The sequence below is a fragment of the Caballeronia sp. AZ7_KS35 genome (assembly GCF_023631045.1).
Lineage (GTDB): Bacteria > Pseudomonadota > Gammaproteobacteria > Burkholderiales > Burkholderiaceae > Caballeronia > Caballeronia zhejiangensis.
Map to the genome: position 1 here is coordinate 1 of NZ_JALQDV010000036.1, position 56666 is coordinate 56666.

Below are 56666 nucleotides of genomic sequence, written 5' to 3' on the forward strand. Positions count from 1 at the left end.
CTTTCTTTGCTTACTTTCTTTGCAGCAGCAAAGAAAGTGAGTGCCGCCCCGCACAGGGGCAGTGCTAATAGACCGACACGAATACGGGATCCGGCGAAATCAAAAAGCGATAAGCAAAAGCGAAAAGCAAAAGCAAAAGCAAAAGCAACAAAACCGGCACAGACCTTGCTCGAAAGGTCGACCATGCCCGATACCTCCACCACGCCGAGCGCCCCGTCCGCGGCCTCAAAACCTTGGACCTGTCCGTTCTGCCCTTTACTATGCGACGACATCACGCTCGCACCCACCGCCGATCATCGCCTCGCAGCGCCGCACACCGCCTGCCCGCGTCTGGACGCCTCCCTTGCCCGCTTCGGTCCGAACGATGCAAGCCAGAAGCCCCAAATCGACGGGCAAGTCACCGACGAAAAGTCGGCGCTCTCGCGAGCCGCCGCGATCCTGTCGAACGCACATCGGCCGCTATTCGGCGGTCTCGCGACCGACGTGTCCGGCGCACGCGCGCTCTATGAACTCGCCGCGCAGTGCGGCGCGATCCTCGATCACCTTCACGGCGATACGCTCGCCGACAGCAATCGCGCACTGCAAGATCGCGGCTCGTTCTTCACGACGCTCTCCGAAGTCCGCTCGCGCGCCGATCTCATCGTCGTGTTCGCGTGCGAGCCGTCGCGACGCTATCCGCGCTTCTTCGAGCGCATCGCAAGCGAGGGCCGCGAGACAAAGGTTGTATTCATCGGATGTGACATCGATAAAGCCGCCAACGCCCAAGCCGAATCGATCCTCGCGAACGCCGATCCCTTCGACACACTCGCGCTGTGGTCCGCGCTCGTCGAAGGCGGCCGTCCGATTCCAACGCCCGAACTCGTCGCGCTGACCGAACGCATCAACGCCGCGAAGTACACGGCGGTGATCTACGAGCCATCGGCGCTGCCGACGCAACACGCCGCGCTCGCGATCGAAGCGCTGCAACGCATCGTCAAGGCGATCAATCGCACCGCGCGCGCCGGCACGCTCGCCCTCACCGGCGACGACGGCGCCGCGTCCGTCAATCAGGCGATCACATGGCTGTCGGGCTTTCCGCTGCGCACGCGCGTCGCATACGGCTTGCCGCTCGATCACGACGCGCATCGCTATCGCTCGGAAACGCTGCTGCGGCGCGGCGAAATCGACGCGCTCCTGTGGGTGTCCAGCTACGCGCCCGAGCCGCTGCCCGCGTCGCTCGATGCGAACGTGCCCGCGATCATCCTCGCGCATCCATCGACGGCCGTCCCCGCGCGCCACGCGCCGACCGTGTTCATCCCCGTCGCGACGCCGGGCATCGACAGCGGCGGGCATCTGTTTCGCGTCGATACATCGGTGGTCGCGCCGCTCGCCGCCGCGCGCGATTACGCCTTGCCGACGGTCGCATCGATCGCATCGCAACTCGCGCAGGCAAGGAGGCCCGCATGAGCGTCACGCGCCTCAAAGGCGGCACGCTTTACGATCCGGCGAATGGCGTCGATGGCGAGAAGCGCGACATCCATATGCGCGATGGCCGCATCGTCGCCGATGCCGCGAACGAAAGCATCGACCGCGATTACGATGCGAGCGGCATGATCGTGATGGCGGGCGGCATCGATCTGCATTCGCACATCGGCGGCGGAAAGACGAATCTGTCGCGGCTGCTTCTGCCCGAAGATCATCGCGACGATCCGCGTGCCGTGCCCGATCGTCCGAACGAAGGCCGATACATGCGTCTGCCATCGTGCGGCGTGTGCGCGCCCGGCACGCTTGCCACCGGTTATCGCTATGCGGAAATGGGCTACACGGCCGCGTTCGAGCCGGCGATGATCGCGTCGAACGCGCGCCACGCGCATCTGGAAATGGGCGACACGCCGATCATCGATCACGGCGCCTACGTGATGATGGGCAACGACGAGCTCTTCCTGCAGATGCTCGCTGCGAAGGAAGACTTCGAACGTCTGCGCGATTACGTCGGCTGGACCATCGATTCGAGCAAGGCGCTCGGCGTGAAGGTCGTGAATCCGGGCGGCATATCGGCATTCAAGTTCAATCAGCGTTCGCTGGATGTCGATGAAAAGCACGCGCATTACGGCATCACGCCGCGCGATGTGTTGAGCACGCTCACGCGCGCGCTCACCGAGCTGCGCGTGCCGCATCCGCTGCATGTGCACGCGAGCAATCTCGGCGTGCCGGGCAACATCGAATCGACGATCAGAACGATGGACACCGCCGATGGCCTGCCCATTCATCTGACGCATATCCAGTTCCATAGCTACGGCACGGAAGGCCCGCGCAAGTTTTCATCGGGCGCGCGCGCGATCGCCGATGCAGTGAACGCGCGGCCCAACGTGACGATCGATGTCGGCCAGATCATCTTCGGTCAGACCGTCACCGCATCCGGCGACACGATGATGCAGTTCAAGAACGCGCCGATGGCCCGACCGCGCAAATGGGTGCTCGGCGATATCGAATGCGATGCGGGCTGCGGCATCGTGCCGTTCAAGTACCGCGAACAGAGCTTCGTGAATGCGCTCCAATGGATCATCGGGCTCGAGATGTTTTTGCTCGTCGACGATCCGTGGCGGGTGTCGATGACCACCGATCATCCGAACGGCGCGCCGTTCACGAGCTATCCGCATCTGATCCGCTTGCTGATGGACAAGTCCTTTCGCGACGAACAACTCGACAAGCTGCACGCCGATGCGAAAACCGCGAGCGCGTTGAGCGAAATCACGCGCGAATTCTCGCTCTACGACATTGCGATCATCACGCGCGCCGGTCCCGCGAAACTGCTCGGCCTCACGGATCGCGGGCATCTCGGCGCAGGCGCGGCGGCGGACATTGCCGTGTATCGCGACAATGACGATCGCGAGCGCATGTTCACATCGCCTGCTTACGTGTTCAAGGACGGCGAGCTGATCGCGCGCGACGGCACGCTGCTCGCGACGCCCACCGGCGGCATCCATTACGTGCGCCCCGACTACGACCGCGCGATCGAAAAGCGCGTACGCGAATTCACGCAGGCAAACCTCGCGACGCGCTTCGAGAACATCGCGATCGGCGACGATGAAATCTGCGCATGCTGCAACGGCGGGCGGCTGTTGCCCGTCGCATGCTTCGCTTCGAACGGGAGTTGACGCATGCGTATCAACGACACGCAGATCGACAACACCTTCGCCGAAGCCTTCCCGATGAAAGCGACGCGCCTCGTCATCACCGCGCATTCGTCGACGTGGGCCCGTCACGCGGCCAATTCGCTGACAGGCTTCGCGACGTCCGTCATCGATTGCGGCTGCGAGGCCGGCATCGAACGCGATCTGTCCGGCGATGAAACGCCCGATGGCAGGCCCGGAATCGCGGTGCTGATCTTCGCGATATCGTCGAAGGAGCTCGCCAAGCAGATCGCGCGGCGCGTCGGCCAATGCGTGCTGACGTGCCCGACGACCGCCGTCTATGGCGGCATCGATCCCGCCAACACACGCGCGCCGCTCTCCGACAACGCGCCGCTCGGCGCGGGCCTGCGCTTCTTCGGCGACGGCTATCAAATATCGAAAGTGCTCGACGGCACACGCTATTGGCGCGTGCCCGTGATGGACGGCGAGTTCGTCTGCGAGGAATTCACCGCGACGGTGAAAGCGGTCGGCGGCGGCAATCTGCTGTTTCTCGCGCGCGACATCGACAGCGCGCTCAATGCGGCCGAATCCGCCGTCGCCGCGATGCATCGGCTGCCGAACGTCATCACGCCGTTTCCGGGCGGCGTCGTGCGCTCGGGATCGAAGATCGGATCGAAGTATGCGGGCGCGACGGCGTCCACGAACGATGCGTTCTGCCCGACGCTCGTCGGCCTGTCGAAGAAGAGCGAGCTGACGCCGGACATCGCGTGCGTGCTCGAAATCGTCATCGACGGCTTGACCGATGCCGATGTCGGCGCGGCGATGACCGCGGGTATCGCGGCGGCGGCGAAGCTCGGGCGCGCCGGCGGGGTGCTGCGCATTTCGGCGGGCAACTACGGCGGCAAGCTCGGGCCGTACCATTTCAAGCTGCATGAACTGTCGAAGGATATCGACGGGAGCCGCGCATGAACGCCATCACGTTGCGCGTAAAAAATGCGCCGGGCTTTCGCGTCGACGGGTCGAAATTACTGCCCGCGACGCTGGCGGAGATATCGGCGACAGAACTGCCGCGCATCACGCTGCAAGGCGCGGGCGAAACGTGCGCGCTCGGCGATCTTTTCGACATCGCGCAGGAACCAAGCGATGCGCCCGCACTCACGATAGAAGGCGATGCGCCGTGGCTCGACCGCATCGGCGCGAACATGACCGAAGGCACGCTCGCGGTGCACGGCGCTGCAGGCGATTACGCGGGCATGAAGATGTCCGGCGGCGAGTTGAACATACGAGGCGATGCGGGCGCATTCGCCGCGTGCGAGATGCAAGGCGGACGACTGTCGATTCACGGCAACGCCGGCGAGTTCGCCGCAAGTGCGCTGCCCGGCGACATGGAAGGCATGACAGGCGGCACGCTCGCGATTCACGGCAGCGCAGGCGCGCGCCTCGCGGATCGCATGCGGCGCGGCACCGTGCTGGTCGCGGGCGATGCGGGCGATTTCGCCGCGTCGCGGCTCGTCGCGGGCTCGGTCTGCATCGGCGGGAAAGTGGGCGCACACTTGGGCTACGGCATGCGGCGCGGCACGGTGTTGCTGGCAAATGCGCCATCCCGCATTCCGCCGACGTTCACCGAAGGCGGGCGCGGCTTCGACGTCTTCTGGCTGCTGTTCACGCGCATGCTCGCGCGCGAGATCGCACCCTTTTCACAGTTCGCTGGCAAGATATTGCCGCGACGCTACGCGGGCGATCTCGCCGTCGATGGACGGGGGGAATTGCTGATCGCCAATTCGTAGCAAGGAGATGAACAATGGACCGTTGGCACTTCCGGGGAGACACGCCATGAGCACCGCGCGGACATCAGCAACGTCGCGCGACGGCCGTATCGATGCCGCAAGCGAGCGTTACGCAGGCCCGATGATCGCGTTGCACTGGATAATTGCGATCGCAATCATCGCGATGCTGTGCATCGGCTTCTATATGGTCGGCCTGCCGCGCGGATTGCCGTTCAAGTCGGACCTCATCAACTTCCACAAGTCGCTCGGAATCACCGTTTTCCTGCTGGTGCTGCTCCGCATCCTGGCACGTCTGGCTTATCGCCGGCCGCCTTTGCCGCCGATGCGAACGTGGCAACGCGCCGCCGCGAGCATTACGCAGGCTCTTTTATACGTTGGCATGGTGGCGATGCCGCTCACCGGTTATCTCGGCTCGTCGTTCAACAAGTTCGGCACGAAGTTCTGGGGCATCGCGCTGCCGCAATGGGGCTGGGACGACAAATCCATGCGGCAGATCTTCTTCGGCATTCACGAGTATCTGGCGTGGATCATGGCCGCGCTCGTCATCGTGCATTTTCTCGGCGCGATGAAGCATCAGTTGATCGATCGCGACGGTCTCTTGCGGAGGATGCTGCCTTGAAGATTCGCGTGCTCGGTTCATCGGCGGGTGGCGGCTTTCCGCAATGGAACTGCAACTGCCGCAATTGCGATGGCGTGCGGCGCGGCTCCATTCTGGCGCGTGCGCGCACTCAGTCGTCCATTGCTGTTACCGATAACGGCGAGGACTGGCTGGTCGTCAACGCATCGCCGGACATTCTTGCGCAGATCGCCGCAAACCCGGAATTGCAGCCCGCGCGCCGGGTGCGCGACACCGGCATCGCTGCCGTCATCACGATGGATGCGCAGATCGATCATGTCACCGGTCTGCTGATGCTGCGCGAGCGCGGCACGCCCTTGCCGCTCTATACGACGGACGCCGTGTGGCAGGACCTCTCGACGGGCTTTCCCATCACGTCGATTCTTTCGCATTACTGTGGCGTCGAGCACAGGCGCATCGCGCTCGATGGCGCATCGTTGTCCGTGCCTGAGCTGCCGCGCGTGGGCATCGACGCATTGCCTCTGTCGAGCAAGGCGCCGCCGTATTCGCCGCATCGCGATGCGCCGGAAACAGGCGACAACATCGGCCTTATGTTCACGAATCGCGCTTCGGGCAAGCGCGCATTCTATGCGCCGGGGCTCGGCGCGCTGGAGCCGCATGTGCTCGATGCGATGCGCGAAGCAGACTTGCTGCTCGTCGATGGCACCGTCTGGACCGACGATGAAATGATTCGCCTCGGCCTCACGAAGAAGACCGGCAAGGATATGGGCCATCTCGCGCAAACCGGCGCGGGCGGCATGATCGACGTGCTCGATTCGATCGATCGCGCGGGCGTGCGCAAGGTGCTGATCCACATCAACAACACGAACCCGATCCTCATCGAGGATGGACCTGAAAGGCGCATGTTGTCGGAGCACGGCATCGAGGTCGCGCACGACGGCATGACTTTCGAGCTGTGACATTCGCACTGGAGACCGTTAGATGTTCGACCCGATGCTCAACCCGACCACAGGCCCGATCTTCACGAAAGTGACAGACGAAGGCCCCGCGTGGACGCGCGACGAATTCGAAGCGCAGTTGCGCGCGAAGGGCACGGCGTATCACATTCATCATCCGTTCAACGTGAAGATGAACAGCGGCGGCTGCTCGAAGGAACAGATACGCGGCTGGGTCGCGAACCGCTTCTACTATCAGATCAACATTCCGCTGAAGGATGCGGCGGTGATGTCGAATTGCCCCGATCGCGACACGCGCCGCCGCTGGGTGCTGCGCATTCTCGATCACGATGGCTACGACGATCAGCCCGGCGGCATCGAGGCATGGGCGCGTCTTGGCGATGCGGTCGGCCTCTCGCGCGACGATCTATGGTCGCTCAAGCTGGTGACGCCGGGCGTGCGCTTCGCCGTCGATGCCTACGTGAACTTCGCACGGCGTGCGCCGTGGCAGGAGTCGGTGTGTTCATCGCTTACGGAGATGTTCGCGCCGCAGATTCACAAGGACCGGCTCGCGACATGGCCCGAGCATTACAAGTGGATCGAGCCTGAAGGGCTTTCGTATTTCCGCTCGCGCGTGTCGCTTGCGCAGCGCGATGTCGAGCACGGTCTCGAAGTGACGCTCGCGCATTTCACGACGCGTCAGGAACAGCAACGCGCGCTCGATATCCTGCAGTTCAAGCTCGATATTCTCTGGACCATGCTCGATTCCATCGAAAAGGCTTTTCCGCAATGAGCGATACGAACCCGACTCAACGCAAGCAGGAAGCCGTCGAAGCGCCGGACGATTCGTTGCATCCGAAACTAAAACGCCTCTTCCGGCTGCAATGGGAACCTGCGCAGAACGCGCATGTGCTGCTTTATCCGGAAGGCATGGTGAAGCTCAATCAGAGCGCATCGGAGATTCTTCTGCGATGCGACGGCACGCGCGATATCCCCGCGCTCGTCGCCGATCTGGAGCAGGCGTTCAATGCGACCGGCCTCGGCGACGACGTGCGCGCGTTCATCGCCGGCGCGCGTGCGCGAGGCTGGCTGGAGTAGCGTCATGACCGACTTGTCCGAACCGATTGCGAAGCCCGAGCACGAAGACGCAACCGTCGCGCCGCCGCTCTGGCTGCTTGCCGAGCTCACGTATCGCTGTCCGCTGCATTGCGTGTTCTGCTACAACCCGGTGAATTACGCCGATCACACGCGCGAGCTGGACACCGATCAATGGATCGACGTATTGCGTCAGGCACGCGCGCTGGGCGCCGCGCAACTCGGCTTCTCCGGCGGCGAGCCGCTGTTGCGCGACGATCTCGAAACGCTCGTCGGCGAAGCGCGCAAGCTCGGCTTTTATACGAACCTCATCACATCGGGCATCGGTCTGACGGAGAAGCGCATCAGTGCGTTGCAGGACGCCGGGCTCGATCACATACAGCTTTCGTTTCAGGACTCGTCGCAGGAATTGAACGACTTCCTTTCCAGCACGAAGACCTTCGACTACAAGAAGCGCGTCGCGAATCTCATCAAGGCGCATGGCTTTCCGATGGTGCTCAATTGCGTGCTTCACCGCTATAACCTGCCGCATATCGGACGCATCATCGACATGGCGCTCGCGATGGGCGCGGAGTATCTCGAACTCGCGAACACGCAGTATTACGGCTGGGCGCACAAGAATCGCGCGCAACTCATGCCGACCAAAGAGCAGCTCGACGAAGCCGAAGCGGTGGTCGAACGCTATCGCGGCGAGATCGGCGACCGGTGCAAGATCTTCTTCGTCGTGCCGGATTACTACGAGCGCAGACCGAAGCGCTGCATGAACGGCTGGGGCTCGGTGTTTCTCGGCATCGCGCCCGATGGCGCCGCGCTGCCGTGTCATACCGCGCGGTCATTGCCGGGCCTCACGTTTCCGAACGTCACCGATATGCCGATCAAGGACATCTGGTACGAGAGCGATGCGTTCAACCGGTTTCGCGGCTTCGGCTGGATGAAGGAGCCGTGCCGCAGTTGCGACGAGAAGGCCATCGACATGGGCGGCTGCCGCTGTCAGGCGTATCTGCTGACGCAGGACCCCGCGAATGCCGATCCGGTTTGCGACAAGTCCCCGCATCACGAGCGCGTGATCGAAGTCGTGCGCGCTGCATCGGCACGGCAGGAACCGCAAGAGCAACCCATCGTCTTTCGCAACGATGCGAACTCGAAGCGCATCGCGGCCGAGGCCTCCGGTAGTGGTTCAAAAGAAGGAGAAGACAAGCCATGACTGCCGATATCTCCGTGCTGCTGGTGGACGATCACGCCGTCGTGCGTGAAGGCTACAAGCGTCTGCTCGAACTGAGTCCCGATGTGAACGTCGCGGGCGAAGCGGCGGATGCAGCCGAGGCTTATCAGAAGTTTTGCGCGCTGCAGCCGGATGTCGTCGTGATGGATCTCGCGTTGCCGGGCGCAAGCGGCATCGAGGCGATGCGGCGCATGCTGGCGCGCGAGCCGCACGCGCATGTGCTCATTTTCAGCGTGCATGAAGAAGCGATCTTCGTGCGACGCGCGCTGGATGCGGGCGCGCGCGGTTATGTGACGAAGGCGAGCGCGCCCGATGTGCTCGTCGAAGCGGTGCGTTCGGTTGCGCGGCGCGTTTCGTATCTGAGTCCCGATGTGTCGCAAGCGCTTGCATTGCGCGCGAGCATTCAGGAAGGACGGCAGTTATCCGCGCGCGAATTCGAGGTGCTGAGATTGCTCGTGCAGGGTTATACGCTGCCGAGCATCGCGGAGAAGTTAGGCTTGAGCCAGAAGACGGTTGCGAATCATCAATCGGTGATCCGCCAAAAATTCGGCGCGGATAACGGCGTGCAGTTGGCACAGATCGCGAACCGCCTGGGGCTTCACTTCGCCGATTTCGCTTCGTCGGCGGTCGCAGGCAACGGCAGCCCCGCCTGAGCCGGCACGCGCGCGCAAAACAGAAAACCCGCGCCCGGCTCGCTCACGATCTGAAACTCGCCGCCGAGCGCTTCGACGCGCTCGCGCATGCCGATCAAACCGAGTCCCTTGCGCGGCTTCGCGAGATCGACGCCCGGGCCGTCATCGGCCATCGTCACGACAATTTCTTCCGGCGCGCGCGCCAGATAAATCTCCACGCGTGAAGTCCGTGCGAACTTCGATACGTTCGTCAGCCCTTCCTGCACGAGCCGATACAGCGTGATGTTGAGCGCATCGCTCAAATTGTCGAAATCGCCGTCGACAGCGAGCGTGAACGTCACATCGGGCAAGCGCTCGCGCCAGCCATCGACGCAATGTTCGAGCGCCGTCGGCAAGCCGAATTCATCGAGGCCGATGGGACGCAGCCTGCGAATCATCCCGCCGATCTCGCGATACACATGCGTCGCGCTTTGCATCAGCGCAAGCGACAGCCGATGAATCTCCGCCTCGCGCGTAGCCGACAAATCGCGGATACGCCCCGCATCGAGCGATATCGCGTTGAGGTATTGCCCGAGCTCGTCGTGCAACTCGCGCGCGAGATGACGCCGCTCGGTCTCCTGCGCGGCGAGCGCCTGATTCGCAAGGCGACGATTCTCCGCAAGCAGATGCTCGGCCTCTTCTTCGAGCGCGCGCCGTCTGCGCACTTCCGATTGCGCCTCGCGATAACGCCGCCACGCGAACCACGCGAAACCGATCGCGAGCACAACGAGCGTCGGCGGCAATTCATCGACTTGAAACCGTTCGGCGCTGCGCGTCAGCCGATACGCGTACTCGCTGAAATCGAAACGCGCAAAGAGCGCGGCCGCGATCAGCGTCGCCGCGAGCACGCAAGCAAGGTCGCGCCACACCGGCGAGCGCGGCGCGCGGCGGTCGGCGTCTTTCGCGAAAGAGGGCAAGGATTCGGTCGGCATCGTGGAATGCATTCTACGCACGGCGTCATCGCGCCGTGCGGTGGGTGGAACGCAATTGGGAACGCTTCCCTGCGCGATCGGGAAAAGCTCCCGGTCCACGCGCGCTGTCTTATGCGACGCTTTCATCGAAAGAAACACGCTCGGCGCGTGAATCGAAATATAAAGAGGAGACGATGATGAAGAGCATGCCGCGCCTGCGCGCGCCCGCGCATCCGTTCAAACCCCGAGCGGGGCTGCGGCTCGTCTTCGGCGGCGCGTTCGCGAGCATCACTGTGGCCGCATGGGCGCAGACGCCGCCAGCCGATACGACGCCGACAACCGAACTGCCTTCGATCATCGTCGTCGGGACCACGCCGCTCGTCGGCGTCGGCACGCCGCTGGAGAAAGTGCCCGCGAACGTGCAAACGATCAAGGGCAGCGAGATCCAGGCGCAGCATTCGCCGACCGTCACGAACTATCTGGAGAAGAACGTCGCGAGCGTCGATACCAACGACGCGCAAGGCAATCCGTGGCAGACCGACATCAACTATCGCGGCTTCACTGCGTCGCCGCTGCTCGGCACGCCGCAGGGCTTGTCGGTGTTCATGGACGGCGTACGCATCAACGAGCCGTTCGGCGATGTCGTCAACTGGGATCTGATTCCGCAGGCCGCGATCCAGACGATGCAGATCATCCCCGGGTCGAATCCGACGTTCGGCCTGAACACGCTCGGCGGCGCGGTCGCGGTAACGACGAAGAACGGGCGCAGCAATCCGGGCGGCAACGTCGATGTCGGCTTCGGTTCGTTCGGACGCAAGTATGCGCAGATCGAGCAAGGCGGCGCGATCGGCGATCATCTCGACTATTACTTCACCGCGAACGTCACGAACGACAACGGCTGGGCCGATCACAACGCGAGCAAGCTGCGCCAGGCGTTCGGCAAGATCCGCTATACCGACGCCGACACGACGGTCTCCGTTTCGATGGGCGGCGCGGACAACACGCTGAACGGCTCGCAGACGATTCCGCGCTCGTTCATGGACAACTTCCGTCAGGCGTACACGTTTCCCGACACGAACGAGAATCAGGTCGGCTATCTGACGATCAACGCCGAGCACTACATCACGCCGAACGTGCAGTTGAGCGGCAACGCGTACTATCGCCACTATCGCAACAAGAACGTGAGTTCGAACGTCAACGACGATTTCGATCCGGACGGCGACGATGCCGACGAACTCACGCAAGCCTTCAACGACCAGTCGGTGATCGTGACGGACAGCTACGGCGCGAGCCTGCAACTCACCTTACTCAACAGGCTCTTCGATCACGACAATCAATTGATCGTCGGCGCGGCGGGCGACTTCGCCAATTCGCATTTCACGCAGGCCGAGCAGCCGGCCGCATTCGAAGACAACCGCGCGACGATCGCCACGGGTCCGTTCGCACCGACGACCGACGCGAAGACGCACAACTCGAATCTCGGCATCTACTTCGAGAATACGTTCTCGTTCAACGAACAATGGTCGATGACGCTCGCCGGACGCTACAACTGGGCGAAGGCGACCATCGGCGACGAGAGCGGCGTGCAGCCGCTGCTCGACGGGAATCACACGTTCTCGCGCTTCAACCCGGCCGTGGGCTTCAACTGGAATCCGACGCCGAACTTCACCGCCTACGCGACGTACAACGAAGGCATGCGCTCGCCGACCGCAATCGAACTCGCGTGCGCGGACCCCGCCGCGCCGTGCTCGTTGCCCAATGACTTCATCGCGGACCCGGATCTTAAGCCGGTGATTTCGAAGACGTTCGAAGTCGGCGCGCGCGGGCGTCTCGGCAGTCATACGCAGTGGAGCGCCGCGGCCTACAGCACGACGCTCGACGACGACATCCAGTTCGTCAGCGCGCAAGGCGCGGGCAGCACGCTCGGCTATTTTCAGAACGTCGGCAAGACGCGACGGCAAGGTTTCGAACTCGCGGGCCGCACGCAATGGGGACCGGTGGGCATCGCGGCGAGTTATAGCTATGTGAACGCGACGTATCGATCGACGTGGACGGAAAGCAGCGCGAGCAATTCGAGCGCGGACGCCGATGGCAACATCACCGTGCATTCGGGCGACCGCATTCCGGGCATTCCGGCGAATACGGTGAAGATGCGCATCGACTACAACCCGTTTGCGCACTGGAACATCGGCACGAATCTCACGTATCGCAGCAATATCTTCGCGCGTGGCGACGAAAACAATCAGGACGTCAACGGCAGCGTCGCGGGCTATTTCCTGATCGATCTCGACACGACCTACAACGTGACCAAACAGTTGCAGGTCTATGCGACCGTGAAGAACCTGCTCAACAAGCGCTATGCGAACTTCGCGATTCTCGGCGAGAACTTCTTCGACGGGCCGAATCACACGTTCAACGACGGCGCGACGGTGAACGAGCAGTTTCTCGGCGTCGGTGCGCCGCGTGGCGTGTGGGTGGGGATGCGGTACGCGTGGAAGTGATATGACGTGATAGCGCGGCTCAATCCCGATACGACTTCCACGGAATGCCGCGCGCGTTGATGCCTTGCCAAAGCGCAGCCTGACAGCGGAGCCTGTCTTCCTCGCTGCGCGGATGCGTCCTGTCCCTCGCGCGCATTCGTCGTGATCGACGTTGCAATATGCGCAATGCCACGGCGCACAAATGGAAGTGGCCGCGCAATGCGGCCATTTCACACTCGGCAACGCCTCCTTGCCGCTCAACGCCCGACGATCGACCCCGCGCTCGGCGGATAAGTGACGATGCCCCACGCCAGCGGCAGATCGCCGATCTGCTTGACTTCCTTGTAGTCCGATCCGTCGAGCACGTACACCGCGTTCGAACGTCCGCAGGCCAGCAGCAGCTTCGAGCCGTCGGGCGTGAAGCTGAAGTGCCAGCAACGCTGACCGACAGGCACATCCTTCCTATGCTCGTAGGTCGAGCCGTCGAACACTTGCAAGGTCTTGTCGCGCGATGCCGCGATCAGCAAGCGCTTGCCGGAAGGATCGAACGAAACGCCATACGGGCCCGTCTTCGTATCGACGGTCTTCACGGTCTTCAGGCTTTTGCCATCGAGCACGACGAACTTGTTCGCGTTCTCCAGCGTGACGACATACTGCTTGCCATCCGGCGACACCTTGATGCCGCGCGGACGCGAACCCTTGTCGAGGTTCACCGTGCGGACCGGCTTGCCCGTCCCGACGCGATACACCGACACCGTATCGTCGCCCTCGTTCGTCACGAGGATCAGCTTGCCGTCCGGCGAGAACTCGACGCCTTCGGTCTCGTGCCCGCTCTTGACCGTATGCGTGATCTTCATGGTCTTCAGATCGACGATGGCGATCTCGGCGGGCGGCGAATTCGCGTCGTCGTCGTCCTTCTCCGGCTGGCCCGGTTTCGGCGGGCCGCCGCTTTCACCCGGCTCGTACGTCACATACGCATAGCCGCCGAACACGCGCACGAACTCGGGATTCTTGCCGATCTTCGCGCGCCGCGTGACCTTGCCCGTCGACGTATCGATCTCCGAGAGATCGCTCGTCGCCTTGTTCGCCACGTAAAGACGCGTGCCTTCCTTGTTGAGCGACAGCCCGCGCGGGCCGTCCTTGCCGACATCCCAGGTCGTCGCGAGCGCGAGCGTGTCGAGATCGATCACGCCGACGCCGGCGTTTTCGGTCGTCACGTAGGCGGTCGGCGCGGCGGCATGGGCGACGTTCGCCGCCAATGCAAACGCAAGCGATGTCGCGATCGCCGACGCGCAGGCAATGCGCGCCGCCTTGAATCTGACTTGCATGGTCGTCTCCAGCGGTTTCGATACCGATTGTTCGAGTTCGTGAGCGCACGCGCGCGACACGGCACGGCGCGCGTGCCGGCAGCCTCAACTTAGCCCAATCGGCGCGGCCGAGGCAACGGCATCGGCCGGGAGAAATTCCCGAATTCCGCTGGACTTTTCGCGTGGCGCCAATCTAGCGCGTCGCGGATGGATCGCTTGCAAGGAGATCGACGAGCGCCTTCGCGCCGCGCTTCCACGACAGGTCGGTGTTGCCGCGTATGTCGACGGAGCGTTGAAAGAGCATCGCGCCGCTGTTCGCGTCTTCGACGCGCAGGTTCATGTTGAGGATGAGATTGCTGATCTTCTGCACCCAGCACACGCCGACGCGCGATGTACCGAGTTCCTTCGCCACACGCAGTTCGCAGCCGTTGCACGCGTTCATGTCCTGCGTGCTTTTCAGCGTCGCGATGAGATCGCTTGCCTTCGCATTGTCGGCGACGCGAAAGAGCGCGCGCTCGCGCAAGTCGTCGCGAAACGCGCCGCTCACCATCGCGAGGCGCGCGCTCTGAATGCGGTCGATTTCGGCGTCGTTGTAGGCGGCGTTATCGTCGATGAGGGTGCAGTCGAGCATCGCGATCGATTGCGGCGCGCTCTGGGCAAGCGCGCTCGTCATGACGATGGCGAGCGCAAGCGCGAGCATCGCGCGGACAGTGTGTGTCATGTTGAAGGCCCCGGCGTTGTGCTTCCCGGCAAAAGCAGATCGCATGCCTGTCATCACGACGCCGCGCGCAACGCTTCATCGGCGATGGCGAGCCGCGACGCCATCATCTTCACGACGAAGCGATGCCACTCCTGCGCGGTCAATGGATCGTCCCGCTCGATCTTGCGCAGCGCCGCGAGCGTGAGACGGCGCAGGCGCGCCGGTTCGTCGGCGACGACATCCGCGCTGCGTGGCGCATGCGTGTACACGGCCATCTCGCCGATGATCGTGCCCGGACCGAACGAGCGCAGCCGCACCGAACGGCCATCGGCGAGCGGCAGCGACACGGTCACGCGCCCTTCTTCGACGATGTAAAGCACATCGCCCGCATCGCCTCGACGAAAGAGCGCCTCGCCCGCGCCGATATCGCATACGTCTAGGAACGCGGCCAGTCCCTGCAGCGCGCGCTCGCTGAAATGCGGCGCGAGCATCGCGCGGAAATCCCCGGCCGGCGCGCGCTGTTCGAGCGTGCGCGTCGTCGTGGCGAGCTGCTGCGCTTCGATCCATTCGAGGCCGGCGTCGAGCGTGTCGAACTCGTGGATGCCGAGCGAAAGCGCGCCCGTGCGCCCTAGCAGCGCGCGCGAGTTGCGCGGCAGAGCGGTCAGCACGAGATCCGCGCCGATCGCCGCGCACGCCTGACGCAGCTTCACGAATGCGAGCGACACGGACGCGTCCATGCCGTTGGTCCACGCGAAATCGAGCACGACATAGCGCACCGGACGCGGACCATGCGAGCGAATGCGCTCGCGGATGCGCTGCAACATCGAATTCGCCGAGCCGAAGAAAAGGAACCCTTGCAGGCAGACGCCGCAGATCTGATCGCCGCGATCGATCAGCAAGCGCGTTTCCTCGATGCTGCGCTCGACATTCGATGTGCGCGTGCGGCCGTCGAACTCCATGCGAACGCATCCCGCTCGACCATAGAGCAGCGCGAAGGTCACGCACGCCGCGACCACGCCCGCGACGACGCCCGCGATCACGCCATAGAACGCGATCACCGCGAGGATCAGCGGCACGAGCAGATACTCGTGCCACGTCAGCTTGCGATATGCGCCGACGAGCCAGTCCATCATCAGACGCAAGCCCATGTAGATCTGCATGCCGACGAGCACGGGCACCGGAAAGAGCGACACGAGATCGGGCGATGCGATCAGCAGGAAGAGGCACGCGAGCGCGGCGAACACGCCCGCCGCGCGGCTCGTCGCGCCGGCGCGCGCGTTGAGCATCGAGCGGTTATACGACTGATAGCCGACCATGCCGCCGAAAAGACCGCTCGCGATATTCGCGAGACCGGCCGCGCGCATCTCGCGATTGAGGTCGATGTCCTGGCCGGTGGCCGCGCCTAGCGCCGTCGAATTCATGATGATCGTGATCGCCGACACCGACGTGACGATGAGCGTCTCGGGCAAGTGCGCGACGATCGCGTGCCAGTCGATCTCGCCGCGCGCGAGCGACGACGGCAGATGCAACTCGGGAATGTGCAGCGCATGCGCCGGCACATGCTGAAGCAGGAGGCCCATGTCGCGCGCATCGTCGGGCGAGATGCCGGCGACGCGCAACAGCACGTAGAAGAGCGCGATGCCGATAGCGAGCGTGATCGGCAATGCGGCCGCGTGACGCCAGGTGCGCGCGAGAATCGTCGCGAGCGCGCCGACGAAAAGCGCGGGCGCCCATGCAAGCCAGTGCAGTTGCGCGAGCTTAGGCAACGTGTGCCAATCGAGCGTGACGCCGGTCAGCACGCGAAACGCGCCCGCGATCAGAAGATAGCCGGTGCCCGCGAGAAACCCGCCCATCACCGGATAGGGAAGGAATTGCAGCGAACGGCTGCGTTTCGATGAACCGATCGCGAAGAGAATGAGGCCCGTCACGAGCGAGCACAGCGCGATGGCGACGAGCACCGTCAGCAGGATGACCGTGGGCGTGCCGCCGTTCGCGCGCACGCTGCTCGCGACGCCCGCCGCGACGCCGACGAGAAACGCCGTCGCGTTGCTGTCCGGCCCGCCTATGTTCATACGCATCGAGCTCGTCACCGCGATGACGAACGCAGTCACGATGCAGCTCACGAGCGCGGTGGGCACGCCGAGTTCGGCATAGCGCGCGAGGTCGGCGCTGAAGATGAGCGTGCCGAGGCTCATCGCGTAGCACAGCATCATCAGCGTGGACACGGTGCCCGCGGTGATGTCGCCGACGAGCGCGGTCATGCGCGGCATCGCGCGGGCAAGGACAGTACGATGTGTCGTGGCTGGCTTCACCGCGCCTCCCGGATCGGGACAACGGCAGACGTATCCGCTTCAAGCAAGTGCGCCGGAAAGTATCCGCCGCGCGCGAAGACGCTGTCAATTTCCCGCGCCACACATACGCATTTCTTCTGACGCGAATGCGCTTCGCGGTGGCTTCATCGCGCCAACAGGAGTAACGTTGAATCGCGAGCGAACGCTACACCAAGGAGGCGGTCATGCCTGACGATCCCGCTCAATGGCACGTTTTCGACTACGAAGGTTTCGAGATCCACGTGCAGCCGCAACTGAAGCCCACGCCCGAACATGCGCCGCCGAGCACGATGGAGCGCTACGTGTATGTCGGATATGTGTGCAGGCCCGGCGCGAACGCGAACACGCCGGGCGAAGCGGTGCACTTCCATGCCGACGGCGACGACGCCTACACGCGCGCGCAGGACGCCGTGGACGATGCGCGGCATATCGGCAAGAGCATCGTCGATGGCACGCATCCGGATCTTTCGGTGCTGCCGCTCGTGTCGCATCAGCATCATCCAGGATGACGAACGACAGCATGGAAGAATCAAGCGACGAGGCACGCGTCGAAAGCCTGAGCGCGATCACGCTCGCGACGAACGACATGCCGCGCGCCGTGCGCTTCTATGAGGCGCTCGGTTTTCGCATCGTCCACGGCGGCGCGAACGAGGCCTTTACTTCGTTCGCGCTCGGCAGTTCGTTTCTCAATCTGACCAGCGAGACGCACGACCCGATTCGTTTCTGGGGCCGCGTCATCATCCATGTGTCCGATGTGGACGCGTTCTATCGGAAAGCAGTGGCACACGGCCTCGAGCCGCAATTCGCGCCACGCGATGCGCCCTGGAACGAGCGCTATTTCCATCTCACCGATCTGGACGGCCACGAACTCAGCTTCGCGCGCCCGCTCTGATTCGCACGACTCAGGCACGACGTTCGCTTTGAAACCAGTGACGGGTAACGTACGAATCGGCCATTTCATATGACCGATCGCGCACATACCCTCGCATCGCGTTGCAAGACGATGAGTTCAACAGCGCTACGCATCTTTCATCAACGAGCACGGCGAAAGACGCGTTCAAGCTCGCTGTTGCTATTTCGCCAAAACGGGCACGGCTCAGGATTTGAAGCGTAGAGTTCAAGTGCTTTGTCAAGAATGTGATGCGTCGCGGCAGGGGTTTCACTGATAGGGCTTCAATCATCGGCGTGTTCGGCCGTTATCCCTAACATGAAAGCCGCGTGCTGGAGACTGAAATGAAATGCGCGAACGAGCAGTCCCTTCGTTATCAGGTAGAAAAATGGCTCGCGCCGGGCAGCATGCCGGTGCATGTGAGGCAGTTCAGCCGCACGCGTGCCGACAGGCGGCGCTATGTATGCGTCGAGGCGTTGCACGGCGCGGTGTCGCGAGCGCTGTTCTTCTTCCGCCACGATGACGGGCACTGGTGCGTGTATCCGCCCGCACCGAAGCAAAGCAACATGCGCGGCGAAAGACTCGCGGCCTGAGGCGGTTCAGAAACGCAGGTTGTTGAGGAACTGGAACCACATCGCGCCGAGCGGATTCGACGCGTCGGTAGCCGCCGGTTCCTTCTCTTCTTTCTTCGCCGCGACCGGTTCTTCTTCGCGCTCTTTCTCTTTCGATTCTTCCCTGGCCTGACGCGATTCGTGCAGCGCGATCGCGCTGTCCGCGATCTGACGCGCGGTCGACTCGTCGCATTGCGCGCCGAGCAGCACGCCGAACACGACGTCACGATTATGGCCTTTCGATGCAAAGCGCATCGCGAGCGATACGCGCTGCGCATAGAGCGCCTCGCGGGCTTCACGCTCCTTCGTTTCGCGCGCTTCGCGTTCGGCTTCTTCCTGCCGCACGCGCTCTTCCCAGCGGCGCATCTCTTCCGTGTAGATGCGGTCGTAGACCTCGCGTTGCGCGGGGTCGGAGAGAATCGCGTAGGCTTCCTTGATCTCGAGGAACTTCGCGCGGGCGACGTCTTCGTTGCCCACGTTGCGATCCGGGTGGCAACGCATCGCGGCCTTGCGATACGCGCGTTTGATTTCTTCTTCGGTGGCGTGCTCGTCCACGCCGAGCGTTTCGTATAACGTTGCCATCTTGCGTTCGGTGGGTGCGGGTCGTCGAGCATCCTAACACGCGAAAAACGGGGTCTTTTCGCGCGATGCGGCATTGCAACACGAACGGCTAGCGGCCGGTGATCGCGCGTGCGGCCATGGCGCCTAACGAATCGAAGATGGCGCGCGCGGGCTTCAGATAGCGCGCGATATGCAGCCGTATGTTCACCACGCCCGCCACGAAGATGAGAAGCGTGATGAGCAGATAGTCGCGCCGCTCCGGTACGAGGTGATAACGCGTATGCAGCAGCACGAACACGATCCACACGAACGCCGGCGCATGCAGCGTCCAATGACGCTGCGCGAAATGCCACGCGATGCGGCGCACATCGCGTCGTGAAGCGCGATCGAGGCCTGCGAGTTCGGGGCGTCGGCGGAAAGAGAAAGGCATGAGGTTCAACGCACGCTTTGCGTGCGCCATCATCGCGTCATAAAGCCTTGCGAGAATCGCGCGTCATTTCGCTCCAAGCATACCCGCCCGACCCTTTCCTTACGATGGCGCTTTCACTCGACGACATCCGTCATCTCTTCGATGAACACGGTTCAATCGCCTATAGCGGCGAGCCGGTCACGCAATTGCAGCACGCGCTGCAAAGCGCGACGCTCGCCGAGCAGGCGGGCGCGAGCCGCGAGCTGATCGTCGCGGCCTTGCTGCACGATCTCGGGCACCTGCTGAATCCGCAAGGCGAGACACCGAGCGAACGCGGCATCGACGATCTGCATCAGTACTTCGCGCTGCCGTTTCTGCGTCCGCTGTTTTCCGACGCCGTGCTCGAACCGATTCGCCTGCACGTCGATGCAAAACGCTGCCTTTGTGCGATCGATGCGTCGTATCACGCGCGGCTGTCGGCGGATTCGGTGCGCAGCCTCCAATTGCAAGGCGGCATATTCGACGATGAAACCGCGCAGGCCTTTCTCGCGAAGCCTTACGCGCGCGATGCCATCGCGCTGCGCCGATGGGACGATGAAGCGAAGGACGCGCGGCGCGTCACGCCCGCGCTGCCGCATTTCATGGAAATCGTGGCGAGCGTCGCGCTGAGTTAGGCGTCGCTGCATCGAAGCACGCACGTTCGCGTATCGCGCTAGACTGTGCGCCATGCGTCCATTCCCATTCGAAAGCGACTTGCAACAAGCCTTCAGCGCGCATACGAGCGCCGCATCGTGAAAGGCGGCAACTTCCGCATCACCGCCGCCGTCGTCGCTTCGGCGCTCTTCATGCAAAACATGGACGGCACGATCGTCGCGACCGCCATCCCGGCGATGGCCCGCGATCTGAACGTCGACGCCGTTCATCTGTCCAGCGCGATCACCGCCTATCTCGTTGCGCTGACCGTCTTCATTCCCGCGAGCGGCTGGGTCGCCGACCGTTTCGGCGCGCGCCGCGTGTTCATGTGGGCGATCGCGACGTTCACGCTCGCGTCCGTCGCGTGCGCCGCGGCGATGAACCTGCCGCAACTGCTCGCCGCGCGCGTTGTGCAAGGCCTCGGCGGCGCGATGATGGTGCCTGTCGGCCGTCTGATCCTGTTTCGCGGCGTCAAACGCGAGGAACTGCTGCAAGCGACGACATGGCTCACGATGCCCGCGCTCGTCGGTCCGTTGCTCGGCCCGCCGCTCGGCGGCTTTCTCACCGACGCGCTCTCGTGGCGCAGCATCTTCTGGGTCAACGTGCCGGTCGGCGTCGCCGGTCTCTTTCTCACCTGGAAGTTATTGCCGCCTTCGCCGCCCGAAGAACGCACGCCGCCCGATCTGCGCGGCATGCTGATGTCGGGCGCGTCGCTGAGTCTGTTCATGATCGGCATCGAGAGCGCGGGGCGCGGCGTGCTGCCGGCCGGCGTGCCGTGGATTTGCGTCGCCGTCGGCCTGCTGCTCTTTCGCGCGACCGTGCTGCATTGCCGGCGCGCGCCGAATCCGGCCATCGACTTTTCGTTGCTTTCGATCCCCACGTTCCACGCCGCGACGGTCGCGGGCAGCCTGTTTCGCGCCGGCGCGGGCGCGCTGCCCTTTCTCGTGCCGCTGACGCTACAGACGGGCTTTGGCTACAGCGCGACGGCGAGCGGCCTGGTCACGTTCGCGAGCGCGCTCGGCTCGTTCTGCATGCGCCCGATGACGGCGCTCGCGCTGCGGCGCTTCTCCGTGCGGACGGTTTTATGCGCGGGCAGCGTCGTGTTCGCGGCCGTGCTGCTCGTCTGCTCGACGATGTCGCAGGCCTGGCCCGCCGCCGCGATCTTCCTGCTCCTGCTGCTCGGCGGACTCGGCCGGTCGCTGAGTTTCGCGACGATGGGCGCGCTCGCCTTCGCCGATGTGCCCAAGCCGCGCCTCGCCGCCGCGACCTCGTTCCAGGGCACCGCGCAACAGTTGATGAAGGCGGTCGGCGTGACGGTCGCCGCCGGCACGATTCAGGCGACGATGCTCGTTTCCGGCAGCGCGCATACCGAGCGCTGGCAACTGGCGTGCGGTTTCATCGTGACGGCGCTGGTCGTCCTGGCCTCGCTCCCGATGTTCGCGCGTCTCTCGGACGATGCGGGCGAAGGCATATCGGCGCCGGCTTCCAAGCGTGCCGAACGCACGTAATTCCTTCCGATCCGCGAAACAAAACATCAGATTTAAGACAAGTACATGATCCACAAGGCTTTTTTATGTGGCTATAATGCGATTCCGCTTTGATCTGGCCATCCGATGCGTCGTGTACTTGTCATCTTTGCCGCCCTTGCCCTCTCGCTGAACGGCGCGCCTGCCGCCCACGCACAGGACAATCCGCTCGCCGCCAGCAATCCGGTCGCGCAGTCCGCCGTCGCGCAAGACCCGAAGGCCGAGCAGGCAAGTCACAAGATTTCGGAAATGCTCACGCGCAAATTCGGCGTGGCGCGCCAAAAGGCGGAAACCATCGCAACGGCGGTCATGTCGTCCGCGTCGAAATATTCGCTGCCTCCGGCGCTTTTGCTCGCCATCATCTCGATCGAATCGCGCTTCAAGGAAACCGCCCGAGGGCCGAACAATGCAACGGGCCTCATGCAAGTGGTGCCGTCGGCGCACAAGAAACTGGTGCGCAACGTCGATCTGACGGATCCGGAAGACAACATCGAGACGGGCTCTGCCATCCTGCACGGGTATGTGAAGTCCGCTCAGGGCGATGTCGATGCCGCGCTGAAAAGCTACGGCGGTTCGCGCGCCTACGCCGAGAAGGTCAGCGTGCGCGCAAAGGCGTTCGAACCGGCCGCATCCGTCGATGCGGCGTCGGCGAGCGCTCAATAAGCTTTAATCTCGCGCGCCGCCGGGCGGATGCCGCAACACGTCCCGATGACGTCGCGGCGATCGCACCCGACTGCGCGCCGGCCTCGCTTCAATAGGCCTTTTTGGTGCCACTGCCGTCGGACTTCATGCCGCCCGAATTCATGTTGCCGTTGTTCGGCGCACTGCGTTGCACCGTGCCCTGATCCTGGCTCATGCCGTTGGTCGCGTCGTTGCCCATGCCGCTCTTCGCGCCGGTGCCGGTCGTGCCATCCGCCGAGCCGCCCATTCCCGTTCCGCCCATACCGACGCCGCCGCCCTTGCCGCCCGCAGCTGAACCTGCGCCGGCCGAACCGTTGCCGCCTGCGCCCATCGAACCGCCGCCGCCCGCTTGCGCATAGACGCCGCCCGACAAGCCGAGTACCAGCGCGGAAATCACCAACTTCTTCGTAGTCGCGTTCATTGCAAGTCTCCCGAGTTTGCGTATCGGTCGTCGCGTATGTCGTGCAACGACCGTGTCCGCATTAGCGCAAGGGACGTGCCGCGAGTCTCATCGCGTCAGACGATCAGTGGATCAGTAGCCGCACGGCACGTACGCATTGCGATAGTTGTCGTAGCAGTAGCCAGGCGGCTGCGCCGGCTGCGCATAAACAGGCTGTGCGTAGGCGGGCTCCGCATACGCGGGTTGCTGATAGACGGGTTGCGCGTAAGCCGGTTGAGCATTGGCGACCGATGTGACCAGCGCACCGAGCACCGCACCGCCGATCAGCGCGCCGACGATCGCACCGCCATCGCCGCCGTGGCCGCGGCCACCGCCGTGTCCGTGCGCCGAGGCTTGGCCCGCCATCGTCAGACTACCGATCATCAACAAGACAAGTGCTGTGCGTTTCATGAGCTTCTCCATTTCCCGTTTAGCCGGGTTCGTGGAAGTCATCTTAAGCAGACAGCTAAGAAATAACTGCATTACTTGGTAACCGCGCATTTCAACGATTACAAATAGGCTGATTCGTTCGGATTCCCAATCGTTAAAACCACAGTTACAAATGGAAGCGAATTCGCTACGACGTAACAGCTTTTTCAGCCGGTTCGGTAACGCAGATGCTCGCGCCCCAGCAATCCCGCCGCTTTTACCGCATGCCGTTTCATTTGCTCGCCACTGGTTACTGTTTGTCACCAGAAGAACGTCAACTGGATCGAAGCACGCGGCGTTTTCATCGTCAGCGCGGCGCACTGCGCGCCACGCGTCCTCGAATAAAAGATCAAGGGAGTTTCAAACCATGAAGAAGATCGTCGCTGCTCTCGCATCCGCCATGCTGGTCTCCACCGTATTCGCGCAAACCGCCGCCACCGACGCCGGCAAAGCGCAACTGAAGGCGAACAACGAAAAGGCCGAGGCGCAGGCGAGCGCCAACAAGAAGAAGGCCGAAGCACAGCGCGACGCCGCCAAGGCGCAGGCATCGGCGAATGAGGACAAGGCATCGGCGCAAGCCGACGCCAACAAGGAAGCCGCGAAGGTAGCGCAGGCGACCACGCCGGAACAGGCTTCCGACGCTCGCGGTGATGCCGCCAAGGCACAGGCGAAAGCCGACAAGAAAAAGCACGCTGCACAAAGCAAGGCCGACAAGAAAAAGCAGGACGCAGCGAAGGATGCCAACGTGGCACAAGCGAAGGCCGACAAGGAAAAGGTCGAAGCACAAAACGACGCGAACAAGTCGGCCGCCGATGCGAAGGTCGACGCGGCGAAGAAGTAAGGGAGGCGAGCGTCCCTCGCATTGCGCATCGGGCATTGCATATCAACAGACCGGTGCGTTCGATTCAGGCGAGCCTTCGGGCTCGCCTTTTTACTTGCCTATGTTCTCGGATCAGCGCGGCACGCGTTTCGATGGCGTCGTGCTCGGGCTCGACCTCATGCGCGATCCGCACGACGCCCCCATCGAAACGCACGGGGCGCGCTGATCAATCCACGCGCTCGATTTCATCCGCGACGGTTTCATGCTCGACGCTCGCATGATGCTCGCTCATCGGCATCGGCGATGCCTTTTTGCGCGAGCGCATCAGAAGACGCGCGCTATGCACGCCCGTCAGCACGACAGCGATCCAGATCGGCACATAAGTCCCGAGCTGGTGCGCTGAAAACGGCTCGCCGAGCAGCAGCACCGCCACGCCGACGAGCAGCACCGGTTCCACATAGCCAAGAATGCCGAATAGCGCGAGCGGCAGATGACGGCTCGCGCGCAGATACGACGCGAGCGCGATCGTGCTCAATGCGCCGAGTCCGGGAAGCAGCACGAGCCACAGATGCGGCGCGCCCGCGACCTCCGTGAACGCGCCGCGCGCGAACAGCATGAGCGCGGCGACGGGCGACATCAGCATGATCTCCACCGCGAACGACACGAGCGGGTCCGCGTTGAGCCGTCGACGCAACATGAAGTACGGCGGATAACCGAGCATCACGACGAGCGTCGGCCATGCGAACGCATGCGTGGCGATGAGCTCATGCGCAACGCCGACGGCCGCCGCCGCGACGCCTGCCCACTGGAATCCATCGAGCCGCTCGCCGTAGTGAAAGCGTCCGAGCAGCACCATCGCGAGGGGAAGCAGGAAATAGCCGAGCGATACTTCGAGCGCGCGCCCGTGCAGCGGCGCCCAGAGAAAGATCCACAACTGCAGGCCGAGCAGCGCGGCCGTGATCGCGAACATCAGCAGCAGTCGCGGCGTTTTGGCGAGCCTCGCGACGAGCGCGCATAATTGCGGCCAGCGCTTTCTCACGGCGACCAGCGCGAGCGCGCCCGGCAATGTCCACACGATACGCCACGCGAAGATGTCGAGGCCGTCGAGCGGCGCGAGCCATTTCGTGTAGCCCGACATGAGCGCGAAGAGCGCGGAAGCCGCGACGGACAGCGCGATGCCGCGCGCGAGGTCATGCTGATTCATCGGGAAGTCGCTGCGCGTTGAAGGTGAATGCAAGCCGGACACAACGTGAACTGCGCATTCTAAACGCCGCGAGCGCTTTGTTTTCGGAACGCGCTTCAAAGAAAACTGCCGCGCGCGCCCGCTTTTTGCTTCCTTCATGCTTCGCATTCGGCATGAACTCTGCCGCGTGAACATTGTCTCTTGCGGTTGTCTTTTGCCGGTCATGTTGATCGGCGACCCTTGTCGGTCCGGCGCGTTCAGCCGGCCTGTCCCTCAGTCCGAGCGGCACACCGCGCGATCATCCGCCGCTCACGTCGAAGCATCCGCTGCAACAACGCGCCGTGCCATCGTTTCCCGGTGGCACGCGAAGAAAACGCCGCATCGATGGAGACGTCATGACTCAAGCTGCCCTTTCCCCCCGCTTCAACAATGCCTTCGCAGAGGCTGTGCACACAGGACTCAGCAAGCGTCCGCAGAAAGAACTGCCGTCGATGTATCTGTATGACGAAGTGGGTTCGGCCCTCTTCGAAGTGATCACCGCGCTGCCCGAGTACGGCGTGACGCGCGCCGAAGAGCGCGTGCTGAAGGACCACGCGACGGATATCGTCGCGGCGATGCCCGGCGACATTCAGGTCGCGGAACTCGGCAGCGGCAGCGGCCGCAAGACGCGCCGCATCCTGGAAGCGCTGTGTAAGAAGCAGCCGACCGCCTATCATCCGATTGAAATTTCGCGCACCGCATTGCAGTTGTGCCGGCGCGAACTGAGCGATATCGAGCGCGTGTCGATTGTCGGACATGAACGCGACTACCTCGCCGGACTCTCCGAAGTCAGCGCCAAGCGCAAGGACGGCGAAAGACTGCTCGTGCTGTTTCTCGGCAGCACCATCGGCAATTTCGCGCGGCTTGCGGCGACGAAGTTCCTGTGCTCGATTCGCGGCATGCTGCAACCTGGCGACGCGCTTCTGCTCGGCACCGATCTCATCAAGCCGCTGCCGGTGTTGATCGCCGCGTACGACGATCCGATCGGCGTGACGGCCGCGTTCAACCTGAACATGCTCGCGCGCATCAATCGCGAACTGGGCGGCGACTTTCCGATCGACGCCTTCGAGCACGTCGCGCGCTTCAATCCGGATGCGCGCAGCGTCGAGATGCATTTGCGTGCGAAGCGCGCGCTTTCCGTACGCGTGCGCGGCGCGGATCTGCGCGTGGACTTCCGCGAAGGCGAAACGATCTGGACGGAAAGCAGCCACAAATATGCGGCCGATGAAGTCGCGCCCATCGCCGCCGATGCGGGCTTCGAATGCACGCATCAGTGGCGCGACGAGGAATGGAAGTTCGCGGAGAGCCTGCTGGTCGCGCGTTAGTGCTGCTCGAAGCGCTCGTAGCGTTTCTCGATGTGGCGCTCCTCGCTGTGAAACTCGGTGACGCGGGCATGCGGCGGCCCGCGTCGCAGCCATTCGAGCATCAGATCGACCTGATTGGCCGCGCCCTGCACGACCGCTTCGACGGAGCCGTCATCAAGATTGGCGACCCAGCCGCGCACGCCCAGCGCATGCGCCTTGCGCACCGTGTGATGCCTGAAACCGACGCCCTGCACGACGCCGCGCACACGCACGTAATAGGTTTCGATTCTCGTATCCAGATCCGGGCCCGGCATCGCGCTTACTCCTTTCCAGTGTTCATAGGCGCATTGTAGACACGCGCTTCAACTCAGGCGAAAGGGCTGCGCCATGTCGGCGTGTTCGCCCGAGCGCGGATGCGGCACGCGCGGCAACCTCACTTCGAACACCGTGCCCGTTTCGGACGTCGAGCGCACGGATACGTCGCCGCCATGCATCTGCGCGATTTCACGCGTGATGTAAAGCCCCAGCCCGAGGCCGCTCGACTCGTTCTGACGCCGGCCCGATCGATACGGCGCGAAGATCGTCGGCAGAACGTCCGCGGGAATCTCGCCGGCGTTTTGCACCGCGATGGTGATGTCCTCGGCGTTGCCGTCGAGGCGCACTTGAATCGCCGAGCCTTCGTGACCGTGCTGCAGCGCGTTGCCGATGAGATTCGAGAAGACCTGCGACAGCAGATCGCCGTCGCCCTGCAACAGCGTGTCGCCCTGACGCAGCACGAAGATGCGCCCCTTGCCGACGCGCGCCTCGTATTCATCGACGATATTCTTCGCGAGCGTCATCAACTCGACGGCGCGCGGCTGCAGCGTCACGCGCCCGCCACGCAGACGCGCAAGGTTCAGCAACTGATCCACCATCCGCACCATGCGCATGCCGCTCGACTTGATGCGCGTGCCGATGTTCGCCACGTTCTCGTCCTGCACGAAACGCGCGAGATATTCCGCCGACGCGATGACCGCGGAAAGCGGCGTGCGCAGATCGTGACCGAGCACGGCCATCAGCATTTCGTTCGCATCGAGCAGTTGCTGCACGGTCGCGAGCTGCGTCGCGAGTTGCTGCTTCTGACGCTCCATCTGAATGAAGACATCGACCTTCGAATTGAGGATGCGCGAATCGAAGGGCTTGTAGAGAAAATCCACCGCGCCCGCTTCATAGCCGCGAAACGTGCGGCTCGCGTCCTGCGCCGTCGCCGTGAGAAAGATGATCGGCACGTGCGCGGTGCGCGGGCTGCCGCGCATCAGTTCGGCGAGCTCGAAGCCGTCCATGCCCGGCATGTTGACGTCGAGGATCGCGAGCGCGACTTCGTGCTTGAGCAGCAGCTCCAGCGCGGCGGGGCCCGACTCGGCCTTCAGCACCGACAGATCCGGCCGCGCGAGCGACGCTTCGAGCGCGGTGATGTTGTTGCGAATGTCATCGACGATCAGCACGTGGATGGGTTGCGTCATCTGGTGACTCCTTGCCTTCTTTTCATGGCTGCCGGCCGATGCATTGCGACAGCCGCAACGCCATTTCATCGAGCGTCAGTACTTCATTCACCGCGTCCTCAGCGATCGCCGCGAGCGGCATCGCCGGGGCCGAGGCCGTCTCCGGGTTCTGCGCCCAGCACGCGCCGCCCGCCTCGCGGATCGCGCGCGCGCCGCGGGCGCCGTCGTCGTTCGCGCCGGAGAGCACGATGCCGAGCAGACGTTCGCCATACGCATGCGCCGCCGATTCGAACAGCACGTCCACCGATGGCCGCGAGAAGCGCACCGGCGGATCGACCGACAGCGCGATCGCCGGCGCCGCGCCGCCTTCCGCCTCGACGAGCATGTGATATCCCGGCGGCGCGAAATACACGGTGCCGGGCGCGATCTCGTCCTTGTCGAACGGCTCTTCGACGGCCAGTTCGCAGCGCGACGCGAACAATCCCGGCAAGAGGCTCGGCTGTCCTTGCCGCACATGCACGACGATCAGCACGGGCAGCACGAACGTCTTCGGCAGCGCGGGCAACAGATGATTGAGCGCCTCGACGCCGCCCGCCGATGCGCCGATCACGACTGCTCCGATGCGATGCGCGTCGAACATCGTCACACCTTCTGGTAAAGCCGCTCGCGCGCATTGAAATCCGCGAAGCGGTCTGCATAGGTGGAAAAGCGCAGGCTTTCCTTGCTGCCGAGCCCGAGAAATCCGCGCCGCACGAGCGAATCGCTGAACAGACCGAGCGCGCGATCCTGCAACGCGCGATCGAAATAGATCAGCACATTGCGGCACGACACGAGATGCGCTTCGAGAAACACGCTGTCGGTCGCGAGACTGTGATCCGCGAACACGACGCGCGACTTGAGCGTCTGCGAGAACTTCGCCGCGCCGTACGCGGCGTGATAGTAGTCCGACAGCGAACGCTTGCCGCCCGCCGCCAGATAGTTCTGACTGAAGCTCGCCATGCGTTCCAGCGGATAGATGCCGCTCTCGGCCTGACGCAGCGCTTCGGCGTTGATGTCGGTCGCGTAGAACACGGTGCGATCCGCGATCTTCTCTTCGGCGAAGAGCACGGCGAGCGACCACAATTCCTCGCCGGTGCTGCATCCCGCGACCCAGACCTTGATCGACGGATACGTCTGCAGAATCGGCACGACCTGCTCGCGAATCGCGCGAAAGTAGTGCGGATCGCGGAACATCTCGCTCACCTGCACCGTGAGGTACTGGAACAGCCGCGCGAACAGCGCCGGATCGCGCAGAATCCGCTCCTGCAAATGCGAGAGCGTCGGCAGGCCGAGATCGTTCACGGCTTGCGCGAGGCGTCTTCTCAGCGAACTCATCGAGTAATGCCGGAAGTCGTGCTGATAGCGCAGGTAGATCGCTTCCAGAATCAGCTTCAGTTCGATGTCGAACGTCGCTTCTTCGTCGTGACTGCCGTCGTTCGCCATGTTCATCGCTGCCGCAACCAAACCCGACATAAAGACACGAGCTTATCCACGTCGATGGGTTTCGATATGTAATCGTCCGCACCTGCCTCGAGACATTTCTCGCGATCGCTCGGCATCGCTTTCGCCGTCAGCGCGATGATCGGCAGACGCGCGTGCTCCGTGCGCTTGCGGATTTCGGTCATCGCGGTCAGGCCGTCCATTTCGGGCATCATGATGTCCATCAGCACGAGGTCGATATCGCTGCGGCGCGCGAGCGCTTCGAGCGCTTCGCGTCCGTTGCGCGCGATTTCGAGCGTGGCGCCGAGCGGCTCGATCACGCGCGACAGCGCGAAGATGTTGCGCACGTCGTCTTCGACGAGCAGGATCGTGCGGCCTTCGAACACGTCGTCGCGCTGACGCGCCGCGCGCAGCATGCGCTGCTGCTCCGGCGGCAGCGCGCTTTCCACGCTATGCAGGAACAGCGTCACTTCGTCGAGCAGACGCTCCGGCGATTTCGCTCCCTTGATGATGATCGATTTCGAATAGCGGCGCAGGCGCTGCTCTTCTTCCTGCGACAGCAGGCGTCCCGTATAGACGATGACCGGCGGCGACGCGTGCCCGCCGCTCGTCGACACGCGTTCGAGCAGTTCGTAACCGGAGCCGTCGGGCAGCGCGAGATCCATCACGACGCAATCGAACGGCACGCGCTGCATCTCCTCGATGGCCTCCGCGATCGATCCTGCCTCGACGATGCCCACCGTGTCGCTCGCGAGCAGCGCGTGAATGCTCTGACGCAACGCCGGATCGTCCTCGACGACGAGCACGCGGCGCATGCCCTGCGACGAGCGCGCTTCGAGCTTGCGGATCGCGTGCGCCAGTTCTTCGCGCGCGCTCGGCTTCAGCGTGTAGCCGATCGCGCCGAGATGCAGCGCGACATCGGCGTGATCGGTCGCGGAGACGATGTGAATCGGAATGTGACGCGTGAGCGGATCGTGCTTGAGCCATTCGAGCACGGTGAGGCCCGACTGATCCGGCAGGCCGATATCGAGCAGAATGCCGTTCGGCTGCAGCGAACGCGCGAGCTCGACGCCTTGCGTGGCGGTCGCCGCGTGCACGCAGTCGAAATCGAGTTCGTGCGCGAGATCGTAGAGGATGCGCGCGAACGGCTGATCGTCCTCGATGACGAGAATCACGCGATCCGGACGCTTGCGGTCGGCGCGGTCGTCGGCGATGCCGAGCGGCTCCGGACTGACCATGGGCGCCGGCATCGGCTGTACCGGCGCAGGCGCAGGCGCAGGCGCTGGCGCAGGTGCAGGCGCGGGCGCGGGCGCGGCCATGGGCTGCGCTTCCCGCATGTGACCGATCGTATCGAGCTTCGCGGTGACGGTGCCTTCGTGCGCCGCGATCGGCAGCGTCACCGAAAACACGCTGCCCTGCCCCAGTTCGCTCGACACGGACACCGATCCGCCGAGCAGTCGCGAAAACTCGCGCGAAATCGACAATCCGAGGCCGCTGCCGCCGTATTTGCGGCTCGTGGTGCCGTCGGCTTGCTGGAACGCCTGGAAGATCATCTCTTGCTTGTCGCGCGCGATGCCGATGCCCGTGTCGCGCACATCGAAACGCAGCGCGTTGTCGCCGGCGCGCTCGACCGCGACCGTCACGCGGCCGCGCTCGGTGAACTTGAATGCGTTCGACAGCAGATTGCGCAGCACCTGCAAGAGCCGCTGGCTGTCGGTGACGAAGTATTGCGGCACGTTCTCGCCGTGCGCGGTGACGAATTCGACGCCCTTGTTCGCCGCGATGGGCGCGAACGATTGCTGCAACGTCTGCAGGATCGCATCGACGGATGTGTGCGCGAACTGCACGTCCATCTGTCCGGCCTCGACCTTGGACAAATCGAGAATGTCGTTGATGAGCGAAAGCAGATCGCTGTTCGACGAATGGATCGTCGCGGCGAAGCGCACCTGTTCCTCGGTCAGGTTGCCTTGCTTGTTGTCCTGCAAGAGTTTCGCGAGGATCAGCGAACTGTTGAGCGGCGTGCGCAGTTCGTGCGACATGTTCGCGAGGAACTCCGACTTGTACTGGCTCGCGCGCTCCATTTCCAGCGCGTTCGCGGTCAGTTCCTGCTGCGCCTGCATCAGCTCGGACTTTTGCCGCTCCAGATGTTGCGTGTGCTCTTCGAGCTGCACGTTGGTCTGTTCGAGCTCGGCCTGCTGCTGTTCGAGACGCGCCTGCGAATCCTGCAGCGCGCGGCCGCGCTCCTCCAGTTCCTCGTTCGACACGCGCAACTCTTCCTGCTGGACCTGCAATTCCTCGCTCTGGCGCTGCGTTTCTTCGAGCAGTTCGACGAGACGCGCGCGATACCGCGACGAACGCAGCGCCATGCCGATCGGTTCCGAGGCCATGTCGAGCAGCGCGCGGGTATCGTCGAAACGGCCTTCGTTGCCGACGAAGCCGAGTTCGATCGCGCCCACGACGTCGCCATCGGCGAGAAGCGGCGCGATCACGACGCGCGACGCCGCCGCCGATCCCAGCGCCGAACCGGCCTTCAGATAGTGCGCGGACGCGTCGCGCAATTCGAGCACGCGCGCCTCTTCGACTGCCTGTCCGACGAGTCCCTGGCCGCGCGGTATCCTCGCTGGCGCGCTGGCATCGTCCGGCAGCGCCCACGACGCGACCCGCACGAGCGCATCGCCTTCGAGCGCGTAGACGACGCCGACTTTTGCATTCACGTACGGAATGATCGAACGCAGGATGCTCACGCCGATCGAAGCCGGAGACTGCTCGCCGCGCAATTTCTGCGCGAGTTGCACGATGCCCTGTTGCAGCCAGGTCGTGCGTTGTACGGCGAGCCGCGATTTGATATACAGATGCGCCACCGCTGCGAGCGCGAGCATGACGACGATGCCCATTGCGCGGTTGATCTGCAGCACGTCGCGGCTCGTGTTCGGATCGGTGGCGGCGAGTGCGTATCCTGCGAGCGTCAGCACGGTCGAGACGCCCGCCGTGACGATCGGCACGGCGGGGCGGTCGGCCCAGACGCAGAGCACGACGGGCAGCACGTAGAACACCCAGATCGCGATGCGGATCGGCGTGAGCACGTCGATGCAGAACACCACGGCGAGCGTGATTGCGATTGCGAGGTAAATCCAGGCGCTTAGGTTTCGAGTGTCTTGAGGCATCGCTTACCGGTTGTGTCCATGTTTTGCGCGGTCCTCGCGGCCGCGGCAGGCGAGGACCATAGCATGAGCCGCAAGCCCTTGTCACATCGGGCTTTGCAGCCTTTTTTCGGCGCGGCAATCGTTACAATCGAGGCCGCGCGGACGTTTTCAACGAGGTAAGAATGACTGATTTTTCCGGCTCTCGCGTGCTCGTCACGGGTGCTTCGGGGTTCGTCGGTTCCGCGGTCGCGCGGCTCGCCATCGAACGCGGTTTCGACGTGCGCGTGCTCGTGCGCAAGACCAGCCCGCGCAAGAACGTCGAATCGCTGGACGCGGAGATCGTCGTCGGCGACATGCGCGACGAAGCGTCCATGCGCGCCGCGCTCAAGGGCTGCCGCTTCCTGTTTCACGTAGCCGCCGATTACCGCATCTGGGCGCCGGATCCGGCCGAAATCGAACGCGCGAATCTCGAAGGCACCGAAGCGACGATGCGCGCGGCGCTGTCCGAAGGTGTCGAGCGCATCGTTTATACCAGCAGCGTCGCGACGCTCAAGGTGACGAGCTCGGGCGCGATCGTCGACGAGACGAAGCCGTCGGATGCGCAGAGCACCATCGGCGCATACAAGCGCAGCAAGGTGCTCGCGGAGCGCGCGGTCGAGCGCATGGTCGCGCAGAACGCGCTGCCGGCGGTGATCGTGAATCCGTCGACGCCGATCGGCCCGCGCGACGTGCGCCCGACACCGACCGGGCGCATCATCGTCGAAGCGGCGACCGGCAAGATCCCCGCGTTCGTCGATACGGGCCTCAATCTCGTGCACGTCGACGATGTCGCGAACGGGCACTTTCTCGCGCTCGAACGCGGCAAGATCGGCGAGCGATATATCCTGGGCGGCGAGAATCTGCCCTTGCAGCAGATGTTGGCGGACATCGCCGGATTCGTCGGGCGCAAGCCGCCGACCATCAAGCTGCCGCGCGGGCCGCTTTATCCGCTCGCGATCGGCGCGGAGCTGTTCGCGAAAGTGAGCGGAAAGGAGCCGTTCGTGACCGTCGACGCGCTGCGCATGTCGAAGAACAAGATGTACTTCACGTCGGCGAAGGCGGAACGCGAGCTGGGCTACGCCGCGCGGCCGTACGCGCAAGGTCTGAAGGACGCGCTGGACTGGTTCCGGGAGAACGGGTATCTCGCTGGATGAAGCGCCAAATCATTTCGTGAAACGTTCCGGCCATCGCGACGCGGCCGGAAGACAGCAACTCTTGTATAAGACTCGAAAAAAATTAAGTCATTGAATTCGCAAGAAAAACGCCCGTTTTGGCCAATTTCGCAAGCCGAAATTCACACGCGCGCCCTGCAAAATCAGGCAGAATAGCGGTTTGTTGCCGGAGGGGTGACGAGGCCGGCGGTTTTTTCCAACCTGTTTTCGGATGTCGAGACAAGCGATGAGTAATCAGCAACCCACCATCATCTACACCCTGACCGACGAAGCTCCGCTGCTCGCGACCAGCGCCTTTCTGCCGATCATCCGTGCCTTCACCGCGCCGGCGGGCGTCAACGTCGAGACGAGCGACATCTCCGTCGCGGCCCGCATCCTCGGCGAATTCCCCGAATTCCTGACCGACGAGCAAAAGGTCCCCGACAACCTCGCGAAGCTCGGCGAACTCACGCAGGACGCCGACACCAACATCATCAAGCTGCCGAACATCAGCGCGTCGCTGCATCAGCTGACGAGCGCGATCAAGGAACTGCAAAGCAAGGGCTACAAGCTGCCCGACTATCCCGAAGAGCCGAAGAACGACGAAGAAAAGGCCATCCGCGCGCGCTATGGCAAGTGCCTCGGCTCGGCCGTGAACCCGGTGCTGCGCGAAGGCAACTCGGACCGCCGCGCGCCGCTCGCCGTGAAGAACTACGCGAAGAAGCATCCGCACAGCATGGGCGAGTGGAGCATGGCGTCGCGCACGCACGTCGCGCACATGAAACACGGCGACTTCTATCACGGCGAAAAGTCCATCACGAACGATAAAGCCCGCGAAGTGCGCATGGAACTCGTGACGAAGCGCGGCGAAACCATCGTGCTGAAGCCGAAGGTCAAGCTGCAGGAAGGCGAGATCGTCGACAGCATGTTCATGAGCAAGAAGGCGCTCGTCGAGTTCTACGAAGACCAGATGCAGGATGCGTTCGACACGGGCGTCATGCTGTCGCTGCACGTCAAGGCGACCATGATGAAGGTCTCGCACCCGATCGTCTTCGGCCACGCCGTGAAGGTGTTCTACAAGGACGCGTTCGCCAAGCACGGCAAGCTCTTCGAAGAGCTCGGCATCAACGTGAACAACGGTCTCGTCGATCTGTACACGAAGATCGAAGCACTGCCGGAATCGCAACGCGATGAAGTCATCCGCGACATGCACGCGTGCCACGAGAAGCGCCCGGCGCTCGCCATGGTCGATTCGGCCAAGGGCATCTCGAACCTGCACGCGCCGAACGACGTGATCGTCGACGCATCCATGCCCGCGATGATCCGCGCGGGCGGCAAGATGTGGGGCGCCGACGGCCGTCCGCAAGACACGAAGTGCCTGATTCCGGAAAGCACGTTCGCGCGCATCTATCAGGAAATCATCAACTTCTGCAAGACCAACGGCGCGTTCGATCCGAAGACGATGGGCACGGTGCCGAACGTCGGCCTGATGGCGCAAAAGGCGGAAGAGTACGGCTCGCACGACAAGACGTTCGAGATCGCGGAAGACGGCACCGCGCGCATCGTCGACAACGCGACGGGCGAAGTCCTCGAAGGGCTGACGCAGGAAGTCGAGAAGGGCGACATCTGGCGCATGTGCCTCGTGAAGGACGCGCCGATCCGCGACTGGGTGAAGCTCGCCGTCACGCGCGTGAAGAACTCGGGCACGCCGGCCGTGTTCTGGCTCGACCCGTATCGTCCGCACGAAGCCGAACTCATCAAGAAGGTCGAGACGTACCTGAAGGATTACGACACGACCGGCCTCGACATCCAGATCATGTCGCAAGTGCGCGCGATGCGTTACACGCTCGAACGCGTGATCCGCGGCATGGACACGATCTCGGTCACGGGCAACATCCTGCGCGATTACCTCACCGACCTGTTCCCGATCATGGAACTCGGCACGAGCGCGAAGATGCTTTCCATCGTTCCGCTGATGGCGGGCGGCGGCCTGTACGAAACGGGCGCGGGCGGCTCGGCGCCGAAGCATGTTCAGCAGCTCGTGCAGGAAAACCATCTGCGCTGGGACTCGCTCGGCGAATTCCTCGCGCTGGCGGTGTCGCTGGAAGAGCTCGGCATCAAGAACGACAACGCGCGTGCGAAGCTCGTCGCGAAGGCGCTCGATTCGGCCACCGGCAAGCTGCTCGACAACAACAAGAGCCCGTCGCCGAAGACCGGCCAGCTCGACAATCGCGGCAGCCAGTTCTATCTCGCGATGTACTGGGCGCAGGAACTCGCGTCGCAGTCGGAAGACAAGGCGCTCGCCGAGCAGTTCGCGCCGCTCGCAAAGACGCTGGCCGAGAACGAGCAGAAGATCGTCGATGAACTCGCCGCCGTGCAGGGCAATGCGGTGGATATCGGCGGCTACTACAAGCCGGACGAGAAGAAGCTCGAAGCCGTGATGCGTCCGAGCAAGACGTTCAATGCCGCGCTCGAACAGGTGCGCGCGAAGTAAGCTGGGCTGGAGCGCGTTCTTTCGCGCTTCGGTGATGAAACCGGCATCGCCTTCGGGCATGCCGGTTTTTTTTGCGCGCGCCGCATCCAACGATCTTTACAGACGCCGGTTCGCCTCTGCATACACTGTCCGCCCCGACAGGAAACCTCATGCAGAACGATCTCATCCAGCGCGCCAGTCGAGCTTATGCGGAGCACGCGTTTGGCATCGCCGTCGAATTGGCCGATGAAGCCGTCGCCGAGAATCCGCGCAACGCCGATGCGCTTCATCTGCGCGGCCTGATCGCGCTGGCGCTGCGCAAGCCGGAAGACGCGCGAACGTGGCTCGCACGCGCCATCGAACTTTCCGCGCATCCGGGCTTTTGCAACTCGCTTTGCGTGACGCAGCTGCACCTGCGCGACTTCCCGGCCGCGGCGCAAAGCGCGCGCCTCGGACTGCGCATCGCCGATGAGCGCTTTCCGGATTACGGCGACATCGCCCTGCTTTGGTTCAACCTCGGACTTGCGCTGCAACTCGACGAGCAGATGGAAGCGGCGGCGCAGAGTTATCGGCGAGCGCTCGGGCATCGGCCGGATCACGCGGCATCGCATAACAATCTGGGCGCGGTACTCAACCGTCTGGGCGATCTCGACACGGCAATCGAGCATACGAAAGCCGCCATCGCGCTCGATCCGGACAACCTCGAAGCGCACAGCAATCTCGGCCATGCGCTGCTCGCGGCGGGACGCTACGACGAAGCGTGGCCGCATTTCGAGCACCGTTGGGCAAGCTTTCAGACGGACGGTCAGACGCTCGGCGCACGCGCGCCCGAGTTGCCGATTCCGCTCTGGCGCGGCGGCCCGCTTCCCGCCGGCGCGAGCCTGCTCGTGCTGCACGAACAAGGCTTCGGCGATGCGCTGCAATTCTGCCGCTACCTGCCGATGGCGCTGGAACGCTTCGCGCGCGTCGGCTATGTCTGTCCGGCGCCGCTGCGGCGGCTCTTCGAAGAATCGCTGTGCGCGCGCTGGCCGAACATCGTTCTCGTCGACGGAGACGCCGTCGATCTGTCCATGTGGACGCACCATTGCCCGCTGATGTCCTTGCCGATGTGTTTCGGCACGCGCATCGGCAATATTCCCGCGCCGACGCCCTATCTGCGCGCCGATCCCCAACGCGCGCGTTTCTGGGCGGAACGAATCGGCGAGCGCTCGATGCCGGCGGTCGGTCTCGTCTGGGCGGGCGGCCACACGCATTCGCGCGGCGACAAACGGCGCAGCATCGCGCCGGAAACGCTCGCGCCGCTGCTTTCGTATCGCGGCGTGCGATGGATCAGCCTGCAAAAGGCCGAGCACGCCGACAAGCAACTGCCGCCCGCGTTCGCCGGCCAGATCGCCGACTGGATGGACGGCGTCGGCGACTTCGCGGACACGGCCGCGCTCATCGACGGACTCGATCTCGTGATCGCGGTCGATACGTCGGTCGCGCATCTCGCCGCCGCGATGGGCAAGCGCGTCTGGCTGCTGAATCGCTTCGCGGGCTGCTGGCGGTGGCTGCGCGATCCCGACGACACGCCGTGGTATCCGGACATGCGCCTCTTCACGCAGACGAAGCGCGGCGACTGGACCGACGTGCTGACGCGCGTGCGCGCCGAACTCGAAAACCTCGGCGAGCGCGTCGTCTGACACACGGTTGCGTGCATTTCGTTACAAGGTGTGGCGGTATCGGAGAAGTCCAGCGGGTAGAATCGGGGCCTCACTGCTAGCACGCACGTTACAGACACACTCGCATGAATCTACAAGACCAGCTCGGCGCGCTGGAGTCGAGCCTCGATACGCTCCTTCAGACCGCTGCCGCATCTGCGCGCTCATCCGCCGGCTCGCCTGCCGCTCCGCCCGCCGTATCGGACGAACCGCCCGCTTTGCGCGATGTGCGCGAACCGGTCGATGCCGACGCGCCCGCCGAACCGCCCGCGCTGAACGAGCCCCCGACGCTCGTCGTGTCGCGCCCGGAGCGCGATGCGGTCGAAATGACGATCGCGGGCAAGACGGTGAAGCTGAGCCCGGAAGGTGTGTCGGAACTGATCGAGGAATTGTCGAACGTGCGCGCGTCGATGTCGCCGGATCAGCCTGCGGGCATTGCACCGGGATGGCGCTTCGCCGCCACGAAGAATCCCGTGATGGCGACGCAGAAATACGCGAACGGCGACCGCCTGCTGGTCTTGCGCCACGCCGGGCACGGCTGGGTGCCGTTCACGTTCTCGCCGAACATGGTCATCGAGCTGTATGCCATGTTGACGAAGAAGTGAGAAGCCGCGTTTACGAACCTTCCTGCGTCGGCGCCTGCACGCGCGCCTTCCATTGCCCGCCCTTCCCGCTCCAGTACCGCACGGCCGAGCCGATCGTCGCGCTGACGTAGAACAACGCGACGAGCGGCAGGAGCGGCGCCCACAACAGCGATCTGCGGTAGTAGCGCAGCATCGGACCATAGGCGATGCACATCAGCGCCCACGCGGCGCATGCGGGCCACGCGCTCGCGCCGTATGCCAGCGCGAGCACCGGCGGCGCGAGATAGATCACCGCCATACCGAGCACGGTGCCGGCAAGCAGCAGAGGCGAATAGCGCAATTGCGTGAACGCCGTGCGCGCGATCATGTTCCAGATGTCCCGCCAGCTATCGTACGGACGCAGCGACACGCTGTGCTCGGCGAGATCGAGGCGGATCGGGCGCGCGTCGTTGCGGCCCGCGCGATGCTTGATGCGCGCGGCGAGACTGCAATCGTCGATCAGTTCCTGCCGGATGGATTCGATCCCGCCCGCCTCCACGAGCGCCGAACGGCGCACCAGCATGCAGCCGCCTGCCGCGCCGGCGGTCGCCTTCTTCGCGTCGTTGACCCATTCGAACGGATAAAGCTTCGCGAAGAAGAAGACGAACGCCGGAATCAGCGCCTTTTCCCAAAGGGAATCGCAGCGCAGACGGACCATCAGCGAGACCAGATCGCGGTCTTCGAGAATCGTGCGCGCGACGAGTTGCGTGGCGGCATCGGCCGGATGGTGGATGTCCGCGTCCGTGAGCAGCAGGAATTCCGCGGGCAGGCCGAGCTTGTCGATCGCGCCGATGCCCTGCGACTGCGCCCACACCTTGCCCGACCAGCCCGGCGGCAGCGGCTGCGCGGTCAGGATCGTCAGACGGTCTTCGAGGCCGAGATCGCGGGCGGCGGCGAGCGCGACGTTCGCGGTGCCGTCGGTGCTGTGGTCATCGACGACGATCACATGGAACGCGCCCGCATAGTCCTGCTTGAGCAGCGAGCCAACCGCGCGGCCGATGACGTCGGCTTCGTTGCGCGCAGGCACGACGGCGACGAGCGCGGGCCATGCGCCGCGGCGCGCGATCTCGGCGTTGCCGACAGCGTGGATCGTCGTATCGGATAGCGCCGGCGCGGGTTGCGCGCGCCAGAATCCGCCGCGGGCGAACAGCAGCACGATCCAGATCAAGAAAGACAGCCAGGCGATCAATAGCATGAGTAAACGATTAGCTTGAAAACAGTGGCGCAGCCGATGCGCGCGATGGACCCGGCGTTGCGCGAAAAATACACCGGGGAAACAGCGCGGCGAGCCGGTCCGCGAGGCCGCGCGGCAAGGGCGCGTGGCGCGGATCTCGCCGCCATGCGGTCCGAAGCGTCCGACAGTTTACTGGGTTCTCAAAATCGCCGTATTTGCGTGTGCCGAAGCGCGTCGCGAAGTGAAGCGGGCATTGAGCACCCAAAAAGGGAACGCGTTAGAATACGCGGTCAACTTCGGCGCGCAGACCGACCCCACCGTGTCTTTTTTTCCGGTCTGCTTTCCCCGGCCTTCCTGACGCTTCCGAGCGTCGTTCGTGGCCAGGTCTTCGGGAAAGTGCGAGCTTCGCGCCGGCTAACCCGAGACCCGCGCCAGTCGGAGTTCGTTCGAATATGCGTATCATCCTTGCTCAACCCCGCGGCTTTTGTGCGGGCGTGGTCCGTGCGATCGAAATCGTCGATCGGGCCCTCGAACGGCATGGCGCACCGGTTTATGTGCGTCACGAGATCGTTCATAACCGTCATGTGGTCGACAACCTGCGTAGCAAGGGCGCAAAGTTCGTCGAAGAACTCGATGAAGTGCCGCACGGCGCGGTCGCGATTTTCAGCGCGCACGGCGTCGCGCAGAGCGTCGAGAAAGATGCGCGGACGCGCGGGCTCGACGTGCTCGACGCGACCTGCCCGCTCGTCACCAAGGTTCATGTGCAGGGCCGCCAGTATGTATCGCAGGGGCGCACGCTCATTCTGATCGGCCATGCGGGTCATCCGGAAGTCGAAGGCACGATCGGGCAGATTCCCGGCGTCGTCGTGCTGGTGCAGAGTGAAGCCGAAGTCGCGACAATGACGCTCGCGCCCGATACGCCCGTCGCCTATGTCACGCAGACGACGCTTTCCGTGGACGACACGCGCGGCATCATCGATGCCTTGCAGCGCCGCTTCACGGATATCGTCGGCCCGGACACGCGCGACATCTGCTACGCGACTCAGAATCGCCAGGCCGCCGTGCGCGAGCTGAGCACGCAAGTCGATGTGCTGCTCGTGGTCGGCGCCACCAACAGTTCCAATTCGAACCGCCTGCGGGAAATCGGCGCCGAGAGCGGCGTTCCGAGCTATCTCGTCGCGGACGGTTCGGAGATCAAGCCGGAATGGTTTGCCGACGTGCAAACGGTCGGCATCACCGCGGGCGCTTCGGCGCCCGAGGAAATGGTCAAACATGTGATCGATGCCCTGCGCGCGTTCGGACACGTCGAAGTCACGACGATGAACGGCCGCGAGGAAAAGGTCGAATTCAAACTCCCCGCGAAGCTCACTCAGCCGGTCGCCGCCGTTGCGGCAGCCGCGGTTCGCGAAGAATAAGGAGAGGACACAATTGTCTATCCCGATGCTCCAGAAGGCCCGCGTTGGCGCCTATATCTTCAAGCAACACCTGACGGGCACCAAGCGTTACCCGCTCGCGCTGATGCTGGAACCGCTGTTCCGCTGCAATCTCGCCTGTAACGGCTGCGGCAAGATCGACTATCCGGATCCGATCCTGAACCAGCGTCTGTCGCTGCAGGAATGCCTCGAAGCCGTCGACGAATGCGGCGCGCCGGTCGTGTCGATCGCGGGCGGCGAGCCGCTGCTGCACAAGGAAATGCCGCAGATCGTGAAGGGCATCATGGCGCGCAAGAAGTTCGTGTATCTCTGCACGAACGCGCTCCTGATGGAAAAGAAGATGGACGATTACGAGCCGAGCCCGTACTTCGTCTGGTCCGTGCATCTCGACGGCGATCGCGAGGCGCACGATCACTCGGTTTCGCAGCCGGGCACGTACGACAAGGCTGTCGCGGCCATCAAGGAAGCGAAGCGCCGCGGGTTCCGCGTGAACATCAACTGCACGCTGTTCAACGATGCGGAGCCGGAACGCGTCGCGAAGTTCTTCGACACGCTCGGTCCGATCGGCGTGGACGGCATCACGGTTTCGCCGGGCTATGCCTACGAGCGCGCTCCGGATCAGCAGCACTTCCTGAATCGCGAAAAGACGAAGAACCTGTTCCGCGAAATCTTCAAGCGCGGCAACAACGGCAAGAACTGGTCGTTCAGCCAGTCGACGCTGTTCCTCGATTTCCTCGCGGGCAACCAGACGTATCAATGCACGCCGTGGGGCAACCCGGCGCGCACGGTGTTCGGCTGGCAGAAGCCGTGCTATCTGGTCGGCGAAGGTTACGTGAAGACCTTCAAGGAACTGATGGAAACCACCGACTGGGACAAGTACGGCACGGGCAAGTACGAGAAGTGCGCGGACTGCATGGTCCACTGCGGCTTCGAGGCGACCGCCGTGATGGACACGGTGGCGCATCCGCTGAAGGCCGCGAAGATCGCGCTGTCGGGCCCGCGCACGACGGGCGCGTTCGCGAAGGATCTGCCGATCGACAAGCAGCGTCCGGCCGAGTACGTGTTCTCGAAGCACGTCGAGATCAAGCTGGAAGAGATCGGCCGCGCGCAGAAGAACAAGGGCGCCAAGACGGCGGCGGCGGTGAATTGAGCTTCGGTTGAACGGAGCGTGGAAAGGGCGAATGGCTTGGGTCATTCGCCCTTTTTGTTTTCTCTGCTACCGAATCGTCGTGACGTGTTCGTAGCTTCGAATCTGCCGGTCCTTGGTCACCAGCGGAGCGGATAGCGAACGCGCCGTCGCGACTATCATGCGGTCGGCTGGATCGCTATGGAACTCACCGGGAAGCTTGGCCGACGCAAGCGCGATATGACGGTCGATGGGTGCGGACATCGCACCTCGCGCAGCGCCCAAAAAAAACGCGACGGCTCTCACCGTCGCGTTATCTTCAATCACCACCCAGCAGCATCAACTCAGCAGCACTTCCCCGCTCCCGACCCGTACCTCGCCTCCTGCCGCTCGCGGAAGAACTCCGCGTAGCTCATCACCGGCTTGTCGGGATGCGTCGTCTGCATGTGCGTGACATACGCGTCGTAATCGGGCATCCCGACCATCAGACGCATCGTCTGGCCGAGATACCGTCCTGCCTGCCGAAGATCGCTGAACATCGCTCGACTCCTTAGTGGCCCGCGCGCACCGCGGTGGAAGCGCCGGAAGGCATCGCTTCGAACGGCGTTTCGCGCACGGTCGGCTTCGCTTCGCGACGCGCCCGCAGCACGGCCAGCACGCCATATACCGCGATGCTCAACACCACGAAGATGAACAGGCCGGCAAGCGCCGCATCGACGTAATCGTTGAAGATGATGCGCTGCATTTCCGCGAGCGACTTCGCCGGCGCCATCACCTTGCCCGCGTCGTAGGCGTCCTTCAGCTTGCCGGCGTGCGCGAGGAAGCCGACCTTCGGATTCGCATCGAAAATCTTCTGCCAGCCGGCCGTCAACGTGCAGATGAGCAGCCACGCAGTCGGCACGAGCGTGACCCACGCATAGCGTTCGCGCTTCATCTTGAACAGCACCACGGTGCCGAGCATCAGCGCGATGCCCGCGAGCATCTGATTCGAGATGCCGAAGAGCGGCCACAGCGTGTTGATGCCGCCGAACGGATCGACCACGCCCTGATACAGGAAGTAGCCCCACGCGGCGACGCACAGGCCCGTCGCGACGAGGTTGGCCGGCAGCGATTCCGTGCGGCGCAGCGCCGGGTGGAACGTGCCGAGCAAGTCTTGCAGCATGAAGCGGCCGGCGCGCGTGCCCGCATCGACGGCGGTGAGGATGAACAGCGCCTCGAACAGAATGGCGAAGTGATACCAGAACGCCATCATCGCCGGGCCGCCGATCACCTGATGAAGAATGTGCGCCATGCCGACCGCGAGCGTCGGCGCGCCGCCGGCACGCGCGACGATGGTCGTCTCGCCGACCGCCTTCGCCGTCGACGTCAGCATGTCGGGCGTCAGCACGAAGCCCCAGCCCGAGACGGTCTGCGCGACCGCTTCGGGCGTCGAGCCGAGCAGCGCGGCCGGGCTGTTCATCGCGAAGTAGACGCCCGGTTCGATCACGCACGCGGCGACGAGCGCCATGATCGCGACGAACGATTCCATCAGCATCGCGCCGTAGCCGATGAAGCGCATGTTGACTTCGTTGTCGATCATCTTGGGCGTCGTGCCCGACGAGATCAGCGCGTGGAAGCCCGACACCGCGCCGCATGCGATCGTGATGAAGAGGAACGGGAACAGATTGCCCGACCACACGGGACCCGTGCCATCGACGAACTTCGTGAAGGCCGGCATCTTCAGTTCGGGCGCGACGATGAGAATCCCGATCGCGAGGCCGAGGATCGTGCCGATCTTGAGGAACGTCGACAGATAATCGCGCGGCGCGAGCAGCAGCCATACCGGCAGCACCGACGCCACGAAACCGTAGCCGATCAGAATCCACACGAGCTGCACGCCGGTGAACGTGAAGTACGGCGCGAGCGTCGCGGATTCGGCGACTTGTCCGCCGTACACGATCGCGAGCATCAGACCGACGAAGCCGATGATCGACACCTCGCCGATGCGTCCCGGGCGAATGTAGCGCGTATAGACACCCATGAAGAGCGCGATCGGAATCGTCGCGGCAACCGTGAACGTGCCCCACGGCGAATTCGTCAGCGCCTTCACGACGATCAGCGCGAGCACCGCGAGAATGATCACCATGATGAGGAACGCGCCGAACAGCGCGATCACGCCGGGCACGGTGCCGAGTTCCATCTTGATGAGATCGCCGAGCGAGCGGCCATCGCGGCGCGTCGAGATGAACAGGACGACGAAGTCCTGCACCGCGCCCGCGAACACCACGCCCGCGAGAATCCACAGCATGCCGGGCGTGTAGCCCATCTGCGCCGCCAGCACCGGGCCGACGAGCGGACCCGCGCCCGCGATCGCCGCGAAGTGATGGCCGAACAGCACGTACTTGTTGGTCGGCACGTAGTCGAGACCGTCGTTGTGACGAACGGCCGGCGTCATGCGCAGGCCGTCGAGCTGCAGCACTTTCGTCGCGATGAAGCGTGAGTAGAAGCGGTAAGCGATGAGATAGACGCAGACCGCCGCGATGACGATCCATAGTGCGCTGATCCGCTCGCTGTGCGCGAGCGCGATGGTGCCGAATGCGAACGCGCCCAGTAGCGCGAGCGCGATCCAGACCAGGAATCCGGAAGCCCGATTCATGGCGTCTCCTTAGTTATTGACCCTTCCGGGCCGATGATTGCGCCGTGATAGCGCATTGGGCGGTAGTATTCGCTTTCGCCCGGGCGCTTACAAGCGCATAACTACTTATGCGCGCTACGTGGCTTCACGTAGCGGAAAACCCTGTGTTTCCAGCAAGCGGCGCGCCGCGGCTTCGAATGTGAACACCCTGTATCGATGAATCTCAAGGCAAAGATCTTCCTGCTCGCGATCGTGCCGTTCGCGCTTGCGATCGGCGGCATCACCTACGGCGTGCGCCAGCAGGCGCAAGCGCTCGCAGCAGCGCAGCACGACACGACGCAGGCCGCGTACCTGTCGAGCAAGGAGATCGAACTGCGCCATTACGTCGAGATTGCGACGAGCGCGATCGCGCCTTATTACGACGCACCCGCCGACGATCCGCGCAGCGACGACGAACGCCGCCGCCTCGCGCTCGATGCGCTTCAACGTCTCGACTTCGGGCAGGACGGCTACTTTTTCGTCTACACGATGCGCGGCACGTCGCTGATGCATCCGCGCCAGCCGGATCTCGTCGGACGCGATCTCTGGCTCATGCGCGATCCGAACGGCGCGCTGACCATCCAGGAGCTGATTCAACAGGCGTCGAAAGGCGGCGGCTATGTGCGCTACGTGTGGCGACGTCCGTCGACCGGACTGATCGCGCCGAAGCTCGGCTATGTCGTGCCGCTCGAACGCTGGGGCTGGATGATGGGCACGGGCATCTATCTGGAAGATGTCGAGACGACGCTCGCGCGCATCGATTCGCAAGCAGCCGGGAATATCCGCCGCACGCTCATGTGGATCGGCGCGATCGCGCTTTTCGGGCTCGCGATCATCGCGGTGTGCGGCGCGGTGCTCAACATCAGCGAGCACCGCAGCGCGGACGCGAAGTTGAAGCGCCTCGCGCGGCAAGTCGTCGATTCGCAGGAACAGGAACGCGCGCGGCTATCGCGCGAATTGCACGACGGCATCAGCCAGATGCTCGTCTCCGTGAAGCTGCTGCTCGAATCGGCGCTGGCGCGTTTCGAACGGAGCGCGGCGCGCGAACCGACCGCCGAAGCCGCGCTCGCGACGAGCCTCGGACGCCTTTCCGGCACGCTGCGCGAAGTGCGCCGCATCTCGCACGCGCTGCGTCCCGCGATGCTCGACGATCTCGGCCTCGCCGCCGCGCTCGAACAGCTCGCGCGCGAATTCGACGGACAGGACGGCCCCGAAGTGCGCTTCGAAGCGACCGCCGAGGGCAAGCCTTGTGCACCGCAACGCGCGACGCTGCCCGATCCCGTCAATACCGTGCTCTTCCGCATCGCGCAGGAAGCGCTGACCAACGTCGCGCGGCACGCGCAGGCTTCGCGCGCGGCGGTCACGCTCGATATCGCGACGCACGCCGTCACGCTCGACATCACCGACAACGGCCGCGGCTTCGACGCGCACGACGCGTTTTCCGATCCGGCGAGCGGCATCGGCCTGCGCAACATGCGCGAGCGGCTCGACACGCTCGGCGGCACGCTCGCGATCGACTCGCAGCCGGGCCGCACGTCGATCGTGGCGCGCGTACCGCTGCCGCTCGCCGCACCGAATCTTCAAGGACATACCGATGAGCGCTGAAATCGCCCGCATCATTCTGGTCGACGACCATCCGCTCGTGCGCGACGGCTTGCGCGCGCGGCTCGACTCCGTGCCGCATCTGCGCGTGATCGGCGAGGCCGGCAACGCGAAGGAAGCGCTCGCGCTCGCCGCCGACGAAGCGAATCCGCCCGATCTCGCGCTAATGGACGTCGGCATGGCCGGCATGAGCGGAATCGAACTCGCGGCGCTGTTCCACGAGCGGCATCCGGGTATCCGCGTGCTGATGCTGTCGATGCACGACAACGTGGAATACGTGAAGCAGGCGGTGCGCGCGGGCGCGAGCGGCTACGTGCTGAAGGATTCGCCCGCCGCCGAGATCATTCAGGCGATCGGCGCGGTGCTCGCCGGCAAGACGTTTTTCAGCGCCGGGCTGGCCGCGCGCATGATCCAGGCACAGTCGATGCAGACGCCGCTCGAACGCCTGACGCCGCGCGAACTCGACATTCTGGATGCGCTCGCCGAAGGCTTATCGAGCAAGCAGATTGCGCAGCAGCATGGGCTGTCGGTGCGGACGGTGGAAACGCATCGACAGAACATGAAGCGCAAACTGGATATCGACGGACAGGCCGAACTCATCAAATTCGCGGTGGAGCACCGCCGCACCTGAATCCCGGCCCGGCCTGACAGAGAGCGATCAGCCCGCGGAACGGGCGTTATGCTCGGAAAGGAACTTGATGAGACCGTCGACGCCGCCCTTTTGCAGCTGACCGACGAATTGTTGCTGATAGACCTGGATGAGCCATGCGCCCATCATGTCGATGTCGTAGATTTTCCAGCCCTGCGGTGTCTTCTGCAGGCGATAGCGCACCGGATTGTCGCCGCCCGTGGAAATGACATGTGATTCGACGACGGTGTCCTTCGCGTTGGCGTCGACGTTGGGCGCGTCGAACTTGAAGGTCACGTCCTGATCGCGGAGCTGCGCGAGCGATGCCGCGTAGGTGCGGACCAGCAGCGTCTGGAACTGGTCGTAAAGCTGCTTCTGCTGCTCGGGCGTGGCGGTCGCCCACGCCTTGCCGACCGCGATGCGCGTCGTGCGCTGGAAGTCGGTGGCGGGCAGGAAACGCGTCTCGACGAGTTGCGTGATCTTCGCCATGTCGCCGCCGCGCGCTTGCGGGTCGGCCTTCATGGCCTTGACCGTGCCTTCGACGGCATTCTTGACGACGGCATCGGGACTCGTTTGTGCGAATGCCTCGCCTGTGAAAGACATCGAGGCAAGGAGGAAAGCGAAGCAAATAGACAGATAGCGTTTCATGGCACCCGTTCTCTAATCAGGTTTGGTGGCGCGGGTAGTGCGGCCTTCGGACGTTGCAGGAGCGGCCAGGCGGCTGCGAGTCAGTATATCGACACCTTGCCAGCGTAACAGTTCAAGGACGGACCGTTCAGTGCGCCCGGTATACTTGCGCGGCATCATGCGATTCACGCGCTCGCGCGCGCAAAAATAACAGGCACTCCAGGTAACGTCTTCATGCTGACGTCCAACATTACTCGCTTCGTCACCCTCGCCATTCGCCGGCCGGCGTGGATTATCGCCGTTTCGCTGCTGCTCGGCGTGCTGTCCACGATTTATGTCGTCCATCACTTCAAGATCAGCACCGACGTCAGCCAACTGATCGAGACGGAGCCGGAGTGGGCCGCGCGCAGCAAGGCCATCGAGGAAGCGTTTCCGCAGCGCGGCGCGGCATTGCTGATCGTCGTTCAGGCGCCCGCGCAGGAATTCGCCGATGCCGCCGCAAGCGCGCTCGCCGCCGCGCTCGCGAAAGAGCCGGAGCGCTTCAGGTCGGTGTCGCAACCGGCGGGCGGCGAGTTCTTCGAGCACAACGGACTGCTTTATCTCCCGACGGAGGAGGTCGAGCAGGTCACGAAACAGCTCGTGCAGGCGCGTCCGCTCATCAATACGCTCGCGCACGACCCGACGCTCACCGGCCTCGCGCAGACGCTCAACACCACGCTCAACCTGCCGCTGACGCTCGGACAGGTCAATCTCGGCCAGATGGCCGGCTTGCTCGGCAAGAGCGCGACCGTGCTCGATCGCGTGCTGGCGAATCAGCCGGCGGCGTTCTCATGGCGCGGCCTCGCGGATTCGTCGCCGAACGATGCGCCCGGGCGCGCGTTTGTCACCGTGTTGCCGGAGTTGAACTTCAACGCGCTGAAGGCGGCGGCGGGCACCTCGGAAGAGATTCGCGCGAAGGCGGCGGAACTCGGCATCGACAAGAAGTACGGCGCGACGCTGCATCTGACGGGCGCGCAGCCGCTCGCCGACGAAGAGTTCGCGTCCGTGCAGGACGGCGCCGTGCTCAACGGCGTGCTGACCTTCCTCGTCGTGCTGATGATCCTCTGGGTCGCGCTGCGTTCCAAGCGCATGATCCTCGCGGTGTTCATCACCCTCTTCGTCGGGCTCGCGATCACGGCGGCGCTCGGACTCATGATGGTCCACGCGCTCAACATGATCTCGGTCGCGTTCATGGTGCTCTTCGTCGGACTCGGCGTGGACTTCGGCATCCAGTTCGGCGTGAAGTATCGCGAAGAGCGCTACAAGCACAAGCGGCTCGATGTGTCGCTCGCGGAAACCGCGCGCCATGTCGCGGTGCCGCTCACGCTCGCCGCCGCCGCGACCGCCGCGAGCTTCTTCTCGTTTCTGCCGACCGCGTATCGCGGCGTGTCGGAGCTGGGGCTGATCGCGGGCGTCGGCATGTTCGTCGCGTATGCCACCAACATGACGCTGCTGCCCGCGCTCATCAAGGTGTTCGCGCCGCCGGGCGAAGCGCAATCGCCGGGCTTTCCGATTCTTGCGCCCGTCGACGAGTTCCTCGACAGGCATCGCAAGCCGGTGCTGATTGGCACGCTCGTCATCGTGATCGGCGCGCTGCCGCTGCTCTTCAATCTGCGATTCGACTTCAATCCGCTGCATCTGAAGGATCCGCACACCGAGTCGATGGCGACGCTCATCTCGCTGCAGGACTCGCCGGAAGGCGCGGTGAACGACGTCGCCGTGCTCGCGCCCTCGCTCGCCGATGCGGATGCCATCGCCGCGAAGCTGAAGAAGCTGCCGGAAGTCGGCAGCGCCACGACGCTCTCGTCGCTCATTCCCGGCGATCAGCCGAAGAAGCTCGAACTGATCAAGGCCGCCGCCGATCAGCTTTTGCCCGCGCTCGATCAGCAGACGGCCTCGCCCGTGACGGACGCCGTGCGCGTGGCGGCGTTGAAGCGCGTATCGAGCCAGCTCTCGCTCGCCGCCGACGAGCATCCCGGTCCGGGCGATAAGGAAGCGAAGCATCTGTCCGAAACGCTCGCGAAGCTGGCGCAAGCCGACGCCGCGACGCGCGATCGCGCCGAGCATGCGATGGCCGAGCCGCTGCGTATCGCGCTCGCGCAATTGCGCGCGCTGCTCACGCCGGCGGAGATCACGCGCGAAACGCTGCCGCCGCACATGGTCGCGTCGTTCGTGACGCCGAACGGCCAGGCGCTCGTCGATGTCGCGCCGAAGATTCCGCCTGGCGTCGATCCCAACGACGACGCGCTGCTCGCGCACTTCGCCGATGCCGTGCAGAAAGCCGAGCCGAACGCGATCGGCGGGCCGATCTCCGTGCGTCATTCGGCGGAAACGATCATCAAAGCGTTCGAGCAGGCGGCGCTCTATTCGCTGATCGCGATCGCGGTGCTGCTGTGGATCGCGCTGCGCCGTTTTGGCGACGTTCTGAGAACTTTGGTACCGTTGCTCGTTTCCGCGATCGTCACGCTGGAATTGTGCGTCGTCTTCAGGATGCCGCTCAACTTCGCGAACATCATCGCGTTGCCGCTCATGCTGGGCGTCGGCGTCGCCTTCAAGATCTATTTCGTGATGGCGTGGCGTTCCGGCCAGACCCGGCTGCTTCAGTCCAGTCTCACGCATGCCGTTATGTTCAGTGCGGCCACGACCGCGACCGCATTCGGCAGCCTGTGGTTTTCCCATCATCCGGGCACGTCCAGCATGGGACGGCTGCTGGCGCTGTCGCTCTTTTGCACGCTGATCGGCGCGGTGGTCTTTCAGCCGGTATTGATGGGCAAGCCGCGCAAGGTGCGCGCGGCGGCGCGCGCGAAGCTCAGGGCGGCGCAACGACATGACAACCTAAGAGGAATTGAAGAATGAAGTCGGGATCGACGGCTTTGACCGCTCGTGCTGTGCGTAAATTGGGCTTGAGTCTCGCGATTGTGGGCGCGCTCGCGACGACGGGATGCGCGACCGGCACGGATCGCAATCCGAAGGATCCGCTCGAACCGATGAACCGCAAGATCTTCACGTTCAACGACACGCTCGATACCTATGTCGCCAAGCCGGTCGCGCAGTTCTACGTCGATTACACGCCGAGCCCGTTCCGCACGGCCGTCAGCAACTTCTTCTCGAATCTCGGCGATTTCTCCAACTTCGCGAACAACCTGCTGCAGTTGAAGATCACCGATGCGACGCAAGATCTGATGCGTATCGCGATGAACTCGGTATTCGGCATCGGCGGTCTGATCGATATCGCATCGCCGGCGGGTCTGCCGAAGCATCATCAGGATTTCGGGCTGACGCTCGGGCACTACGGCATGCCATCGGGACCGTATTTGGTGCTGCCGCTGCTCGGCCCGAGCTCGTTCCGCGACTCGACGACGTGGCTCGTCGACTGGCGCGTGAATCCGTTGAGCTATTCCGATGCGGAGATTCGCTGGCCGCTCTTCGGCCTGAACTTCGTGAGCGCGCGGGCCGACCTGATCGGCGCGACCGATCTGCTTTCCGCTGCCGCCCTCGACAAATACGCGTTCGTGCGCGACGCGTATACGCAGCGGCGTCAGTATTTGCTGACGGGCGGCGGCGCGAGCTCGCTGCCCGACTACGGCGACGAAGGCGCATCGGCGCCCGAAGGCGCGAGCGCGCCGGGCGAAACCGGCGGCGGCAGCACGGAGCAAGGCTTGCCGACGTATGTGGATCCGGGCGCGGCGGCATCGCCGGCCGGTGGCGTCGGCGGGAAATCGCCTGCGCCGGAAGAGAACGCGCCGAAGACTCAGCCGTCGCCGAGTTCGAGCAAGGCGCAGGGATTGCCGCAGTACGACGATCCCGCAGCGCAGCCTGCGAAGTGACGAGCTCGTAAAACGAAACGGGCGCTTCGGCGCCCGTTTTCTCTTTAATGTGCGGCTTCTTCCGCGACTTCTTCGAGCAAGTCGTCGCCCGACACTTTCGGCGCTTCGACGACGCCCTGATCGCGGCGATAGGCTTCGAACAATTCATCCGCGTAGCGAATTTGCGTCCGGCCGTGCGGCGCGGGCTCGCCCTGTTCGTTCAGATTGACGAACACCATCTTCTCGACGGTCAGAATGCTTTTTCGCGTGATCTTGTTGCGCACTTCGGCGCGCAGTGTGATCGACGTGCGGCCGAATTGCGTCGCGGTGATGCCGAGTTCGATGATGTCGCCCTGCCGCGCCGAGCTCACGAAGTTGATTTCCGACATGAACTTGGTCACGACGCGCTGATTGCCCAGCTGCGAGATGGCGTAGATCGCGGCTTCTTCGTCGATCCAGCGCAACAGGCTGCCGCCGAAGAGCGTGCCGTTCGGGTTCAGGTCTTCGGGCTTGACCCATTTACGGGTGTGGAAATTCATTTGCGGTACCTCGCTTTCATTGCTGCGCGCGTCGCGGAGTTCCTGTAGACGCGCGCTCGATCAGGGTTTTCCCTGATTATACCGAGATGAGGGTTAACCCGCAGAAAGCAAGGGATGAGACCAAAGCGCTATGCCACCACCAACGCCCGCGCCGATTCCATCGCGTGCCGCGCCTGCACGAGCGTCGCGCGGGCGGCGCGGGCATCGGATGCAAGGCGCAGAAGCGCGCCCAACTGCGCCGGATCGCGGACCAATTCGCGCAAAATCGGACCGATCGCCGTCGTGCCGTCATCGCGCAAACCGGCCGTCGCGGCGGTCGGCAACGTTCGCCACGCGGGATCGACCACGGCGCGGCACACTGCGAACGGCAAGCCGCGCGCCGTCGCGATGGCCCCGGCGATATGCGATTCCATATCGACGGCCAGCGCGCCCGTCGACGAATGCAGCGAGCGCTTTTCCGCCTCGGTCTTGACGGGCGCCGTGACGCCAGCCGTCTTGCCGCGCCGCGTGACGCGCTCGACGGGCGTGCCCGCGAACGCATCGACGATGCGCGCCGACCACGCCGCATCGGTATGCAGCTCGCCGAAAGGACCGCACACGCTGTCGGCGACGATCAGCGCGCCCGGCTTCAGATCCGGTGCGAGCCCGCCCGCCGTGCCGAAGCTGACGATTCCCGAACAGCCGCGCGTGAGCGCATCGGACAGCGCGCGCTCGAGCAGATCGGCGCGCGCCGCGAATACGACATCGACGCCGCGTCCGCGCACGATCTTCGCCTCGAACGCCATGCCGGTCACGGCGACGACGGGCGCGTTCACATCGCCGCCGTCACGCGCGTGAGCCCGTCGCGCGTCAGATTGCGATAGCGCGCGAGCGCCCACAGCGGGAAGAACTTGCGATAGCCGTGGTATCGCAGATAGAACACGCGCGGAAAACCGGTCGCGGTGAAGCGCGTTTCATCCCACAGGCCGTGCTTTTGCTGCGTCTTCAGCAGATAGCCGACGCCGCGCGCGACCGCCGGATGCTCGACGAGACCGGCCGCCATCAGCCCGAGCAGCGCCCACGCCGTCTGCGACGCGGTGCTCGGCGCCTGCTCATAACCGCGATAGTCGAGCTTGTAGCTGTCGCCGTCCTCGCCCCAGCCGCCGTCGTCGTTCTGGATGCCGATGAGCCAGTCCGCCGCGCGCTTCATGCGCGTGTCCGTGGGCGCGACGCCCGCCGCGTTCAGCGCGGACATCGCCGACCAGGTGCCGTAGATGAAATTCATGCCCCAGCGCCCGTACCAGCTTCCGTCGCGCTCCTGATCTCGCACGATGTACTCGAACGCGCGACGCGCCGGCTCGCTGTTCAACGACGTCTCGCCGAGTTGCGCGAGCATCGACAGGCAGCGCGCGGAAACGTCGACGGTCGGCGGATCGAGCAGCGCGCCGTGATCCGAGAACGGGATGTTGTTCAGGTAAAACTGCGTGTTTTCGGGCTCGAACGCGCCCCAGCCGCCGTCGCTGCTCTGCATGCCGACGACCCATTCACGCGCGCGCGCAATCGACTCGCCGTACAGCGCCGTGCCGTTTTCGCGATCGGCGCGTTCCATCGCCATCGCGACGACGGCGGTGTCGTCGACATCCGGATAGTGCGGGTTCGCGAACTGGAACGCCCAGCCGCCGGGCCGCACGTCCGGGCGGCGCGAAACCCAGTCGCCGCGCACGTCGAGAATCTGCAGCGGCACCAGCCAGTCGAGGCCGCGCCGGACCGCCGCGCGCGCCTTCGGCACGCCGGTTTCGAGCAGCGCGTGCGCCGCGAGCGACGTGTCCCACACCGGCGACAGACACGGCTGGCAATACGCTTCGCCGTCGTCGGCCGGGTCGATGACGAGCAGCTTGTCGAGCGACTTGCGCGCGATCGCGCGGTTCGGATGCTCGGGCGGATAGCCGAGCACGTCGTACATCATCACCGAGTTGGCCATCGCCGGGAAAATCGCGCCGAGGCCGTCCTCGCCGTTCAGCCGCTCGTCGACGAAACGCACGGCTTCATCGATCGCGCGTTCGCGGCCGGCTTTCGGCAGAAGCGGATCGGCGACGCGCAGAATCGAATCGACCACGCGGAAAAAGGCGAACCAGCCGCGGCTCTGGTGCCCGGCGCGCGACGGCATCCCGGTATTGACCGGCGGGTTCGTGAACACTTCGTCGATACGCACGCCGCGCGGATTGCGGGCGCGCGGGCGCTTGGCGTTGAGCACGAGCATCGGCACGATCACCGTGCGCGCCCAGTACGACACCTTCGACAGATGGAACGGGAACCACATCGGCAGACGCATGATCTCGACGGGCATCATCGGCACCGCGCGCCACGACACGACGCCGAACAGCGCGAGCAGGATACGGGTGAACACGTTCACTTTCTCCGCGCCGCCCGCGGCGAGGATTGCTGCGCGGGCGCGCTCCATGTGCGGTGCGTCGGGCGAATCGCCGATCATCTTCAGCGCGAAATACGCCTTCACGGTCGCGGAGACATCCATCGCGCCGTCGGTGAAAAGCGGCCAGCCGCCGTCCTCGCGCTGAATGCGGCGCAGATAGCGGCCGATCTTCGCTTCGAGCTTTTCGTCGGCGGTCTCGCCGAGATAGTGGACGAGCAGCACGTATTCGGCGGGAATCGTTGCGTCCGCTTCGAGTTCGTAGAGCCAGTAGCCTTCCGGATGTTGCGCCGCGAGCAGCGCATCGGTGGCGTGGTTGACGGCGGCGTCGAGCGGCGCGCCCGAAACCTGCGCGCCCACGGCCGAAAGGGATAAATCGTTCATCAGCGTTCCATCGATTGATTCAACAGCGCATCCGCGGCCTTCTGGCCGGAGCGGATCGCGCCTTCGATCGTCGCGGGCAGGCCGGTCGCCGTCCAGTCGCCCGCGAGCGTGAAATTGCGCCAGCGGGTGCGCGTGGCGGCCCGCAAGCCTTCCTGCGCCGGCACGGCGGCAAACGTCGCATGTTCATCGACGACGACTTGCCAGGGCGGCGTCGGCACGGCGGGCATCCGCACGGCCTTCGCCGCTTCGCGCCAGACCGCCTGCGCGAGCTCTTCGCGCGGCGTCGCGAGCCATTGGCCGGCGCTCGACAGCGTGACCGAGAGCCGTCCGTCGGCCGCGAAAAGCCGGTCCGACATGCCGTTGACGAGACACGTCAGCGGCTCGAAGCCCACGGGTGCATCGACGGCAAAATGCACGGTGACGATCGCGCGCGATGCGTCCGGCGCGCTCAAACCCGGCACGAGGCGCCGGGCCCCATCGGGCGGCACGGCGAGCACCACGCCGTCGCCGGGCGCGAGCGTCAGCGGGTCTGCGCCGTCGAAAGCGAGCGAGCTTACACGCTCCGTCGAATCCGTGCCGGATACCCCGACGGCCGCGACGCGCGAGCCGAGCCGGATCTCCGCGCCGCCGTACTGCAAGAGCCGCAGCGCGGGCTCGACGAACGCGTGCGACAACCCGCTTCTCGCGATGAGCGGACGGCACGCCTGGCCGCCTTGCGCGACGGTTTCGCGCAGCAGGCCGGCCGCGAGTTCCGCGCTCGCCTCGGACGGATCGGCGTTGAGCATCGCGCGCAAGAGCGGGCGCGCGAGCAGGTTCCATACGCGATCCTTGCGCCGCACGCATTCTTCGACCGTGCGGCCCGGTTTCGCCCACAGGAGCGGCAGAAACGGCAGGTAGTCGGCCGGCTGCGTGCCGGGCACGCGCGCGTCGGCATCGAAGATCCAGCGCGGCAGGCGTCCGGACGACATGCGGATCGTCCACGCGTCGCCGCTCGCGACATCGAAAAAAGGATAGTCGGGCTGCGTCGGGCCGATCAGCGTATCGGTTGCGCCGATCGCGCGCAGGTACGCCATCGTCGATTGGTAGCCCGAAAGCAGCAGATGATTGCCGTTGTCGAGCGTGACGCCGAGCTTCGTATCGAAGAAAGAGCGGCAGCGTCCGCCCGCGTGAGGCGCGGCGTCGAGCAGCACGACGCGCGCGCCGCGCCGTTGCGCCTCGACCGCGGCGGCAAGACCGGCGATGCCCGCTCCGACGACGAAAACCCGCCGGGACATCAGATCAGATTGCGCGCCACGATCCACAGCAGGCGCGAGCGCGGCGTCCGCACGCGCGTGCGCGGCAGGTCGAAACCGCGTTTGAGATTGGCGTCGAGCACGGTGCGATACGCCGCCGACATGATGCGCGGCGCGCGCACCTGCGATCGCGGCGAAGCCGCCATGATCGCGTC

Annotated in this window: 53 protein-coding genes and 1 pseudogene (1 of these 54 running past the window's edge); 29 read left to right on the plus strand and 25 right to left on the minus strand. The window is 64.2% G+C overall.

Translation table 11 applies throughout. From position 1 onward, the window contains the following. A partial coding sequence (locus NCT05_RS21965; protein WP_250503163.1) for a hypothetical protein occupies positions 1–185 on the minus strand: 185 nt, incomplete at its 3' end. Between NCT05_RS21965 and NCT05_RS21970 the strand changes: the two genes are divergently transcribed. The 10 genes from NCT05_RS21970 to NCT05_RS22015 are packed head-to-tail and all read left to right on the plus strand — an operon-like array spanning position 184 to position 9382. After that, entirely contained in the window at positions 184–1446 is a 1263-nt protein-coding gene (locus NCT05_RS21970; protein ID WP_250503164.1) for a molybdopterin-binding domain-containing protein, read from the plus strand. The genes NCT05_RS21965 and NCT05_RS21970 overlap by 2 nt on opposite strands. Then, positions 1443–3137 (plus strand): formylmethanofuran dehydrogenase subunit A, encoded by a 1695-nt coding sequence (locus tag NCT05_RS21975; RefSeq protein WP_250503165.1) that lies wholly within the window; start codon positions 1443–1445, stop codon positions 3135–3137. The genes NCT05_RS21970 and NCT05_RS21975 overlap by 4 nt, the downstream gene beginning before the upstream one ends. Positions 3138–3140: 3 nt before the next feature. Next, on the plus strand, positions 3141–4082 hold the full coding sequence (gene fhcD / locus NCT05_RS21980) for a formylmethanofuran--tetrahydromethanopterin N-formyltransferase (RefSeq protein ID WP_250503166.1): 942 nt from the start codon (positions 3141–3143) through the stop codon (positions 4080–4082). Continuing rightward, on the plus strand, positions 4079–4900 hold the full coding sequence (locus NCT05_RS21985) for a formylmethanofuran dehydrogenase subunit C (RefSeq protein WP_008354323.1): 822 nt from the start codon (positions 4079–4081) through the stop codon (positions 4898–4900). Before fhcD ends, NCT05_RS21985 begins: the two co-directional genes overlap by 4 nt. Before the next feature lie 46 nt (positions 4901–4946). Next, a complete protein-coding gene (locus NCT05_RS21990) occupies positions 4947–5519 on the plus strand; it encodes a cytochrome b (protein ID WP_008354322.1) in 573 nt (190 codons plus the stop codon). Further along, complete coding sequence (gene pqqB, locus NCT05_RS21995) at positions 5516–6436, plus strand: pyrroloquinoline quinone biosynthesis protein PqqB (protein WP_008354321.1); 921 nt, start codon at positions 5516–5518, stop codon at positions 6434–6436. Before NCT05_RS21990 ends, pqqB begins: the two co-directional genes overlap by 4 nt. A 22-nt stretch (positions 6437–6458) precedes the next feature. Continuing rightward, entirely contained in the window at positions 6459–7205 is a 747-nt protein-coding gene (pqqC, locus tag NCT05_RS22000) for a pyrroloquinoline-quinone synthase PqqC (RefSeq protein ID WP_008354320.1), read from the plus strand. After that, complete coding sequence (gene pqqD / locus NCT05_RS22005) at positions 7202–7510, plus strand: pyrroloquinoline quinone biosynthesis peptide chaperone PqqD (protein ID WP_008354319.1); 309 nt, start codon at positions 7202–7204, stop codon at positions 7508–7510. Before pqqC ends, pqqD begins: the two co-directional genes overlap by 4 nt. Before the next feature lie 4 nt (positions 7511–7514). Further along, positions 7515–8711 carry a pyrroloquinoline quinone biosynthesis protein PqqE gene (gene pqqE / locus NCT05_RS22010; RefSeq protein ID WP_175982317.1) on the plus strand — a complete coding sequence of 399 codons (1197 nt, stop codon included), beginning with the start codon at positions 7515–7517 and terminating at the stop codon, positions 8709–8711. Continuing rightward, a complete protein-coding gene (locus NCT05_RS22015; protein WP_175982318.1) occupies positions 8708–9382 on the plus strand; it encodes a response regulator in 675 nt (224 codons plus the stop codon). The genes pqqE and NCT05_RS22015 overlap by 4 nt, the downstream gene beginning before the upstream one ends. Here NCT05_RS22015 and NCT05_RS22020 read toward each other — a convergent pair. Further along, positions 9328–10332: an ATP-binding protein gene (locus NCT05_RS22020; protein WP_175982319.1), complete on the minus strand. Its 1005-nt coding sequence runs from the start codon at positions 10330–10332 to the stop codon at positions 9328–9330. The genes NCT05_RS22015 and NCT05_RS22020 overlap by 55 nt on opposite strands. Before the next feature lie 176 nt (positions 10333–10508). Between NCT05_RS22020 and NCT05_RS22025 the strand changes: the two genes are divergently transcribed. Continuing rightward, complete coding sequence (locus tag NCT05_RS22025) at positions 10509–12812, plus strand: TonB-dependent receptor (protein WP_250503208.1); 2304 nt, start codon at positions 10509–10511, stop codon at positions 12810–12812. 236 nt (positions 12813–13048) lie between these two features. On the opposite strand, the gene NCT05_RS22030 is transcribed toward NCT05_RS22025, so the two are convergent. The 3 genes from NCT05_RS22030 to NCT05_RS22040 form a co-directional block, all read right to left on the minus strand. Then, positions 13049–14119 (minus strand): beta-propeller fold lactonase family protein, encoded by a 1071-nt coding sequence (locus NCT05_RS22030; RefSeq protein WP_033535973.1) that lies wholly within the window; start codon positions 14117–14119, stop codon positions 13049–13051. 172 nt (positions 14120–14291) lie between these two features. Further along, positions 14292–14819 (minus strand): DUF3280 domain-containing protein, encoded by a 528-nt coding sequence (locus NCT05_RS22035; protein WP_250481956.1) that lies wholly within the window; start codon positions 14817–14819, stop codon positions 14292–14294. A gap of 53 nt (positions 14820–14872) precedes the next feature. Continuing rightward, the gene (locus NCT05_RS22040) at positions 14873–17068 is read right to left on the minus strand and encodes a SulP family inorganic anion transporter (RefSeq protein WP_250503209.1); all 2196 of its coding nucleotides are present in this window, start codon (positions 17066–17068) and stop codon (positions 14873–14875) included. 245 nt (positions 17069–17313) lie between these two features. On the opposite strand from NCT05_RS22040, the gene NCT05_RS22045 reads away from it, so the two are divergent. The 3 genes from NCT05_RS22045 to NCT05_RS22055 all read left to right on the plus strand — a co-directional run bounded on the left by NCT05_RS22045 (position 17314) and on the right by NCT05_RS22055 (position 18610). Then, positions 17314–17637 carry a hypothetical protein gene (locus tag NCT05_RS22045; protein WP_175982322.1) on the plus strand — a complete coding sequence of 108 codons (324 nt, stop codon included), beginning with the start codon at positions 17314–17316 and terminating at the stop codon, positions 17635–17637. A gap of 11 nt (positions 17638–17648) precedes the next feature. After that, positions 17649–18020 (plus strand): VOC family protein, encoded by a 372-nt coding sequence (locus NCT05_RS22050; RefSeq protein ID WP_250503167.1) that lies wholly within the window; start codon positions 17649–17651, stop codon positions 18018–18020. A 341-nt stretch (positions 18021–18361) separates the two neighbouring features. Continuing rightward, entirely contained in the window at positions 18362–18610 is a 249-nt protein-coding gene (locus NCT05_RS22055) for a hypothetical protein (protein WP_008354307.1), read from the plus strand. Positions 18611–18616: 6 nt separating this feature from the next. Here NCT05_RS22055 and NCT05_RS22060 read toward each other — a convergent pair whose 3' ends face one another. Together NCT05_RS22060 and NCT05_RS22065 are read right to left on the minus strand one after the other, a co-directional pair. Next, positions 18617–19210, minus strand: a complete 594-nt coding sequence (locus NCT05_RS22060) for a J domain-containing protein (protein ID WP_250503168.1) — start codon at positions 19208–19210, stop codon at positions 18617–18619. An 88-nt stretch (positions 19211–19298) separates the two neighbouring features. After that, positions 19299–19619: a hypothetical protein gene (locus tag NCT05_RS22065; protein WP_239295348.1), complete on the minus strand. Its 321-nt coding sequence runs from the start codon at positions 19617–19619 to the stop codon at positions 19299–19301. Between the two features lie 104 nt (positions 19620–19723). Between NCT05_RS22065 and NCT05_RS22070 the strand changes: the two genes are divergently transcribed. The 3 genes from NCT05_RS22070 to NCT05_RS22080 all read left to right on the plus strand — a co-directional run bounded on the left by NCT05_RS22070 (position 19724) and on the right by NCT05_RS22080 (position 22480). Continuing rightward, on the plus strand, positions 19724–20272 hold the full coding sequence (locus NCT05_RS22070) for a phosphonate degradation HD-domain oxygenase (RefSeq protein ID WP_250503169.1): 549 nt from the start codon (positions 19724–19726) through the stop codon (positions 20270–20272). 117 nt (positions 20273–20389) lie between these two features. After that, positions 20390–21799, plus strand: coding sequence for a DHA2 family efflux MFS transporter permease subunit (locus NCT05_RS22075; protein WP_033535971.1), 1410 nt, complete (start codon positions 20390–20392; stop codon positions 21797–21799). 105 nt (positions 21800–21904) lie between these two features. Continuing rightward, positions 21905–22480 carry a transglycosylase SLT domain-containing protein gene (locus NCT05_RS22080; RefSeq protein WP_008354302.1) on the plus strand — a complete coding sequence of 192 codons (576 nt, stop codon included), beginning with the start codon at positions 21905–21907 and terminating at the stop codon, positions 22478–22480. An 88-nt stretch (positions 22481–22568) separates the two neighbouring features. Here NCT05_RS22080 and NCT05_RS22085 read toward each other — a convergent pair whose 3' ends face one another. Next, positions 22569–22919 (minus strand): hypothetical protein, encoded by a 351-nt coding sequence (locus tag NCT05_RS22085; RefSeq protein ID WP_175982327.1) that lies wholly within the window; start codon positions 22917–22919, stop codon positions 22569–22571. Between the two features lie 111 nt (positions 22920–23030). Next, positions 23031–23348 (minus strand): hypothetical protein, encoded by a 318-nt coding sequence (locus tag NCT05_RS22090; protein WP_033535970.1) that lies wholly within the window; start codon positions 23346–23348, stop codon positions 23031–23033. 151 nt (positions 23349–23499) lie between these two features. Between NCT05_RS22090 and NCT05_RS22095 the strand changes: the two genes are divergently transcribed. Next, positions 23500–24207 (plus strand): hypothetical protein, encoded by a 708-nt coding sequence (locus NCT05_RS22095; RefSeq protein ID WP_250503170.1) that lies wholly within the window; start codon positions 23500–23502, stop codon positions 24205–24207. A 205-nt stretch (positions 24208–24412) separates the two neighbouring features. Here NCT05_RS22095 and rarD read toward each other — a convergent pair whose 3' ends face one another. After that, positions 24413–25390, minus strand: coding sequence for an EamA family transporter RarD (gene rarD, locus NCT05_RS22100; RefSeq protein ID WP_250503171.1), 978 nt, complete (start codon positions 25388–25390; stop codon positions 24413–24415). Between the two features lie 374 nt (positions 25391–25764). Between rarD and egtD the strand changes: the two genes are divergently transcribed. Next, on the plus strand, positions 25765–26733 hold the full coding sequence (egtD, locus tag NCT05_RS22105) for an L-histidine N(alpha)-methyltransferase (protein WP_250503172.1): 969 nt from the start codon (positions 25765–25767) through the stop codon (positions 26731–26733). Here the strand turns inward: egtD and NCT05_RS22110 are convergent. From NCT05_RS22110 to NCT05_RS22130, 5 genes are read right to left on the minus strand one after another with little or no spacing between them, the layout of a single operon-like run. Next, complete coding sequence (locus NCT05_RS22110) at positions 26730–27026, minus strand: acylphosphatase (protein ID WP_008354295.1); 297 nt, start codon at positions 27024–27026, stop codon at positions 26730–26732. The genes egtD and NCT05_RS22110 overlap by 4 nt on opposite strands. Positions 27027–27074: 48 nt before the next feature. Continuing rightward, positions 27075–28214: a hybrid sensor histidine kinase/response regulator gene (locus NCT05_RS22115; protein WP_175982330.1), complete on the minus strand. Its 1140-nt coding sequence runs from the start codon at positions 28212–28214 to the stop codon at positions 27075–27077. Between the two features lie 22 nt (positions 28215–28236). Next, a complete protein-coding gene (locus NCT05_RS22120; protein WP_008354293.1) occupies positions 28237–28833 on the minus strand; it encodes a chemotaxis protein CheB in 597 nt (198 codons plus the stop codon). Positions 28834–28835: 2 nt separating this feature from the next. After that, the gene (locus NCT05_RS22125) at positions 28836–29681 is read right to left on the minus strand and encodes a CheR family methyltransferase (protein WP_008354292.1); all 846 of its coding nucleotides are present in this window, start codon (positions 29679–29681) and stop codon (positions 28836–28838) included. Further along, a complete protein-coding gene (locus NCT05_RS22130; protein WP_250503173.1) occupies positions 29678–32836 on the minus strand; it encodes a response regulator in 3159 nt (1052 codons plus the stop codon). Before NCT05_RS22130 ends, NCT05_RS22125 begins: the two co-directional genes overlap by 4 nt. A gap of 161 nt (positions 32837–32997) precedes the next feature. Between NCT05_RS22130 and hpnA the strand changes: the two genes are divergently transcribed. From hpnA to NCT05_RS22150, 4 genes are all read left to right on the plus strand, one after another. Then, positions 32998–34008 carry a hopanoid-associated sugar epimerase gene (gene hpnA, locus NCT05_RS22135; RefSeq protein WP_250503174.1) on the plus strand — a complete coding sequence of 337 codons (1011 nt, stop codon included), beginning with the start codon at positions 32998–33000 and terminating at the stop codon, positions 34006–34008. Positions 34009–34252: 244 nt separating this feature from the next. Continuing rightward, a complete protein-coding gene (locus NCT05_RS22140) occupies positions 34253–36499 on the plus strand; it encodes an NADP-dependent isocitrate dehydrogenase (RefSeq protein WP_008354288.1) in 2247 nt (748 codons plus the stop codon). A gap of 149 nt (positions 36500–36648) precedes the next feature. Continuing rightward, on the plus strand, positions 36649–38160 hold the full coding sequence (locus tag NCT05_RS22145) for a tetratricopeptide repeat-containing glycosyltransferase family protein (protein WP_250503175.1): 1512 nt from the start codon (positions 36649–36651) through the stop codon (positions 38158–38160). A gap of 104 nt (positions 38161–38264) precedes the next feature. After that, on the plus strand, positions 38265–38783 hold the full coding sequence (locus tag NCT05_RS22150) for a hypothetical protein (RefSeq protein WP_008354286.1): 519 nt from the start codon (positions 38265–38267) through the stop codon (positions 38781–38783). Positions 38784–38793: 10 nt separating this feature from the next. Here the strand turns inward: NCT05_RS22150 and NCT05_RS22155 are convergent, their stop codons facing one another. Continuing rightward, positions 38794–39996, minus strand: a complete 1203-nt coding sequence (locus NCT05_RS22155) for a glycosyltransferase (RefSeq protein ID WP_008354285.1) — start codon at positions 39994–39996, stop codon at positions 38794–38796. 431 nt (positions 39997–40427) lie between these two features. On the opposite strand from NCT05_RS22155, the gene ispH reads away from it, so the two are divergent. Further along, on the plus strand, positions 40428–41390 hold the full coding sequence (ispH, locus tag NCT05_RS22160) for a 4-hydroxy-3-methylbut-2-enyl diphosphate reductase (RefSeq protein WP_008354283.1): 963 nt from the start codon (positions 40428–40430) through the stop codon (positions 41388–41390). Between the two features lie 13 nt (positions 41391–41403). Continuing rightward, entirely contained in the window at positions 41404–42558 is a 1155-nt protein-coding gene (gene hpnH, locus NCT05_RS22165) for an adenosyl-hopene transferase HpnH (RefSeq protein ID WP_008354282.1), read from the plus strand. Positions 42559–42624: 66 nt separating this feature from the next. Here the strand turns inward: hpnH and NCT05_RS22170 are convergent. From NCT05_RS22170 to NCT05_RS22180, 3 genes and pseudogenes are all read right to left on the minus strand, one after another. Continuing rightward, positions 42625–42783 (minus strand): annotated as a pseudogene (locus NCT05_RS22170) (PIN domain-containing protein); the annotation flags it as partial. A gap of 95 nt (positions 42784–42878) precedes the next feature. Next, positions 42879–43073, minus strand: coding sequence for a YbdD/YjiX family protein (locus NCT05_RS22175; protein WP_008354281.1), 195 nt, complete (start codon positions 43071–43073; stop codon positions 42879–42881). 11 nt (positions 43074–43084) lie between these two features. Next, positions 43085–45169, minus strand: coding sequence for a carbon starvation CstA family protein (locus NCT05_RS22180; RefSeq protein WP_250503176.1), 2085 nt, complete (start codon positions 45167–45169; stop codon positions 43085–43087). 195 nt (positions 45170–45364) lie between these two features. On the opposite strand from NCT05_RS22180, the gene NCT05_RS22185 reads away from it, so the two are divergent. Together NCT05_RS22185 and NCT05_RS22190 are read left to right on the plus strand one after the other, a co-directional pair. After that, positions 45365–46792 carry a cache domain-containing protein gene (locus tag NCT05_RS22185; RefSeq protein WP_250436190.1) on the plus strand — a complete coding sequence of 476 codons (1428 nt, stop codon included), beginning with the start codon at positions 45365–45367 and terminating at the stop codon, positions 46790–46792. Further along, on the plus strand, positions 46782–47420 hold the full coding sequence (locus NCT05_RS22190) for a response regulator (protein WP_008354278.1): 639 nt from the start codon (positions 46782–46784) through the stop codon (positions 47418–47420). The genes NCT05_RS22185 and NCT05_RS22190 overlap by 11 nt, the downstream gene beginning before the upstream one ends. A gap of 27 nt (positions 47421–47447) precedes the next feature. Here NCT05_RS22190 and NCT05_RS22195 read toward each other — a convergent pair whose 3' ends face one another. Next, positions 47448–48065: an MlaC/ttg2D family ABC transporter substrate-binding protein gene (locus NCT05_RS22195; RefSeq protein WP_175982336.1), complete on the minus strand. Its 618-nt coding sequence runs from the start codon at positions 48063–48065 to the stop codon at positions 47448–47450. A 213-nt stretch (positions 48066–48278) separates the two neighbouring features. Between NCT05_RS22195 and hpnN the strand changes: the two genes are divergently transcribed. Continuing rightward, entirely contained in the window at positions 48279–50939 is a 2661-nt protein-coding gene (gene hpnN, locus NCT05_RS22200) for a hopanoid transporter HpnN (RefSeq protein ID WP_250457959.1), read from the plus strand. Then, positions 50936–51910, plus strand: a complete 975-nt coding sequence (locus tag NCT05_RS22205; RefSeq protein WP_250503177.1) for an MlaA family lipoprotein — start codon at positions 50936–50938, stop codon at positions 51908–51910. The genes hpnN and NCT05_RS22205 overlap by 4 nt, the downstream gene beginning before the upstream one ends. A gap of 44 nt (positions 51911–51954) precedes the next feature. Here NCT05_RS22205 and NCT05_RS22210 read toward each other — a convergent pair whose 3' ends face one another. From NCT05_RS22210 to hpnD, 5 genes are all read right to left on the minus strand, one after another. Next, positions 51955–52428, minus strand: coding sequence for an acyl-CoA thioesterase (locus NCT05_RS22210; protein WP_175982339.1), 474 nt, complete (start codon positions 52426–52428; stop codon positions 51955–51957). A gap of 128 nt (positions 52429–52556) precedes the next feature. Next, complete coding sequence (locus NCT05_RS22215) at positions 52557–53213, minus strand: phosphorylase (protein ID WP_239295351.1); 657 nt, start codon at positions 53211–53213, stop codon at positions 52557–52559. Positions 53214–53239: 26 nt separating this feature from the next. Next, positions 53240–55219, minus strand: a complete 1980-nt coding sequence (gene shc / locus NCT05_RS22220) for a squalene--hopene cyclase (protein ID WP_008354271.1) — start codon at positions 55217–55219, stop codon at positions 53240–53242. Then, positions 55219–56493 (minus strand): hydroxysqualene dehydroxylase HpnE, encoded by a 1275-nt coding sequence (hpnE, locus tag NCT05_RS22225; RefSeq protein WP_250503178.1) that lies wholly within the window; start codon positions 56491–56493, stop codon positions 55219–55221. The genes shc and hpnE overlap by 1 nt, the downstream gene beginning before the upstream one ends. Beyond that, positions 56493–56666, minus strand: partial view of a presqualene diphosphate synthase HpnD gene (hpnD, locus tag NCT05_RS22230; RefSeq protein ID WP_250436266.1) — the 3' portion only. It continues 675 nt past the right edge of the window; the window shows 174 of its 849 coding nt (coding positions 676–849); its start codon lies off the right edge, out of view; the stop codon is at positions 56493–56495. The genes hpnE and hpnD overlap by 1 nt, the downstream gene beginning before the upstream one ends.

Bases quoted from the DNA above. Each gene is read 5' to 3' on its own strand.
- pqqD (WP_008354319.1), top strand. From the start codon at position 7,202: ATGAGCGATACGAACCCGACTCAACGCAAGCAGGAAGCCGTCGAAGCG.
- NCT05_RS22120 (WP_008354293.1), bottom strand. From the start codon at position 28,833: ATGTTCGACGCGCATCGCATCGGAGCAGTCGTGATCGGCGCATCGGCG.
- NCT05_RS22140 (WP_008354288.1), top strand. From the start codon at position 34,253: ATGAGTAATCAGCAACCCACCATCATCTACACCCTGACCGACGAAGCT.
- NCT05_RS21990 (WP_008354322.1), top strand. From the start codon at position 4,947: ATGAGCACCGCGCGGACATCAGCAACGTCGCGCGACGGCCGTATCGAT.
- NCT05_RS22125 (WP_008354292.1), bottom strand. From the start codon at position 29,681: ATGAACATGGCGAACGACGGCAGTCACGACGAAGAAGCGACGTTCGAC.
- NCT05_RS22155 (WP_008354285.1), bottom strand. From the start codon at position 39,996: ATGCTATTGATCGCCTGGCTGTCTTTCTTGATCTGGATCGTGCTGCTG.
- ispH (WP_008354283.1), top strand. From the start codon at position 40,428: ATGCGTATCATCCTTGCTCAACCCCGCGGCTTTTGTGCGGGCGTGGTC.
- NCT05_RS22060 (WP_250503168.1), bottom strand. From the start codon at position 19,210: ATGGCAACGTTATACGAAACGCTCGGCGTGGACGAGCACGCCACCGAA.
- NCT05_RS22025 (WP_250503208.1), top strand. From the start codon at position 10,509: ATGAAGAGCATGCCGCGCCTGCGCGCGCCCGCGCATCCGTTCAAACCC.
- NCT05_RS22050 (WP_250503167.1), top strand. From the start codon at position 17,649: ATGGAAGAATCAAGCGACGAGGCACGCGTCGAAAGCCTGAGCGCGATC.
- pqqC (WP_008354320.1), top strand. From the start codon at position 6,459: ATGTTCGACCCGATGCTCAACCCGACCACAGGCCCGATCTTCACGAAA.
- NCT05_RS22130 (WP_250503173.1), bottom strand. From the start codon at position 32,836: ATGCCTCAAGACACTCGAAACCTAAGCGCCTGGATTTACCTCGCAATC.
- hpnN (WP_250457959.1), top strand. From the start codon at position 48,279: ATGCTGACGTCCAACATTACTCGCTTCGTCACCCTCGCCATTCGCCGG.
- NCT05_RS22080 (WP_008354302.1), top strand. From the start codon at position 21,905: ATGCGTCGTGTACTTGTCATCTTTGCCGCCCTTGCCCTCTCGCTGAAC.
- NCT05_RS22115 (WP_175982330.1), bottom strand. From the start codon at position 28,214: ATGACGCAACCCATCCACGTGCTGATCGTCGATGACATTCGCAACAAC.
- NCT05_RS22175 (WP_008354281.1), bottom strand. From the start codon at position 43,073: ATGTTCAGCGATCTTCGGCAGGCAGGACGGTATCTCGGCCAGACGATG.
- NCT05_RS22085 (WP_175982327.1), bottom strand. From the start codon at position 22,919: ATGAACGCGACTACGAAGAAGTTGGTGATTTCCGCGCTGGTACTCGGC.
- NCT05_RS22185 (WP_250436190.1), top strand. From the start codon at position 45,365: ATGAATCTCAAGGCAAAGATCTTCCTGCTCGCGATCGTGCCGTTCGCG.
- NCT05_RS22055 (WP_008354307.1), top strand. From the start codon at position 18,362: ATGAAATGCGCGAACGAGCAGTCCCTTCGTTATCAGGTAGAAAAATGG.
- shc (WP_008354271.1), bottom strand. From the start codon at position 55,219: ATGAACGATTTATCCCTTTCGGCCGTGGGCGCGCAGGTTTCGGGCGCG.
- rarD (WP_250503171.1), bottom strand. From the start codon at position 25,390: ATGAATCAGCATGACCTCGCGCGCGGCATCGCGCTGTCCGTCGCGGCT.
- NCT05_RS22030 (WP_033535973.1), bottom strand. From the start codon at position 14,119: ATGCAAGTCAGATTCAAGGCGGCGCGCATTGCCTGCGCGTCGGCGATC.
- NCT05_RS22020 (WP_175982319.1), bottom strand. From the start codon at position 10,332: ATGCCGACCGAATCCTTGCCCTCTTTCGCGAAAGACGCCGACCGCCGC.
- NCT05_RS22095 (WP_250503170.1), top strand. From the start codon at position 23,500: ATGGAAGCGAATTCGCTACGACGTAACAGCTTTTTCAGCCGGTTCGGT.
- egtD (WP_250503172.1), top strand. From the start codon at position 25,765: ATGACTCAAGCTGCCCTTTCCCCCCGCTTCAACAATGCCTTCGCAGAG.
- NCT05_RS22180 (WP_250503176.1), bottom strand. From the start codon at position 45,169: ATGAATCGGGCTTCCGGATTCCTGGTCTGGATCGCGCTCGCGCTACTG.
- hpnE (WP_250503178.1), bottom strand. From the start codon at position 56,493: ATGTCCCGGCGGGTTTTCGTCGTCGGAGCGGGCATCGCCGGTCTTGCC.
- NCT05_RS22205 (WP_250503177.1), top strand. From the start codon at position 50,936: ATGAAGTCGGGATCGACGGCTTTGACCGCTCGTGCTGTGCGTAAATTG.
- NCT05_RS22035 (WP_250481956.1), bottom strand. From the start codon at position 14,819: ATGACACACACTGTCCGCGCGATGCTCGCGCTTGCGCTCGCCATCGTC.
- hpnA (WP_250503174.1), top strand. From the start codon at position 32,998: ATGACTGATTTTTCCGGCTCTCGCGTGCTCGTCACGGGTGCTTCGGGG.
- NCT05_RS22195 (WP_175982336.1), bottom strand. From the start codon at position 48,065: ATGAAACGCTATCTGTCTATTTGCTTCGCTTTCCTCCTTGCCTCGATG.
- NCT05_RS22190 (WP_008354278.1), top strand. From the start codon at position 46,782: ATGAGCGCTGAAATCGCCCGCATCATTCTGGTCGACGACCATCCGCTC.
- NCT05_RS22215 (WP_239295351.1), bottom strand. From the start codon at position 53,213: ATGGCGTTCGAGGCGAAGATCGTGCGCGGACGCGGCGTCGATGTCGTA.
- NCT05_RS21970 (WP_250503164.1), top strand. From the start codon at position 184: ATGCCCGATACCTCCACCACGCCGAGCGCCCCGTCCGCGGCCTCAAAA.
- NCT05_RS22110 (WP_008354295.1), bottom strand. From the start codon at position 27,026: ATGCCGGGCCCGGATCTGGATACGAGAATCGAAACCTATTACGTGCGT.
- NCT05_RS22015 (WP_175982318.1), top strand. From the start codon at position 8,708: ATGACTGCCGATATCTCCGTGCTGCTGGTGGACGATCACGCCGTCGTG.
- NCT05_RS21975 (WP_250503165.1), top strand. From the start codon at position 1,443: ATGAGCGTCACGCGCCTCAAAGGCGGCACGCTTTACGATCCGGCGAAT.
- NCT05_RS21985 (WP_008354323.1), top strand. From the start codon at position 4,079: ATGAACGCCATCACGTTGCGCGTAAAAAATGCGCCGGGCTTTCGCGTC.
- NCT05_RS22150 (WP_008354286.1), top strand. From the start codon at position 38,265: ATGAATCTACAAGACCAGCTCGGCGCGCTGGAGTCGAGCCTCGATACG.
- NCT05_RS22090 (WP_033535970.1), bottom strand. From the start codon at position 23,348: ATGAAACGCACAGCACTTGTCTTGTTGATGATCGGTAGTCTGACGATG.
- NCT05_RS22065 (WP_239295348.1), bottom strand. From the start codon at position 19,619: ATGCCTTTCTCTTTCCGCCGACGCCCCGAACTCGCAGGCCTCGATCGC.
- fhcD (WP_250503166.1), top strand. From the start codon at position 3,141: ATGCGTATCAACGACACGCAGATCGACAACACCTTCGCCGAAGCCTTC.
- pqqE (WP_175982317.1), top strand. From the start codon at position 7,515: ATGACCGACTTGTCCGAACCGATTGCGAAGCCCGAGCACGAAGACGCA.
- NCT05_RS22145 (WP_250503175.1), top strand. From the start codon at position 36,649: ATGCAGAACGATCTCATCCAGCGCGCCAGTCGAGCTTATGCGGAGCAC.
- NCT05_RS22210 (WP_175982339.1), bottom strand. From the start codon at position 52,428: ATGAATTTCCACACCCGTAAATGGGTCAAGCCCGAAGACCTGAACCCG.
- NCT05_RS22045 (WP_175982322.1), top strand. From the start codon at position 17,314: ATGCCTGACGATCCCGCTCAATGGCACGTTTTCGACTACGAAGGTTTC.
- NCT05_RS22040 (WP_250503209.1), bottom strand. From the start codon at position 17,068: ATGCCGCGCATGACCGCGCTCGTCGGCGACATCACCGCGGGCACCGTG.
- NCT05_RS22070 (WP_250503169.1), top strand. From the start codon at position 19,724: ATGGCGCTTTCACTCGACGACATCCGTCATCTCTTCGATGAACACGGT.